This window comes from Streptomyces sp. NPDC057682 (genome assembly GCF_042799575.1).
Classification (GTDB): Bacteria; Actinomycetota; Actinomycetes; order Streptomycetales; family Streptomycetaceae; genus Streptomyces.
Window position 1 is genome coordinate 457,112 of the sequence record NZ_JBHVIN010000002.1, and the last position, 57,671, is coordinate 514,782.

47 protein-coding genes and 2 tRNA genes (2 of these 49 running past the window's edge) are annotated in these 57,671 nt (G+C 71.8%); 9 read left to right on the forward strand and 40 right to left on the reverse strand.

What is annotated here, in order from left to right:
• Window positions 1–682: the 3' portion of a DUF3097 domain-containing protein gene (locus ACFVDM_RS04775; protein WP_383633216.1), read on the forward strand. 140 nt of this gene lie to the left of the window's left edge; 682 of the gene's 822 nt are visible here — the last part of the coding sequence; its start codon lies off the left edge, out of view; it ends in the stop codon at window positions 680–682.
• 80 nt (window positions 683–762) lie between these two features.
• On the opposite strand, the gene hemW is transcribed toward ACFVDM_RS04775, so the two are convergent.
• From hemW to lepA, 4 genes are all read right to left on the reverse strand, one after another.
• Window positions 763–2,004, reverse strand: a complete 1,242-nt coding sequence (hemW, locus tag ACFVDM_RS04780; protein WP_383633219.1) for a radical SAM family heme chaperone HemW — start codon at window positions 2,002–2,004, stop codon at window positions 763–765.
• A gap of 101 nt (window positions 2,005–2,105) precedes the next feature.
• Window positions 2,106–4,004, reverse strand: a complete 1,899-nt coding sequence (locus tag ACFVDM_RS04785; protein WP_383633550.1) for a SpoIIE family protein phosphatase — start codon at window positions 4,002–4,004, stop codon at window positions 2,106–2,108.
• 246 nt (window positions 4,005–4,250) lie between these two features.
• Window positions 4,251–6,140 (reverse strand): AMP-dependent synthetase/ligase, encoded by a 1,890-nt coding sequence (locus ACFVDM_RS04790; protein ID WP_383633222.1) that lies wholly within the window; start codon window positions 6,138–6,140, stop codon window positions 4,251–4,253.
• A 238-nt stretch (window positions 6,141–6,378) separates the two neighbouring features.
• Window positions 6,379–8,253: a translation elongation factor 4 gene (gene lepA, locus ACFVDM_RS04795; protein WP_383633225.1), complete on the reverse strand. Its 1,875-nt coding sequence runs from the start codon at window positions 8,251–8,253 to the stop codon at window positions 6,379–6,381.
• 214 nt (window positions 8,254–8,467) lie between these two features.
• Here lepA and rpsT point away from each other — a divergent pair, with 214 nt between their 5' ends.
• Window positions 8,468–8,734 (forward strand): 30S ribosomal protein S20, encoded by a 267-nt coding sequence (gene rpsT, locus ACFVDM_RS04800; protein WP_266778644.1) that lies wholly within the window; start codon window positions 8,468–8,470, stop codon window positions 8,732–8,734.
• 314 nt (window positions 8,735–9,048) lie between these two features.
• Here rpsT and holA read toward each other — a convergent pair whose 3' ends face one another.
• Complete coding sequence (gene holA / locus ACFVDM_RS04805; protein ID WP_383633229.1) at window positions 9,049–10,041, reverse strand: DNA polymerase III subunit delta; 993 nt, start codon at window positions 10,039–10,041, stop codon at window positions 9,049–9,051.
• Between the two features lie 85 nt (window positions 10,042–10,126).
• On the opposite strand from holA, the gene ACFVDM_RS04810 reads away from it, so the two are divergent.
• On the forward strand, window positions 10,127–10,372 hold the full coding sequence (locus tag ACFVDM_RS04810) for a hypothetical protein (RefSeq protein WP_383633232.1): 246 nt from the start codon (window positions 10,127–10,129) through the stop codon (window positions 10,370–10,372).
• Between the two features lie 139 nt (window positions 10,373–10,511).
• Here ACFVDM_RS04810 and ACFVDM_RS04815 read toward each other — a convergent pair whose 3' ends face one another.
• Together ACFVDM_RS04815 and ACFVDM_RS04820 are read right to left on the reverse strand one after the other, a co-directional pair.
• Window positions 10,512–11,396, reverse strand: a complete 885-nt coding sequence (locus tag ACFVDM_RS04815) for a YceI family protein (protein WP_383633235.1) — start codon at window positions 11,394–11,396, stop codon at window positions 10,512–10,514.
• A 185-nt stretch (window positions 11,397–11,581) separates the two neighbouring features.
• The gene (locus ACFVDM_RS04820; protein WP_383633239.1) at window positions 11,582–12,448 is read right to left on the reverse strand and encodes an arylamine N-acetyltransferase; all 867 of its coding nucleotides are present in this window, start codon (window positions 12,446–12,448) and stop codon (window positions 11,582–11,584) included.
• A 101-nt stretch (window positions 12,449–12,549) separates the two neighbouring features.
• Between ACFVDM_RS04820 and ACFVDM_RS04825 the strand changes: the two genes are divergently transcribed.
• Window positions 12,550–13,029, forward strand: a complete 480-nt coding sequence (locus tag ACFVDM_RS04825) for a pyridoxamine 5'-phosphate oxidase family protein (protein ID WP_383633242.1) — start codon at window positions 12,550–12,552, stop codon at window positions 13,027–13,029.
• Between the two features lie 143 nt (window positions 13,030–13,172).
• On the opposite strand, the gene ACFVDM_RS04830 is transcribed toward ACFVDM_RS04825, so the two are convergent.
• The 9 genes from ACFVDM_RS04830 to ACFVDM_RS04870 all read right to left on the reverse strand — a co-directional run bounded on the left by ACFVDM_RS04830 (window position 13,173) and on the right by ACFVDM_RS04870 (window position 25,041).
• Window positions 13,173–15,926 carry a ComEC/Rec2 family competence protein gene (locus tag ACFVDM_RS04830; RefSeq protein WP_383633553.1) on the reverse strand — a complete coding sequence of 918 codons (2,754 nt, stop codon included), beginning with the start codon at window positions 15,924–15,926 and terminating at the stop codon, window positions 13,173–13,175.
• A gap of 296 nt (window positions 15,927–16,222) precedes the next feature.
• Complete coding sequence (locus ACFVDM_RS04835) at window positions 16,223–17,026, reverse strand: helix-hairpin-helix domain-containing protein (RefSeq protein ID WP_383633245.1); 804 nt, start codon at window positions 17,024–17,026, stop codon at window positions 16,223–16,225.
• Between the two features lie 659 nt (window positions 17,027–17,685).
• Window positions 17,686–18,531 (reverse strand): DegV family protein, encoded by an 846-nt coding sequence (locus tag ACFVDM_RS04840; protein WP_383633248.1) that lies wholly within the window; start codon window positions 18,529–18,531, stop codon window positions 17,686–17,688.
• Window positions 18,532–18,795: 264 nt separating this feature from the next.
• Complete coding sequence (locus ACFVDM_RS04845; protein ID WP_383633251.1) at window positions 18,796–19,539, reverse strand: hypothetical protein; 744 nt, start codon at window positions 19,537–19,539, stop codon at window positions 18,796–18,798.
• 159 nt (window positions 19,540–19,698) lie between these two features.
• Complete coding sequence (leuS, locus tag ACFVDM_RS04850) at window positions 19,699–22,566, reverse strand: leucine--tRNA ligase (protein ID WP_383633254.1); 2,868 nt, start codon at window positions 22,564–22,566, stop codon at window positions 19,699–19,701.
• Window positions 22,567–22,913: 347 nt separating this feature from the next.
• Window positions 22,914–22,986, reverse strand: a tRNA-Ala gene (locus ACFVDM_RS04855).
• Between the two features lie 110 nt (window positions 22,987–23,096).
• Window positions 23,097–23,330, reverse strand: a complete 234-nt coding sequence (locus tag ACFVDM_RS04860) for a hypothetical protein (RefSeq protein WP_018103228.1) — start codon at window positions 23,328–23,330, stop codon at window positions 23,097–23,099.
• Window positions 23,331–23,333: 3 nt separating this feature from the next.
• On the reverse strand, window positions 23,334–23,495 hold the full coding sequence (locus tag ACFVDM_RS04865; RefSeq protein ID WP_383633256.1) for a hypothetical protein: 162 nt from the start codon (window positions 23,493–23,495) through the stop codon (window positions 23,334–23,336).
• 70 nt (window positions 23,496–23,565) lie between these two features.
• A complete protein-coding gene (locus ACFVDM_RS04870) occupies window positions 23,566–25,041 on the reverse strand; it encodes an MFS transporter (protein WP_383633259.1) in 1,476 nt (491 codons plus the stop codon).
• 102 nt (window positions 25,042–25,143) lie between these two features.
• Between ACFVDM_RS04870 and ACFVDM_RS04875 the strand changes: the two genes are divergently transcribed.
• Window positions 25,144–26,031: a helix-turn-helix transcriptional regulator gene (locus ACFVDM_RS04875; protein WP_383633262.1), complete on the forward strand. Its 888-nt coding sequence runs from the start codon at window positions 25,144–25,146 to the stop codon at window positions 26,029–26,031.
• Between the two features lie 69 nt (window positions 26,032–26,100).
• Here the strand turns inward: ACFVDM_RS04875 and ACFVDM_RS04880 are convergent.
• The 7 genes from ACFVDM_RS04880 to ACFVDM_RS04910 form a co-directional block, all read right to left on the reverse strand.
• A tRNA-Ala gene (locus tag ACFVDM_RS04880) sits at window positions 26,101–26,173 on the reverse strand.
• A 117-nt stretch (window positions 26,174–26,290) separates the two neighbouring features.
• Window positions 26,291–26,944: a histidine phosphatase family protein gene (locus tag ACFVDM_RS04885; protein ID WP_383633556.1), complete on the reverse strand. Its 654-nt coding sequence runs from the start codon at window positions 26,942–26,944 to the stop codon at window positions 26,291–26,293.
• The gene (rsfS, locus tag ACFVDM_RS04890) at window positions 26,941–27,372 is read right to left on the reverse strand and encodes a ribosome silencing factor (RefSeq protein ID WP_383633265.1); all 432 of its coding nucleotides are present in this window, start codon (window positions 27,370–27,372) and stop codon (window positions 26,941–26,943) included. Before rsfS ends, ACFVDM_RS04885 begins: the two co-directional genes overlap by 4 nt.
• 216 nt (window positions 27,373–27,588) lie before the next feature.
• On the reverse strand, window positions 27,589–29,319 hold the full coding sequence (locus ACFVDM_RS04895) for an LCP family protein (RefSeq protein WP_383633268.1): 1,731 nt from the start codon (window positions 29,317–29,319) through the stop codon (window positions 27,589–27,591).
• A gap of 19 nt (window positions 29,320–29,338) precedes the next feature.
• Window positions 29,339–29,956 (reverse strand): nicotinate-nucleotide adenylyltransferase, encoded by a 618-nt coding sequence (gene nadD, locus ACFVDM_RS04900; RefSeq protein ID WP_383633271.1) that lies wholly within the window; start codon window positions 29,954–29,956, stop codon window positions 29,339–29,341.
• Between the two features lie 38 nt (window positions 29,957–29,994).
• Window positions 29,995–30,156 carry a hypothetical protein gene (locus tag ACFVDM_RS04905; RefSeq protein WP_383633274.1) on the reverse strand — a complete coding sequence of 54 codons (162 nt, stop codon included), beginning with the start codon at window positions 30,154–30,156 and terminating at the stop codon, window positions 29,995–29,997.
• 83 nt (window positions 30,157–30,239) lie between these two features.
• Window positions 30,240–30,392 carry a hypothetical protein gene (locus ACFVDM_RS04910; RefSeq protein ID WP_383633277.1) on the reverse strand — a complete coding sequence of 51 codons (153 nt, stop codon included), beginning with the start codon at window positions 30,390–30,392 and terminating at the stop codon, window positions 30,240–30,242.
• Between the two features lie 111 nt (window positions 30,393–30,503).
• Here ACFVDM_RS04910 and ACFVDM_RS04915 point away from each other — a divergent pair, with 111 nt between their 5' ends.
• Window positions 30,504–31,640: a M48 family metallopeptidase gene (locus tag ACFVDM_RS04915; RefSeq protein ID WP_383633280.1), complete on the forward strand. Its 1,137-nt coding sequence runs from the start codon at window positions 30,504–30,506 to the stop codon at window positions 31,638–31,640.
• Here ACFVDM_RS04915 and ACFVDM_RS04920 read toward each other — a convergent pair.
• The 5 genes from ACFVDM_RS04920 to proB form a co-directional block, all read right to left on the reverse strand.
• A complete protein-coding gene (locus tag ACFVDM_RS04920) occupies window positions 31,570–32,682 on the reverse strand; it encodes a hypothetical protein (RefSeq protein WP_383633283.1) in 1,113 nt (370 codons plus the stop codon). The genes ACFVDM_RS04915 and ACFVDM_RS04920 overlap by 71 nt on opposite strands.
• A gap of 248 nt (window positions 32,683–32,930) precedes the next feature.
• A complete protein-coding gene (locus ACFVDM_RS04925) occupies window positions 32,931–33,515 on the reverse strand; it encodes a hypothetical protein (RefSeq protein ID WP_383633286.1) in 585 nt (194 codons plus the stop codon).
• Between the two features lie 66 nt (window positions 33,516–33,581).
• Window positions 33,582–34,865 (reverse strand): glutamate-5-semialdehyde dehydrogenase, encoded by a 1,284-nt coding sequence (locus ACFVDM_RS04930; RefSeq protein WP_383633289.1) that lies wholly within the window; start codon window positions 34,863–34,865, stop codon window positions 33,582–33,584.
• A 90-nt stretch (window positions 34,866–34,955) separates the two neighbouring features.
• Window positions 34,956–35,450 (reverse strand): hypothetical protein, encoded by a 495-nt coding sequence (locus ACFVDM_RS04935; protein ID WP_383633292.1) that lies wholly within the window; start codon window positions 35,448–35,450, stop codon window positions 34,956–34,958.
• A gap of 141 nt (window positions 35,451–35,591) precedes the next feature.
• Complete coding sequence (gene proB / locus ACFVDM_RS04940; RefSeq protein WP_383633559.1) at window positions 35,592–36,677, reverse strand: glutamate 5-kinase; 1,086 nt, start codon at window positions 36,675–36,677, stop codon at window positions 35,592–35,594.
• A gap of 234 nt (window positions 36,678–36,911) precedes the next feature.
• Between proB and ACFVDM_RS04945 the strand changes: the two genes are divergently transcribed.
• Window positions 36,912–37,535 carry a dTDP-4-dehydrorhamnose 3,5-epimerase family protein gene (locus ACFVDM_RS04945; RefSeq protein WP_383633295.1) on the forward strand — a complete coding sequence of 208 codons (624 nt, stop codon included), beginning with the start codon at window positions 36,912–36,914 and terminating at the stop codon, window positions 37,533–37,535.
• Here ACFVDM_RS04945 and rfbD read toward each other — a convergent pair.
• The 4 genes from rfbD to galE all read right to left on the reverse strand — a co-directional run bounded on the left by rfbD (window position 37,484) and on the right by galE (window position 41,710).
• Entirely contained in the window at window positions 37,484–38,419 is a 936-nt protein-coding gene (gene rfbD / locus ACFVDM_RS04950) for a dTDP-4-dehydrorhamnose reductase (RefSeq protein WP_383633298.1), read from the reverse strand. The two genes, ACFVDM_RS04945 and rfbD, sit on opposite strands and share 52 nt — an antisense overlap.
• On the reverse strand, window positions 38,416–39,402 hold the full coding sequence (rfbB, locus tag ACFVDM_RS04955; RefSeq protein ID WP_383633301.1) for a dTDP-glucose 4,6-dehydratase: 987 nt from the start codon (window positions 39,400–39,402) through the stop codon (window positions 38,416–38,418). The genes rfbD and rfbB overlap by 4 nt, the downstream gene beginning before the upstream one ends.
• Window positions 39,399–40,469 carry a glucose-1-phosphate thymidylyltransferase gene (locus tag ACFVDM_RS04960; RefSeq protein ID WP_383633304.1) on the reverse strand — a complete coding sequence of 357 codons (1,071 nt, stop codon included), beginning with the start codon at window positions 40,467–40,469 and terminating at the stop codon, window positions 39,399–39,401. Before ACFVDM_RS04960 ends, rfbB begins: the two co-directional genes overlap by 4 nt.
• Window positions 40,470–40,738: 269 nt before the next feature.
• Entirely contained in the window at window positions 40,739–41,710 is a 972-nt protein-coding gene (gene galE / locus ACFVDM_RS04965; protein WP_383633306.1) for a UDP-glucose 4-epimerase GalE, read from the reverse strand.
• Between the two features lie 304 nt (window positions 41,711–42,014).
• Between galE and ACFVDM_RS04970 the strand changes: the two genes are divergently transcribed.
• Both ACFVDM_RS04970 and ACFVDM_RS04975 read left to right on the forward strand, forming a co-directional pair.
• Window positions 42,015–44,246 (forward strand): CDP-glycerol glycerophosphotransferase family protein, encoded by a 2,232-nt coding sequence (locus tag ACFVDM_RS04970; protein ID WP_383633309.1) that lies wholly within the window; start codon window positions 42,015–42,017, stop codon window positions 44,244–44,246.
• A 22-nt stretch (window positions 44,247–44,268) separates the two neighbouring features.
• The gene (locus ACFVDM_RS04975) at window positions 44,269–47,853 is read left to right on the forward strand and encodes a CDP-glycerol glycerophosphotransferase family protein (protein ID WP_383633312.1); all 3,585 of its coding nucleotides are present in this window, start codon (window positions 44,269–44,271) and stop codon (window positions 47,851–47,853) included.
• Between the two features lie 82 nt (window positions 47,854–47,935).
• Here the strand turns inward: ACFVDM_RS04975 and ACFVDM_RS04980 are convergent, their stop codons facing one another.
• The 8 genes from ACFVDM_RS04980 to ACFVDM_RS05015 form a co-directional block, all read right to left on the reverse strand.
• The gene (locus ACFVDM_RS04980) at window positions 47,936–49,969 is read right to left on the reverse strand and encodes a glycosyltransferase (RefSeq protein ID WP_383633315.1); all 2,034 of its coding nucleotides are present in this window, start codon (window positions 49,967–49,969) and stop codon (window positions 47,936–47,938) included.
• Window positions 49,970–50,269: 300 nt separating this feature from the next.
• Entirely contained in the window at window positions 50,270–51,709 is a 1,440-nt protein-coding gene (gene obgE, locus ACFVDM_RS04985) for a GTPase ObgE (protein ID WP_383633317.1), read from the reverse strand.
• 140 nt (window positions 51,710–51,849) lie between these two features.
• Window positions 51,850–52,107 carry a 50S ribosomal protein L27 gene (gene rpmA, locus ACFVDM_RS04990; RefSeq protein ID WP_018551605.1) on the reverse strand — a complete coding sequence of 86 codons (258 nt, stop codon included), beginning with the start codon at window positions 52,105–52,107 and terminating at the stop codon, window positions 51,850–51,852.
• Between the two features lie 14 nt (window positions 52,108–52,121).
• Window positions 52,122–52,442, reverse strand: coding sequence for a 50S ribosomal protein L21 (gene rplU, locus ACFVDM_RS04995; RefSeq protein WP_014045903.1), 321 nt, complete (start codon window positions 52,440–52,442; stop codon window positions 52,122–52,124).
• 192 nt (window positions 52,443–52,634) lie between these two features.
• Window positions 52,635–53,696, reverse strand: a complete 1,062-nt coding sequence (locus ACFVDM_RS05000; protein ID WP_383633321.1) for an iron-containing alcohol dehydrogenase family protein — start codon at window positions 53,694–53,696, stop codon at window positions 52,635–52,637.
• Window positions 53,684–54,436: a sugar phosphate nucleotidyltransferase gene (locus tag ACFVDM_RS05005; RefSeq protein ID WP_383633324.1), complete on the reverse strand. Its 753-nt coding sequence runs from the start codon at window positions 54,434–54,436 to the stop codon at window positions 53,684–53,686. The genes ACFVDM_RS05000 and ACFVDM_RS05005 overlap by 13 nt, the downstream gene beginning before the upstream one ends.
• Window positions 54,437–54,499: 63 nt before the next feature.
• The gene (gene galU / locus ACFVDM_RS05010; protein ID WP_383633327.1) at window positions 54,500–55,390 is read right to left on the reverse strand and encodes a UTP--glucose-1-phosphate uridylyltransferase GalU; all 891 of its coding nucleotides are present in this window, start codon (window positions 55,388–55,390) and stop codon (window positions 54,500–54,502) included.
• 158 nt (window positions 55,391–55,548) lie between these two features.
• On the reverse strand, window positions 55,549–57,671 hold the 3' portion of the coding sequence (locus tag ACFVDM_RS05015) for an Rne/Rng family ribonuclease (protein ID WP_383633329.1). Its footprint extends 1,882 nt past the window's final position; 2,123 of the gene's 4,005 nt are visible here — the last part of the coding sequence; the start codon falls outside the window, past its right edge; the stop codon is at window positions 55,549–55,551.

Genomic DNA, 57,671 nt, shown 5'->3' on the forward strand with positions numbered 1-57,671 from the left:
CGAGGGGCCGACCGTCACCCTGGAGGACCGGTTCGGCAAGCACCGGGTCTTCCCGATGGCACCGCGCGGCTTCCTGCTGGAGGGGCGCGTCGTCACGCTGGTGCGCCCGGCGGCCGGGGGTCCGGTGCGTCCCGCGCGCACGGCCTCGGGCTCGGTCGCGGTGCCCGGCGCGCGGGCGCGGGTGGCGCGCGCCGGGCGGATCTACGTGGAGGGCCGGCACGACGCCGAGCTGGTGGAGCGGGTCTGGGGCGACGACCTCCGGATCGAGGGCGTGGTCGTCGAGTACCTGGAGGGCATCGACGATCTCCCCGCGATCGTCGACGCGTTCGGGCCGGCGCCCGACGCCCGGCTCGGGGTCCTGGTCGACCATCTGGTCCCGGGCTCCAAGGAGTCCCGTATCGCGGCCCGGGTGACCGACGGGAACGTGCTGGTGGTCGGCCATCCGTACATCGACGTCTGGGAGGCGGTGAAGCCGTCGTCGCTGGGCATTCCCGGCTGGCCCCGGGTCCCGCGCGGCCAGGACTGGAAGACGGGCGTCTGCCGGGCGCTGGGCTGGCCGGAGAACACGGGCGCGGCCTGGCAGCACATCCTGTCGAAGGTGCGCTCCTACAAGGACCTGGAGCCGGAGCTGCTGGGGCGGGTGGAACATCTCATCGATTTCGTGACCGCCCCCGCCGAGTAGGGCGCGGCCCGAGGGCCCGGTGACCCGACCCGTCCGGGGGCCGCACCGGATGCGGAGCGGGCTGCGGGCCCCGGGCGGGCTCAGTCCACCAGGTCCCGCACCACCGCGTCCGCCAGGAGCCTCCCGCGCAGTGTGAGCACCGCGCGCCCCTCGCCGTACGGTCCCGGCTCCAGCAGGCCGTCGGCCACGGCGCGGGCGGCCGCGGCGAGCCCGGCCGGGGCGAGCAGGGAGAGCGGGCAGCCGTCGACGAGGCGGAGCTCCAGCAGGATCCGCTCGACGCGCCGGTCCTCGTCGGAGAGGATCTCGCGGCCCGCGCCGGGCGAGCGCCCCTCGGCCAGCGCCTGCGCGTACGCCCCGGGGTGCTTCACGTTCCACCAGCGCACCCCGCCGACGTGGCTGTGGGCGCCGGGGCCGGCGCCCCACCAGTCGGCCCCGCGCCAGTACAGCTCGTTGTGCAGACAGCGGCCCTCGGGCGTCCGGGACCAGTTCGACACCTCGTACCAGGAGTAGCCGGCCGCGGCCAGCACCTCGTCGGCGATGAGGTAGCGGTCGGCGTGGGCGTCGTCGTCCGTCATGGGGATCTCGCCGCGCCTGATCCGGCGGGCCAGCTGGGTGCCCTCCTCCACGATCAGCGCGTACGCCGAGACGTGATCGGGGCCGGCGCCGATCGCCGCGTCGAGGGAGGCGCGCCAGTCGTCGTCGGACTCGCCGGGCGTGCCGTAGATCAGGTCGAGGTTGATGTGGTCGAAGCCGGCCGCCCTGGCCTCGGCGACGCACGCCTCGGGCCTGCCGGGGGTGTGGGTGCGGTCGAGGATCTTCAGGACGTGCTGCCGGGCACTCTGCATGCCGAAGGAGATCCGGTTGAAGCCGCCCTCGCGCAGTTCGGCGAGGTAGGCGGGGCCGACCGACTCGGGGTTGGCCTCGGTGGTGATCTCCGCGTCGTCCGCGAGTCCGAACTCCTCCCGGATCGCGGCCAGCATCCGCACCAGGTCGGCGGCGGCCAGCAGGGTCGGGGTGCCCCCGCCGACGAAGACCGTACGGACCTGCCGGGGGTCGTCGCCGAGGACCTTCCGGGCCCGGCGGACCTCGCCGACGAGATGGGCGGCGTAGTTGTCGCGGGAGGCCAGCGCCCCGCCGGAGCCGCGCAGCTCGGTCGCGGTGTAGGTGTTGAAGTCGCAGTAGCCGCAGCGGGTCGCGCAGTAGGGCACGTGCAGGTAGAAGCCGAGCGGGCGGTCTGCGGCGCCTTCCAGGGCGTGGCGGGGCAGCGCCCCGTCGTCGGGCACGGGTTCACCATCGGGCAGTACGGAAGGCATACCGCCCATTGTCGCGCGCCGTCCGGCGAACCGACGCCACGGCCGTGCGTCGGCCGCACGAAGGCCTCACGAAGGCCGTGCGGCGGACGCTCGGCCTTGTTTGTTCGGCGTTATTCGGCCTGGAGGACCAGCAGGGCCAGATCGTCGTCCGGCGGGCGTTCGGCGAAGGCGTGCACGGCGTTCTTGATGCGCTCCGCGATGCCCTCGGCGTCCAGCCCCGCGCACCCGGACAGCGCCTGTGCGAGCCCGTCCCCGTCGTCGAACATCAGCGGTCCCGAGCGCCGCTCGGTCACCCCGTCGGTGACGCAGAGCAGGCTGTCGCCGGGGGCCAGCTCGAAGCTCTGGGTCTCGTAGACGGCGTCGTCCATCACCCCGAGGAGCAGCTGCGGTTCGGCGGCCGGGCGGACCGTGCCGTCGGGGCGCAGCAGCAGGGGCAGCGGATGGCCGGCGCTGGCCAGGGTGCAGCGGGCCCCGCCGCCGGGCAGCGGGACGAGCTCCCCGTAGAGCAGGGAGAGGAACCGGGACTGCCCGCTGTCCGCCGAGTGCTGGCCCCCGGCGGCGGCGACCATGAGGGCGGCGGCCTCGGCTGCCTCCATCGCGTCGTCGAGGAGCAGCCGGTTGAGCCGGACCAGGACCTCGTCGGCCTGGAAGCCCTCGCGGGCCAGCAGCCGCAGCCAGGGGCGGGCGAGCCCGGTGACGACGGCCGCCTCGGGGCCGCTGCCCTGGACGTCGCCGAGGACGAAGCACCAGCGGTCGCCGGGGCACGGGAAGATGTCGTAGAAGTCGCCGCCGACCACCCCGTCGTCGCTGGGTTCGTAGACGAGGGAGCTGGCCACTCCCGGTATGTCGGCGACCTTGCTCGGCAGCAGTCCGCGCTGGAGGATCCGGCTGATGGTGGCCTGGCGGGTGTAGGCGCGGGCGGCGCCGACGGCGAGGCCGACCCGGCGGACGAAGTCCTCGATCAGCGCGGTGACCTCGTCGGGGACCCTGACGATGCCCTCGCGGCCGAGGTAGACGGCGCCGAGGGTGCGGCCGCCGGAGGTGATCCGGTAGGCGAGGGCGACGCCCTCGCCGGGCTTCTGGCCCTCCTCCTCGCCGCTGCCGGGCCAGTCCATGGAGACGGGGCCGGTTCCGACCCGTTCCGGCAGGCGCAGCGGGTCGTCCTCCAGCTGGGCGCGCAGCTTCGGGATGCGGGTCTCGTCGACGTGCCACACCTTGGCCAGGCGCGGGACGGCGGCCCGGCCGCCGCTCTCGGGTTCCAGCCAGATCGCGCACCAGTCGGCGAGCCTGGGGACCAGTAACTGTCCGGCGAGCGCGGCGACGATGTCCTCGTCGAGCTGTCCGGCCAGCAGGTCCGAGGCCTCGGCGAGGAAGGAGAGCGCGCCCCGGCCCGCCCAGTCCGCGTCGTCGCGCAGGGCGCGCCGGGCGGTGGGGGCGAGGAGTTCGGCGGCGCGCAGACCCTGCTGGAAGCCGGATTCGGGGCGGTTGTCGGGGAAGGGGTTCCAGTCGTCGACGGGGAGCCGGGCCCAGACGGTCTTGAGGCCGGTGCGGTAGGTGATGCCCCAGCGTTCGGCGAGGGTGGCGACGAGTTCCAGGCCGCGTCCGTACTCGGGTGGTTCGCCCGGGGCGCCGGCCGCCGCGGCGTTGTCGGCGCGGTCGCTGCGCACGGCGCGGGTGGGGTGGTGGTCGGAGACCTCCAGGACCAGGGCGGAGGCCTCCTCGTCGGTGGCCTCCTCCAGCCGGAAGAGGAGTTCCACGTTGGTTCCGGCGTGTACGACGGCGTTGGTGACGAGTTCGCTGACGACGACCGCCGCGTCGTCGGACAGCCGCTCGCTGAAGCCGACGGCCGCGGGGAGCCCGAGCCCGCTCCATTCGGTGAGCGCGGCGGCGACGAAACGCCGGGCCGCGGCGGGCGCCAGCAGGTTCCCGGGCAGACTCGTCCGGGCGACCGGCTGTCCCGCGCCGGACGGGCCGGCGGCTCCGGAATGCTCCACGATGTCCCGCTGCAAGGGAATGGACCCCACAGGGCGGCTCCTGACCTGTTCTCGCTCTGCCTGTTCTCCGTTCGGGCGGTGCCGCGGGCCGTGGGAGGGCTCGCGGTGCCGGCCCAGGACCGACGACGACACGGACAGAGTGACAGATCGGCTCCTGGCATACGCGACGAGTTACGGAATTGGCCGCGCGGCGCACTCCGGCGCACCAGCCCGGCGCACGGTGTGCGCCGGGCTGGTGGGGCCGTGGAGCGGAGCCGTGTCTCAGGCCTCGCGCGAACCCGCGTACATCTCGTCGATCAGGTCCTTGTAGGTGCGCTCGACGACGGGCCGCTTCAGCTTGAGGCTGGGCGTGACCTCGCCGTGCTCGATGTCGAGGTCGCGCGGGAGCAGACGGAACTTCTTGATGGTCTGCCAGCGCTGGAGTCCCTCGTTGAGGCGCTTGACGTAGCCGTCGATCAGCTCGACGGTCTTCGGGGAGGCGACCACGTCGGCGTACGCCTTGCCCTCCATGCCGTTCTCGGCGGCCCAGCCGAGGATGGTCGGCTCGTCGAGGGCGATCAGCGCGGTGCAGAAGTTCCGGTCGGCGCCGTGCACGAGGATGTTGGAGACGAACGGGCAGACGGCCTTGAACTGGCCCTCGACCTCGGCGGGCGCGATGTACTTGCCGCCGGAGGTCTTGATCAGGTCCTTCTTGCGGTCGGTGATCCGCAGATAGCCGTCCACGGACAGTTCGCCGATGTCGCCGGTGTGGAACCAGCCGTCGGCCTCCAGCACCTCGGCCGTCTTGTCGGGCAGGCCCTGGTAGCCCTGCATGATGCCGGGGCCGCGCAGCAGGATCTCGCCGTCGTCGGCGATGCGGACCTCGGTGCCGGGGAGCGGCTTGCCGACGGTGCCGGTGCGGTAGGCCTCGCCGGGGTTGACGAAGGAGGCGGCGCTGGACTCGGTGAGGCCGTAGCCCTCCAGGATGTGGATGCCGGCGCCGGCGAAGAAGAAGCCGATGTCGGGGGCGAGCGCGGCGGAGCCGGAGACGCAGGCGCGGAGCCGGCCGCCGAAGGCCTCGCGGATCTTGGCGTAGACGAGGGTGTCGGCGACCTTGTGCTTGGCACCGAGCCCGAAGGGCACGGAGGCGGTGCCGGTGCGGCGGAAGTTGTCCTGGGAGACCCGGGCGTGCTCGCGGGCGACGCCGGCCGCCCACTGGAAGATCTTGTACTTGGCCCCGCCCCCGGCACGGGCCTTGGCCGCGACACCGTTGTAGACCTTCTCGAAGATGCGCGGAACGGCCGCCATGTAGGTCGGCTGGACGACGGGCAGATTCTCGATGATCTTGTCGACCCGGCCGTCGACGGCGGTGACGTGGCCGACCTCGATCTGGCCGGAGGTGAGCACCTTGCCGAAGACGTGGGCGAGTGGCAGCCAGAGGTACTGGACGTCGTCCTTGGTGATCAGCCCGGTGGCGACGGTGGCCTTGGCCATGTACGACCAGTTGTCGTGCGGCAGCCGTACGCCCTTGGGGCGGCCGGTGGTGCCGGAGGTGTAGATGAGGGTGGCGAGCTGGTCGGAGGTGATCGCCCCGACCCGCGCCTTGATGGCGTCCGGGTGCTCGGCCAGGTGCTCGTTGCCCAGCGCCTCCAGCTCGGCCAGGGTGAGCAGCCAGCCCTCGGGGTCACCCTCGGCCGGTTCCACGCCCTCGGCGTCGATGACGACGACGTGGGAGAGGGCGGGCAGCTCGGTGCGGCGCTCGCGGGCCTTGGCGAGCTGGGCGGCGTCCTCGGCGATGAGGACCCGGCTCTCGGAGTCGGAGAGGATGAACGCCGACTCGTCGGCGTTGGTGGAGGGGTAGACCGTGGTGGTCGCGGCGCCCGCGCACATGACGCCGAGGTCGGCGAGGATCCATTCGACCCGGGTGCTGGAGGCGAGCGCGACGCGCTCCTCCGGGCGTACGCCCAGCGCGATCAGCCCGGCCGCGACGGCGTAGACGCGCTCGGCGGCCTCGGCCCAGCTGAGCGAACGCCAGGCGTCGGGGCCCTCGCCGTCGGCCGGCGGGACGGGGTAGCGGTAGGCCTCCGCGTCCGGGGTGGCGGCCACCCGGTCGATGAAGAGGGTCGCCACGGACGGCGGACGGTTCTCGATCATGGTCTGTGTGTCGCTCACGACATCCTCCGGGCCTACGGCAGTGCTTCACGACCGGCTGCTGGTTGCGGCTTGCTCTCCGCGTGCGTCTATGTGCTTGATCCTGCTTGTTTAACTGGCGAGTAACTACGAAGCCGTGATCAGGGTAAAGCGCCCGCGCGCCGGGCGTAAGAGGCAACGGGACCCCGCTTCATAACGAACGGGCCCCCGCGCCGCAGGGTTCTGCGGCACGGGGGCCCGTTTTCCTACCGACCGGTAGTTACTTCTTGGCCTTGGCCTCGCCCGCGGACTCGTCGGTCGACAGCACCGCGATGAAGGCGTCCTGGGGCACCTCCACGTTGCCGACCATCTTCATCCGCTTCTTGCCCTCCTTCTGCTTCTCCAGCAGCTTCCGCTTACGGGAGATGTCACCGCCGTAGCACTTGGCGAGCACGTCCTTGCGGATGGCGCGGACGGTCTCACGGGCGATGACCCGGGACCCGATGGCGGCCTGGATCGGCACCTCGAAGTTCTGCCGGGGGATGAGCTTCTGCAGCTTGGCGACCAGCCGCACGCCGTACGCGTACGCCTTGTCCTTGTGCGTGACCGCGGAGAAGGCGTCCACCTTGTCGCCGTGCAGCAGGATGTCGACCTTGACGAGCTGCGCGTCCTGCTCGCCGGTGGGCTCGTAGTCCAGCGAGGCGTAACCGCGCGTCTTGGACTTCAGCTGGTCGAAGAAGTCGAAGACGATCTCCGCGAGCGGCAGGGTGTAGCGGATCTCGACCCGGTCCTCGGAGAGGTAGTCCATGCCGAGCAGGGTGCCGCGGCGCTGCTGGCACAGCTCCATGATCGCGCCGATGAACTCGCTGGGCGCCAGGACCGTGGCCCGGACGACCGGCTCGTACACCTTGTCGATCTTGCCCTCGGGGAATTCACTCGGGTTGGTGACGGTGTGCTCGGTGCCGTCCTCCATCTCGACCCGGTAGACCACGTTGGGCGCGGTGGCGATGAGGTCGAGACCGAACTCGCGCTCCAGGCGCTCGCGGACCACGTCGAGGTGGAGCAGGCCGAGGAAGCCGACGCGGAAGCCGAAGCCGAGCGCGGCGGACGTCTCGGGCTCGTACACCAGGGCGGCGTCGTTGAGCTGGAGCTTGTCCAGGGCCTCGCGCAGGTCCGGGTAGTCCGAACCGTCCAGCGGGTAGAGCCCCGAGAACACCATCGGCTTGGGGTCCTTGTATCCGCCCAGCGCCTCGGTCGCCCCGTTGTTCAGCGAGGTGATCGTGTCACCGACCTTGGACTGCCGGACGTCCTTCACCCCGGTGATGATGTAGCCGACCTCGCCGACGCCGATGCCGTCGGACGGGGTCATCTCCGGGGAGGAGACCCCGATCTCCAGCAGCTCGTGGGTGGCGCCGGTCGACATCATCCGGATGCGCTCGCGCTTGTTCAGCGAACCGTCGACGACCCGGACGTACGTGACGACGCCCCGGTAGGAGTCGTAGACCGAGTCGAAGATCATCGCGCGGGCCGGGGCGTCCGCGACGCCGACCGGCGCCGGGATGTCCTTGACCACGCGGTCCAGCAGCGCGTCGACGCCCATGCCGGTCTTCGCGGAGACCTTGAGCACGTCCTCGGGCTGGCAGCCGATGAGGGTGGCCAGCTCCTCGGAGAACTTCTCGGGCTGGGCGGCCGGCAGGTCGATCTTGTTGAGCACCGGGACGATGGTGAGGTCGTTCTCCATCGCCAGGTAGAGGTTGGCCAGCGTCTGGGCCTCGATGCCCTGCGCGGCGTCGACCAGCAGGATCGTGCCCTCGCAGGCGGCCAGCGAGCGGGAGACCTCGTAGGTGAAGTCGACGTGTCCCGGGGTGTCGATCATGTTGAGGACGTGGGTGCTGCCCTGGCCCTCGCCGCTCGTCGGCGCCCAGGGCAGCCGGACCGCCTGGGACTTGATGGTGATGCCGCGCTCGCGCTCGATGTCCATCCGGTCGAGGTACTGAGCGCGCATCTGCCGCTGGTCGACCACCCCGGTCAGCTGGAGCATCCGGTCGGCAAGGGTCGACTTGCCGTGGTCGATGTGCGCGATGATGCAGAAATTGCGGATCAGCGCCGGGTCGGTACGGCTCGGCTCGGGCACGTGGAGAGGAGTCGCGGGCACGCAGGGTCCTGATTCTTGAGACGCCGAACGCCGTGTCTCGGGTCGATGTCGGGTCGGGTCGGATCTGTACGTAGCCTCCATCGTCCCACGCCCGGGGGGCGGAGGCCGGTTTGGGCCGGTCGGAGCGCGGCTGGTACCGTGGACAGCTGTGTTTGGTGGCACTTCCGCCACCGGGCGCACATCAAAGATCCAACGAACCTGAAAAGGCTCTTTCGTGGCGAACATCAAGTCCCAGATCAAGCGGAACAAGACGAACGAGAAGGCGCGCCTGCGCAACAAGGCCGTCAAGTCCTCGCTCAAGACCGCGATCCGCAAGGCCCGTGAGGCCGTTGTCGCGGGCGACGTCGAGAAGGCCACCGTGGCCGTTCGCGACGCTTCGCGCGCGCTCGACAAGGCCGTCTCGAAGGGTGTCATCCACAAGAACGCCGCCGCCAACAAGAAGTCGGCGCTGGCCACCAAGGTTGCCACCCTCCAGGGCTGAGCATTCTGATGTGATCGCCGGAACGGATCCAGCGGGCCCTCTCTCCCGCTCCCGACCGGCACCCCGCGCCGCACACCGAACCTGCGTTCGCCACGCGGGTGCGGCGCACCAAGCGTGACCCAAGGCCCCGGCCGTTCCCCTCCCCAGGGAAACGACCGGGGCCTTCGGCTGTGGGGGTGGCGCTTTGGGCTGTGGGGGCTTGTGGGGGGGCTGTGCGGGGCGGACAGGCGTGCGCGCCGGGGCCGGCTGCGCTACGGACGCCGGTGTACGGGTACGCCGCGACCGGCGGACCTGCGCGGCGGAGCCGGGGGTGGTTACCGGCCGCGGCCCGCTCGGGCGGCTCGGGCCACCGCGACGACGGCCTTCTCCAACGCGTACTCCGGATCGTCCCCGCCGCCCTTGACTCCCGCGTCCGCGTCCGCGACCGCCCGCAGGGCCACCGCGACGCCGTCCGGCGTCCAGCCGCGCATCTGCTGGCGCACCCGGTCGATCTTCCACGGCGGCATGCCCAGCTCCCGGGCGAGATCGGCCGGCCGGCCGCCGCGCGCCGAGGAGAGCTTGCCGATGGCGCGGACGCCCTGGGCGAGGGCGCTGGTGATCAGGACGGGGGCGACCCCGGTCGACAGCGACCAGCGCAGGGCCTCCAGGGCCTCCGCCGCCCGGCCCTCCACGGCCCGGTCGGCGACGGCGAAGCTGGACGCCTCCGCGCGGCCCGTGTAGTACCGCCCGACGACGGCCTCGTCGATCGTGCCCTCGACATCCGCGACGAGCTGCGACACGGCGCTCGCCAGCTCCCGCAGATCGCTGCCGATCGCGTCGACCAGGGCCTGGCAGGCCTCGGGGGTCGCGGAGCGTCCCAGCGTCCGGAACTCGCCCCGGACGAAGGAGAGCCGCTCGGCGGGCTTGGTGGTCTTCGGGCAGGCGACCTCGCGGGCCCCGGCCTTGCGGGCGGCGTCGAGCAGCGCCTTGCCCTTGGCACCGCCCGCGTGGAGCAGCACGAGGGTGATCTCCTCGACCGGGTCGTCGAGGTACTTCTTGACGTCCTTGACCGAGTCGGCGGAGAGGTCCTGCGCGCCGCGCACGATCACCACCTTGCGCTCGGCGAAGAGCGAAGGGCTGGTCAGCTCGGCCAGGGTGCCCGGCTGGAGCTGGTCGGAGGTGAGGTCACGGACGTCCGTGTCGGCGTCGGCGGCGCGGGCCGCCGCCACCACCTGCTGCACGGCGCGGTCCAGGAGCAGGTCCTCCTGGCCCACGGCGAGCGTGAGGGGGGCGAGCGGGTCGTCGGTGGAATTCCTTCTGGTGGCCATCGCCGTCCAGCATCCCACGGGCCACTGACAGCCCGGCCGCCCACCGCCCGTCCGGGCCGCCCCGGACGTACTCCAGAATGTCCGGGTGAGCGATGAGAGACATGTACTGGTCCTGCCCGACCGCGACGCAGCGGAGGAGGCCTCCGAGGAGCTGGCCGCGCGGTTCGGGGTCGACGAGGAACCGCAGATCGTGCGGGACGCCCTGGCGGGCGAGGACGACGCCGAGGACGCCCAGTGGCTGGTCGTCGTGGAGGACCCGGACGGACGGCTCGACCCCGCGGCGCTCGATGCCTTCGCCGCGGAGTACGAGGGGTGGCGCGAGGCCCCGTAGCCCGGACCGGGCCGGGGCGCCGGGCGGGGACGGTGGGCCGAAGCGATCGGACGGGGTCGCCGGCCGAAGCCCCGGGGCGCGCCCCCGGGCCCGGTCGGGAGTGCCGATCCGGGGCGGGGCGGCGCGGGGCGCGCCGGGGTCAGCTCTTCGGGACGATCTGGATGTCCATGTCGATGGCGATGCTGGATCCGACCGCGGCGATCCCCCGCGCCAGCATCGTCTGCCAGGTGAGCGTGAAGTCCTCGCGGTGCAGCTCGGTGGTGGCCCGGCAGGCGGCCCGGGTCTCGCCCTCCAGCCCGTTGCCGAGACCCAGGTACTGGGTGTCCAGCGTGACCGTACGGCTCACCCCGTGCAGGGTGAGCGCCCCGCTCACACCCCAGCGCGTGCCGCCCCGGTGGACGAAGCGGTCGCTGTAGAACTCCAGCGTCGGAAAGCGGCCGACGTCCAGGAAGTCGCTCGAGCGCAGGTGGTCGTCCCGCATCTGCACGTTGGTGTCGATCGACGCCGCGTCGATCACCACGTGCATCGCCGAGTCCTCCATGCGGTCGGCGATCCGGACCGCACCCGCGAACGTGTTGAACCGGCCGTGGATGCGGGCCATCCCGATGTGCCGGGCCGTGAAGCCGATCTGCGAGTGCATCGGCTCGATCTCCCACTCGCCCGGATCGGGCAGCTGGGGCGGCAGGGCGACCTGGAGCATCACGTCCCCGAGGCTCGCGTGCCCGCTCTCGGCCACCGAGGCCGTGCCGTGGAACGGAGTGAAGCCCTCCGAGGTGACGGCCAGCCGGTACTCCCCCGCCGGCACCGTGGCGAGCACATTGCCGTACGGGTCCGTCTCGCCGCCGACGATCTTGCGTCCCGCAGCGTCCGTGACCACGAACTCGGCCTGCTGCACGGGCTCGTTGACCGGGTCGAGAACCCGGCAGCTGAGAACACCCGCGGACTCCGGCACCGCGAGTCCGGCGAGGGCGCCGCCGCGCACGGCACCGGTCCCTCTCTTGTTTCCGAGCCAACGGCCGAACATCTTCACGCACTCCCGGGGGCGGTTTCACCTCGGGCCGAAGGTCTGGACGTCGTTGTCGGAGCAGCGGCCCGCCGACGAGCATGCATTCGATCACCCTTGCGGCGTTCGAGGCAAACAGAGCAGCTCGCAGGGGCTTGGGTGGAGGTGTTACCGAAGGTCCGAATTCACAGTTCCACTTGTGTGCATCACCCATTCGCAGAAGAAAACGCCGTAAACGGACCAGCCCCCTGGTCAGGAGGCAGCCGGTCCAGCCCGATTCCGAAATGCTCACGGTAGGCAGCGAACACCTCCGCGTCGCTCCCCAGCACCGCCTCGTCCCGCCGCTCCCCTCGCGTCGTGAGGAGCCGGTGGCCCCTGAGCGTGATCCGCCCGTCCTCGGTGAACAGTGAGCAGACCGGTCCGCGGGTGAAGCCGGAATCCGGCGAGGTCCGGTGGTACCAGGCCCCGGCCCGGAAGTCCGCCAGTTCCCGGGGCCGCGGGTCCAGTCGGAACTGCGGCGCACCGTCCCGCAGCACGTCGAGATCCCCGTCGCTCCCCGGTCCGCCGCTCCCGCCCCGCGCCTCGTCCTCCGCCGGTGCGGGACCGATCCGGAAGGTGCCGGCCGGGTCCTCCTGGTCCGCCCGTCCGTCGAGCGCGAGCGGATACCGGGCATGGTCGCCGAAACCCACGTCGGCCAGCCACGGCCCGCTCCCGTCCACCGTCTCCACCCGCAGCGCCATGTGGTCGTACGGGATACCGAGCCGTCCGTCGCCCCCGTACACCCGCGCCTGGAGCAGATCGACCCGGAACCCGAGCGCGCGCAGCAGCACCGCGAAGGCCCCGTTGAGTTCGTAGCAGAACCCGCCCCGCCGGCCGGCCACCACCTTGTCCAGCAGCGCCGCCTCCTCCAGCACGATGTCCTCGCCCAGGTGGATCGAGAGGTTCTCGAAGGGCACCGTGGCGAGATGGCGTGCCTGCAACTCCCGCAGCGCGGCGGCATCGGGGCGGACGGGCGCGACCGCCCCGATCCGCTCCAGGTAGGCGTCGACGGTCTGCTGCGCTCTCGGTTCCATACGGCGAGTCTGTCCCGGCGTGCCCCGGTCCGCCATGAGCCGGTGGTCCTAGGTCCTGCGTCCGTGGCGCCGGACGGACCCGCCCCACTAGCGTGCCGGGCATGACCGTTCGTGAACCGGCGCGCAGCCGGGAACAGCGCAAGCAGGACGTGCTCGACCATCTGGAGAAGGACGAGGACGCCTGGGTGTCGACCGCGTCCGCGGACGGGGTGCCGACCCTCGTCCCCCTGTCGTTCGTCTGGGACGACGGGACCCTGCTCATGGCCACCCGCCGCACCAACCCCACAGCCGTCAACCTGACGCCGTCCGGACAGGCCCGGATCGCACTCGGCCCCACCCGCGACGTCGTGCTCATCGAGGCCACGGCCGAACTCGTCGAGGGCGCGGACCTCCCCCAGACCTCCGGCGACGCCTTCGCCGCCAAGCTCTCCTGGGATCTGCGCGGCCGTCCGTCCTGGGTCTATCTGCGCTTCACCCCGTACGCGATCCGCGCCTGGCGCGAGGAGAACGAACTGGCCGGCCGCGAGCTGATGGCCGACGGACACTGGCTGGACGGGGAACCACACGCCGACGAGCAGTGACGGAACCGGACCCGGCCGACCGGCGCCGATCCGGCCGGGGTCGGTACGACCGGTTCCGGTACGGCCGACCCTGGTACTGCCGACCCCGGTGCGGCCGGTCGCCCCGTACGCCCGTACGGAACTCCGCCGGCACGTTCCCCGCCTCATGACCGGCTCACCGCCCGCAGTCCGGCGGCGGTGCCCGTGAGCGCGACGGCCCCGTCCCGGTCCGTGCGGAGCACCACCGCTCCCCCGGCCCGGAGGGCCGCGAGCGTCCGTGGGGCCGGGTGTCCGTACGGGTTGTCGCGGCCGACGCTCACCAGCGCGAAGCGGGGCCGGGCGCCACGCATCAGGGCCGGGTCCTGGTACGCCGAACCGTGGTGGGCGACCTTCAGCACATCCACCCGGGGCATCATCGGACGGCTCCTCAACAACGCCTGCTGGGCACGGGGTTCCAGGTCCCCGAGCAGCAACAGCGTCAGCGGTCCGGCCCGCACGAACAGGGTGACGCTGGCATCGTTCGGCTCCTGCGGCACCGGCCCGGCGGGCACCGCTCCCACCCCCGGTCCGGGCGGCCACAGCACCTGCCAGCGCAGGGCCCCGACCCGGCGCCGCTCTCCCGGCACGGTTCGCAGTACGGGTACACCGGCCGCCGCGGCCGTCCTCCGCACGAACGCGGCCTGTTCCGGGGGCCGGTCCAGGCTCGTCGTCTGGATCGCCGCGACCGTCCTGCCCCTCAGCACACCGGGCAGCCCACGCACATGGTCGGCGTGGAAATGAGTGAGCAACAGCAACGGGACACGGGTGACGCCCAGTTCGCTCAGGCACCGGTCGACGGGGAGGGGGTCGGGTCCGGCGTCGACCACCACCCCGGCTCCCGGGCCCGCCGCGAGGACCAGGGCGTCCCCCTGGCCGACGTCGCACATCGCGAACGCCCAGCCGGGCGGCGGCCATCCGGTGAACACCCGGGTCAACGGCACCGGGCGGAGCACGGCGACGAGCAGGAGCAGCGCGGCGGCCACGTACACCCAGGGCCGGTGCCCGATCCGCCGGACCGCCACCACCAGGAGCACGGTCAGGGCGGCCAGGAGCAGCGCCCCCGCCGGCCCGTCGGGCCAGTCCACCCCGGCGCCGGGCAGCCCGGCCCCGGTACGGGCCACCGACGCGATCCACCCGGCCGGCCACCCCGCGATCCGGGCCAGCAGTTCGGCCACCGGCATGGCCACGGGGGCAGCGGCCAGCGCCGCGAACCCGAGCACCGTGGCGGGTGCCACCGCGAACTCGGCCAGCAGATTGCACGGCACCGCCACCAGACTCACCCGTGACGCGAGCAGCACCACGACGGGCGCGCACACCACCTGCGCCGCCGCGGCGGCGGCCAGCGCCTCCGCGAGCCTCGGCGGCACCCGGCGCCGGCGCAGCGCCTCGCTCCACCGCGGGGCCAGGGTCAGCAGGGCGCCGGTGGCCAGGACCGACAGGACGAAGCCGTAACTGCGCGCCAGCCAGGGGTCGTACAGCACCAGCAGCAGAACGGCGGCGGCCAGGGCGGGAATCAGGCTCCGACGCCGCCCGGTACCGATGGCCAGCAAGGTGATCAGGCCACAGGCCGCGGCCCGCAGCACGCTCGGTTCGGGCCGGCAGACCAGCACGAACGCGAGCGTGAGCCCACCTCCGAGCAACGCGGTCCCCCTCAGCGAGAGGCCCAGCCGGGGCGCCAGCCCGCCTCGTTCGGCCCGCAGCGCCCTGCCCGGCGGGCCGATGAGCAGGACGAGGAGGATTGCCAGGTTTGCCCCGGATACGGCCATGAGATGAGTAAGGTCGGTCGCCCGGAACGCCTCCCGCAGGGCCGGGTCCACGCGCGCGGTGTCGCCGACGACCAGTCCGGGCAGCAGGGCCCGCGCGTCCGGGTCGAGGCCCTCCGTCGCCTCCCGCAGACCGGCCCGCAACGCGCCCGCCGTGCGCTGGAGCCGGCTGGGCGGACCGACGACGCGCGGCGGCCCCTTCCCCTCCGGCCTCAGCACGGCCGCGGCACGTTCCCCGGCGTGCGCGGCCGGGGCCAGCCGGCCTGTGACCCTCAGCCGGGTGGACGGCAGCAGCCGCTCCCACGGCCCGCCTCCGCCCTGACCCGGCGTGACGACGACCAGGACCGGTGTCCGCAGCCGGGTCCTCGTGCCGTCCGGTCCGGTCAGGCGGACGATCTCGGCGTCCAGCAGCAGGGACACGGGGGTGCTGCGGTCGCCCCGCACCCGGGGCACGGTGCGCCGGGCGTCGGACGTGAGGGTGATCTCCGCCTCGACGTGCGCGAACTCCCCGGCCAGAGCGGGGACCGGCCCCTGACGTGCCGCTGCCCGCTGCAGCCCCGCCGCCACCGCTCCCGCCGCCCCGCACAACAGCACCGCCGCCAGTGCCGTGGCGGACACCACCGGAAACGCGACCCTTCCCCGGCGCACCCCGCCCCGCCCGGCACCCACCCCACCACCCGGCCCCACCCCGCTACTCCGCCCCACCCCGCTACTTCGCCCCGCCCCGCTACTTCGCCCCGCCCCGCTACTTCGCCCCGCCCCTGGGCGCCGGCCGCCCCCACCGCTCCGGCCACCCTCGCCATTCCGCCCGGCCCCACCGCTACGGCCGATGCCGCCGTTCCGCCCAGCTTCACCGCTCGGCCCCACTCCGCTGCTTTCGCCTACCCCACTGGTCCGCCCGACACCACCGCTCCGGCCACCACCGAGCCAGCGACGCCCGCCTTCCCACCCACCGGCCCCACCTCCCCGCCCCGCCCCTCCGGCCCCGGGTAAGGCCAGCAGCACCATCGCCGCCCCGACGCAGAGCACGACGCCCACGGTCACCCACCGTCCCGGAGCGCCCAGAGCCGCTGCCGCGCCCGCCCAAGCCGCGAGGGCCGGCGGGACCAGGCGCAGATCGAGCGGGCCCTCCTGACGCGGGTGGGACACCCCTAGCCGCAGGCCCGACGCCGCGTGAATGTCCTCGGGGGTCCCGGACGACCCGCCATCCGCGAACCCGGCGACGGGAGTCGCGGACCGGCCGCCCTGCGCCGCACCCTCAGTCACGGACTTCGCAGACGTCACGGGCGTCGCAGACCTCGCGGACCGGCCGCCCCGCGAGCCCTCGGGCCGACCGCCGTCCATGGCCGCGCCGGGGATCGAGGACCGGCCGCCGCGCCGACCCGCGCCGGGGATCATGAACCGGCCGCCGTTCATGGCCGCACCAGCGGTCGCAGGTCGGCGAAGCGGCGGTCACCGATGCCGTTGACCTCGCGCAGTTCGTCGACGGACCGGAACCCCCCGTGCCCGACCCGGTAGTCGACGATGTGCTGAGCCAGGACGGGACCGACGCCTGGCAGGGTGTCGAGCTGGTCCACGGTCGCGCTGTTGAGGCTCACGGGCCCCGTGGCACCGACCCCGGACGCCGACGGCCCGCCGCCCGCACCGCTTCCCGTACCGCCGGACACGATCTGGCCCGGCGGGGCCCCCACGACGATCTGCTCCCCGTCCACGAGCAGCCGGGCACGGTTGAGGTCGTCGAGGTCGACCCCGGGCCGGGCCCCGCCCGCCGCACGCAGCGCGTCCACGACCCGGGCACCGGGCGGCAGCTCCTGGATCCCCGGGCGGCGCACCTTCCCGCTGACGTCCACCACGATCCGGCTGCCCGGCCCCGCGCCCGGCGGCACTCCGCCGGACGAACCGGGATCCACGGCCCCGCCCGCCTCCGCGCTCAAGGCGTCCATGCCGGCCCCGGCCACCTCGCCGGAGTCCGTACCGCCCCCCGTCTTCGCCAACGGCGCCCGCGCAGCCTCGTCGACCGCGACCCGCTCCGGGGCGGGCACGGAACCGGGGCGCGCGGACCAGAAGTGCGTCACGGCAAGCACGGCCGCAGCGACCAGAACAACAGCCAGCGCGGCCAGAGTCCTCGGCTCCAGGCCACACCTCAGCTGGAGCCACACCGGCAGCCGCTCCCGCAGCGCGGGCCCGACCCGTGCCCGCCACCCCACGGCCTCCACGGGCGCAGCCGTAACCGCAGCCGCAGCCGATTCCAACCCCGGATCCACGCCGTACCCGGCCCCACGCCCGACCCCCGCCCCGGCGCCCGTCCCCGTCCCCGCTCCCGCTCTCGTCCCCGTCCCCGTCTCCGGCGGCGCCTGTGACCACGACTCACCCGCCCCCGCCCCCGGCCCGCGCATCGGCGGCGCCGCTCCTCCCGCGTACCCGCCGCCGGACATGAGCGCGTCCGCGCGGCTGCGCGAGGCCGCGGCAAGGGCGGTGCGATGGCGGGCGTGACGCCGGCCGGGACCGGTCCCCGCACCGGACCTCGTTCGGACGTCCGTCGCGAAGCCCCGCCCGGGACCACGGCCAGGACCACCGCCGGGACCGCTGCCGGCGGAACGCACGGCACGACTGATTGCACGATGTGATCGGGAAGCCATGCCTCACGACGCTAGGCGCCTTCCCGAAATCCCGTTGAGCGCAACGAGTTTCAGTGGAAAAGCGAGCAGTTGTGGATAACTCGGCCACCACGAAGAGTGACGCCCAGCCGGTCGGACGGACCAGCCGGGGCCAACCGGACTCCATCCACAACACCAGGCAGGCGGGCAAGGCAAACGCCCGGCAGGCACCCTGCAGGCACCCGGGAGTCACCCGGCCAGAAGCCGGGCCCACCCGCTCAGCGCGGCGAGACCACCGCTCCCAGCAAACCCGGCCCGGTGTGCGCGCCGATCACCGCGCCGACCTCGCTGACATGGAGGTCGGCCAGACCCGGCACACGTTCACGCAGCCGCTCGGCCAGGGCGTCGGCGCGTTCGGGGGCCGCGAGGTGGTGGACCGCGATGTCCACCTGCCCGTCCCCCGCCCGGTCGACAACGATCTCCTCCAGCCGGGCAATGGCCTTCGAGGCCGTCCGTACCTTCTCCAGCATCTCGATCCTGCCGCCGTCCAGCTGGAGGAGCGGCTTCACGGCCAGCGCGGAGCCGAACAGCGCCTGCGCGGCCCCGATCCGGCCGCCACGCCTCAGGTAGTCCAGGGTGTCGACGTAGAAGTAGGCGGAGGTGCCGGCGGCCCGCTTCTCCGCCGCCGCCACCGCCTCGTCCGCCCCGCCCCCGGCCTCCGCCGTCTCGGCGGCGGCCAGGGCACAGAAGCCGAGGGCCATGGCGACCATCCCGGTGTCGACCACCCGCACCGGCACCGGCGCGTCCTTCGCGGCGAGCAGCGCGGCGTCGTACGTACCGGAGAACTCCGCCGACAGATGCAGCGACACGATGGCGCTCGCGCCCGCCTCGGCGACCGCGCGATAGGTGGCGGCGAAGACCTCGGGGCTGGGCCGCGAGGTCGTCACGGACCGGCGCTTCTGCAGGGCCAGCGCCAGGGAGCGGGACGAGATCTCCGTGCCCTCCTCCAGCGCCTCGTCGCCGAGCACGACGGTCAGCGGCACCGCGGTGATGCCATGCCGTTCCATCGCCTGGGGCGGCAGGTAGGCCGTGGAATCGGTCACGATCGCGACATGGCGGGACATGAGCGGGAGGTTACCTCCCGGGGGCGCGGCCCGGCAGTCCGACCCCGACCGAATGATCAGTTCCAGTCGCTTCGGGCCGCATCCTGCCACGTCCGGTCACTGATCACGCCCGGCCCGCCCGGAACGCGTCCGCGTACCGGGTCCGGAGGGATCTCGGAGCCCCAGAATCGCCCCCGACCATGATCAGCCCCGCGACGCGACGCGGAGGGGCGAGCCGCAACGCGCAACACCGCTCTCAGGTCAGCGCGTCGGTCAGTTCGTCGGTCAGTTCGTCGTCTCCGGACGCGCCGTCTTCCGCCACGGATACCCCATCCCCCGCAGCGTCTCCCCCGCCGTGATCGCCTCGGCCCGCCCCCCGTGCGCACCGACGTCCGTCCCAGAACCCACACCCGTCCCAGAACCCGCGTCCGTCCCAGAACCCGCGTCCGCCCCGACGCCCCCGTCCGTCCCGGTCCCCGGCTCCGCCCTCGTCCAGTGCCGCAGCGCGCCGGCCTCGATGTCGATCTGCTCGTTCAGCGCGGCGAGATCGTCGTCGGCGAACTGCCGGGCGCGGTCGCGGGCGGCCCAGCGCAGGGACTCCGCCGCGTGGGTGATCCGTCCGGTGCGCTCCTTGAGGTCGGGCAGACGTGAGGCGACCGTCGCCCTGTCCGGCTCGCGCTCCAGGCGCTTCAGATCGTTCTCCAGCTCGTGGCCGTGCACGCCCAGGCGCTCGAAGAGCGCCAGGGACTCCTTGAGCGAGGGGTCCTCGGCCACGCCCGCCCGCAGGGCCTCCTGCGCGGCGCGCATCGAGGTGCGCAGGGAGAGGCGGAGCTGGGCCAGCTCGCCGCCGACTCCGGCCTGTCCATAGCTCTTGGCCTTGAGCGCGGTGTCCTCCACCGTGCGGCGGGCCTGGCCGATCGTGCGGTCCACACCGCGCTTGGCCGCCCCGACCACCTTGACCGTCGCGTAGACGCCCAGGGCCAGGAAGGCCACGACGAGCAGCCCCAGAATCAGGATCACGGCTTCCATGAGCGCCCCTCGGATGGTGTGGCGGCATACGGCACGGTTTCACCCGCCCCTCCACCGTAAACGGAAAGGGCAGGTTGGGGGTTCCGTCGGAACCCCCAACCTGCCCGTAGGGGAAAGCCCTCACACACCCGGTCCGCCCGGACCGGAGGGTCCCGCCGGTCAGGCAGGGACGATGTTCACCAGCTTCGGCGCCCGGACGATGACCTTCCGGATTCCGGCCCCGCCCAGCGCGGCGACGACCGCCGGGTCCGCCAGGGCCAGGGTCTCCAGCTCCGCGTCCGCGATCGTCGGCGGGATCTCCAGGCGTGCCTTGACCTTGCCCTTGACCTGCACCACACAGGTCACGGTCTCGTCCACGACGTACGCCGGGTCGGCGACCGGGAAGTCCTGGTGCACGACCGACTCGGTGTGGCCCAGCCGGTGCCACAGCTCCTCGGCGACGTGCGGGGCCAGCGGGGCGACCAGCAGCACCAGGGACTCGGCGACGGAGCGGGGCAGCGGCCCGCCCGCCTTGGTCAGGTGGTTGTTCAGCTCGGTGACCTTGGCGATCGCGGTGTTGAACCGCATCCCCTCCATGTCGCCGCCGACGCCGTCGATCGCCTTGTGCAGGGCGCGCAGCGTCTCCTCGCCGGGCTCGGTGTCGACGACGGTGACCTCGCCGCTCTCCTCGTCCACGATGTTGCGCCACAGCCGCTGCAGCAGCCGGAACTGGCCGACGACCGCGCGGGTGTCCCAGGGACGCGACACGTCCAGGGGACCCATCGCCATCTCGTACAGCCGCAGCGTGTCCGCGCCGTACTCGCCGCAGATCTCGTCCGGCGTGACGGCGTTCTTCAGGGACTTGCCCATCTTGCCCAGGACGCGGGAGACCTTCTCGCCCTGGTAGTAGTAGGCGCCGTCGCGCTCCTCGACCTCGGCCGCCGGGACGGCGATACCACGGCTGTCACGGTAGACGAAGGCCTGGATCATGCCCTGGTTGAACAGCTTGTGGAAGGGCTCGGCGGAGGACACGTGGCCCAGGTCGTGCAGCACCTTGGACCAGAAGCGGGCGTACAGCAGGTGCAGTACGGCGTGCTCGGCACCGCCCACGTACAGGTCGACGCCGCCGGTCGGCTGTCCCTCGCGCGGGCCCATCCAGTACTGCTCGATGGCCGGGTCGACCAGCTTCTCGGAGTTGTTCGGGTCCAGGTAGCGCAGCTCGTACCAGCAGGAGCCCGCCCAGTTGGGCATGGTGTTGGTCTCGCGGCGGTACTTCTTGGGGCCGTCGCCCAGGTCCAGGGTGACGTGGACCCAGTCGGCGTTGCGCGACAGCGGCGTCTCGGGCTGGGTGTCGGCGTCGTCCGGGTCGAAGGTGCGCGGCGAGTAGTCGTCGACCTCCGGCAGCTCCAGCGGCAGCATCGACTCGGGCAGCGGGTGGGCGATGCCCTCCTCGTCGTACACGATCGGGAAGGGCTCGCCCCAGTAGCGCTGGCGGCTGAACAGCCAGTCGCGCAGACGGAAGTTGACGGTGCCCTCGCCGACGCCGTGCTCGGTCAGCCACTCGGTGATGCGTGCCTTGGCGTCGACGACGCCCAGACCGTCCAGGGAGATCTCGTCGTTGGCGGAGTTGACCAGCTTCGCCTCGTACGAGGAGAAGGCGTCCTCCCACGTCGAGGGGTCGGTGCCGCGGTCGTCCGACGGCTCGACGACACAGCGCATCGGCAGCTCGAAGGCGCGCGCGAAGGCGAAGTCGCGCGCGTCGTGCGCCGGCACGGCCATGATCGCGCCGGTGCCGTAGCCCGCCAGGACGTAGTCGGCGATGAAGACGGGGATCTGCTCGCCGCTGACCGGGTTGGTCGCGTACGCGCCGGTGAAGACGCCGGTCTTGTCCTTGGCCTCGGCCTGGCGCTCCACGTCGGACTTGGCGGCGGCCTGCTTGCGGTACGTGGTGACGGCCTCGGCCGGGGTGGCGTGTCCGCCGGTCCAGACCGGGTGGGTGCCCTCGGGCCAGGCGGCCGGGATGATCCGCTCGACCAGCTCGTGCTCGGGCGCCAGCACCATGTACGTGGCGCCGAACAGGGTGTCCTGGCGGGTGGTGAACACGGTGACGTCACCGGCGCCGTCGACCGGGAAGACCACGCGGGCGCCCTCGGAGCGGCCGATCCAGTTGCGCTGCTGCAGCTTGATCGCCTCGGGCCAGTCCAGCCCGTCCAGGTCGTTCAGCAGCCGGTCCGCGTAGGCCGTGATGCGCATGTTCCACTGGCGCAGCTTGGCCTTGAAGACGGGGAAGTTGCCGCGCTCGGAACGGCCGTCGGCGGTGACCTCCTCGTTGGCCAGGACGGTACCCAGGCCGGGCGCCCAGTTGACGGGGGCCTCGGAGGCGTACGCCAGGCGGTACTCGCTCAGGACGTCCGCGCGCTCCTTCGCGCTCAGCGCACTCCAGTCGCGGCCGTCGGGGGCGGCGCGCTCACCGGACTCGAACTGCGCGACCAGGTCCGCGATCGGCCGGGCGCGGTCCGCGTCGGTGTCGTACCAGGAGTTGAAGATCTGCAGGAAGATCCACTGGGTCCACTTGTAGTACTCGGACTCGATCGTGGCGAACGAGCGGCGCTTGTCGTGGCCCAGGCCCAGCCGGCGCAGCTGCGCCGTCATGTTCTCGATATTGGCCTCGGTGGAGACCCGCGGATGCGTGCCGGTCTGGACGGCGTACTGCTCTGCTGGCAGGCCGAACGCGTCGAAGCCCAGCGTGTGCAGCACGTTGTGGCCGCTCATCCGCTGGTGACGGGCGTAGACGTCGGTGGCGATGTAGCCCAGCGGGTGTCCGACGTGCAGTCCCGCGCCCGAGGGGTACGGGAACATGTCCATGATGAACTTCTTGGGCTTGGCGGCCATCTCGGGGTCGCCCGCCAGGTCACCGCTCGGGTTCGGTGCCTCGTACGTGCCCTCGGCGTCCCAGAAGTCCTGCCAGCGTGCCTCGATGTCGGCGGCCATCGCTGCCGTGTAGCGGTGCGGCGCAGCGACGTCGGCTGCGGAATTCGTCTCGCTCATGATCCTCAAAGCTCCATCGATCGTCATCTGCCGGCGTCCACGTCTGCGGACACAGGTCCACGGAAACGAAAAATCCCCTCGCACAGGAGGGGACGCCGCGCTGATGCCGACCAGGCATTCTCACCGGTCGGGACTGATCAGCGCGGCTCGCTAAGCAGAAGGCGTACGGCACGCATGGCGTCAGGGTACCGCACTGTCCCGGACGGCATCGGGTGCGGCCGGTCCGTGGACACCGCGCAGGGTCCGGCGGAGGACACCGCGCAGAGTCCGGTGGAGGACATCGCGCGGACCCGTAAACGCGTCGTGGGCCACCCGGATCGGATGGCCCACGACGTTTGATTCTCTTGTGGAGCTAAGGAGAATTGAACTCCTGACCTCCTGCATGCCATGCAGGCGCTCTACCAACTGAGCTATAGCCCCTTGTTGTCTTGCCCGGTCTCCCTGGCGACATCGAGAACATTACCGGTCACCCCTGCCGTCCACCAAATCGTTTCCGGTCGACCCCCGCCGGGCCGGTCCGAGGGGGTCGGTCAGGCGGTGGCGAAGGAGTAGAAACGCTTCAGCGTGCAGTGCTCCTCCAGCAGCCGGCCGTAGATCGGCTCGCCCTCCAGCTCCCGGTACGTCTCGATGGGGTCGCCCTTTATGATCAGCGCCCGCGCGCACTCCTCGCACCAGTACTGGTAGTCCGCGTTGACCGGGTCCATGTCCCGGACGATGGGCGTACCGCTGCCGCACCAGTCGCACTTCCGCCTGTGTGCACCCATGGATCAGCCCCGGCCGCGGCCGGAGGCCGTACAGATGCGGAGGATGCGGGTGCCGTCGCCGGGCGGGCGGACCGCCGGGGGCGCGCTGCCGGCCGGGTGGCCGGCGCGGGCGGGGGCCCGGCGGACGAAGGGCAGGTCCGGGACGTCGTGGCGGCTCGCAGGCATCGCGCACTCCTCCCCGTTCGGTCCGTCTCCCCCTCCGGCGGTCCGATTCTGCCATGAGCCCGCAACGGGGTCAGCCCGCCGGAGTTCCCGCCCGTCGCCGGCCTCGTACGAGACCGACGAGCGCACCCGCCGCGCCGGCGCACGCCAGGGCCAGTCCGCACACCCAGAGCGCCTCTCCCGACCCCCGTGCGCCTGGGGCGCCCAGGCGGTCGAGGTAGAGCGCGCCGAAGGCCGCGACCCCGATGAGCTGTCCGAGCTGGGTGACCGTCACCAGCAGTCCACTGGCATCGGCGGCGTCCTGCGGCCGTACGTTCGCCAGGGCACCCGTGAGCGTGGGGCTGAAGCCCAGCGCCACACCGGAGCCGAGGAGCAGGAACCCCGCGTAGAGGGCGGCCCCGCCGTCGCCCCCGTGGCGCAGGGCCAGGGCGGACACCACGGAACCGGCCGCGGCCAGCACGAATCCACCGGGAACGAGGGCCTTCCGGAGCCCCGCCGGCCAGCGCCGCCAGGTCATCCCGACGACACCGAACACCGTGGCGGTGGGCACGCACATCAGCCCGGTGCGCAGGGCGGAGTACCCCAGACCGCCCTGGAGGTGCAGGGTCAGGGTGAAGAGGGACCCCGCGTTGATGGCCATCACCAGCAGGATGCGCACGGCCGCCCGCGCGATCCCGGGGACGCGGAGCACGGCGGGCGCGATGAGGGGCGCGCCGCCGCGTGCGGCGAGCCGTGACTCGTACGCGGCGAACGCGGCGAGAAGGGCTGCGGAGGCGAGCAGACAGCTCCAGGTCCAGGCGGGCCAGTCCAGTTCCTGGCCGAGCACCAGCGGGACGGTGAGCAGGGTGACGCTCGCGGCGAGGAGCACCAGGCCGGTGGTGTCGAGACCGCGCTCGCGGGCCGCCCGCCGGGCCTCGCCGCCGCGCGGTTCGGCCGGGAGCACCCGGGCCCCGAGCACCAGCAGGACCAGGCCGATCGGCACATTGACCAGGAAGGCCGGGCGCCAGCTCGCCCCGAACAGGTCCGCGCTGACCAGCACGCCGCCGACCACCTGCCCGGCCACCGCGCCGATCGCCAGCACCGCGCTGTAGGCGCCGAGCGCACGCACCCGGGCCGGCCCGGAGAAGGTCTTCTGGATCAGGCTGAGCACCTGCGGGATCATCACCGCGGCGCCCACGCCCTGGAGCACCCGGAAGGCGATCAACTGCCCGGTGCCCATGGCCAGTCCGCAGGCCAGGGAGGCCGCCGTGAACACGGAGAGCCCGGTCAGGTAGGCGCGCCCGTGCCCGAGCAGACCGCCGAGCCGGGCACCGGTGATCAGCAGGACGGCGTACGAGATGGTGTAACCCGCCACGACGAGCTGCAACTGGGCGCCCGAGGAGCCGAGTTCGCTACGGATCGTGGGGGCGGCGACATTGACGATGAACGTGTCGAGCAGCGCCATGAACTGGGCCGCCAGCACCAGGGCGAGCAGGCGTCCGGGCCGGGTGTCGGTGCCGGGCGCTTTACTGGACGGGGATCGGGGGATCGTCTCGGAGGTCGTGGCCATGACCGCAAGGCTGGCCGTCGTCGCATACGGGTAACGAGAGCCTGCCGATGCTGGTACTGGCAGCACCTGGCAACACCCGGGCGGAGCACCGACGATGGGGGCGTGACGACGGTGACGACACGGCGGTACGAGACGACGGGATCCGGCCACGGGCAGCAGGCCGGGCGCAGACCCGAGCTCGCCGCGTTCCTGCGCAGCCGCCGGGCGCGGGTGACGCCCGCCGATGTGGGCATGCCCCCGGGCCTGCGCCGGCGCACCCCCGGACTGCGCCGCGAGGAGGTCGCCCAGCTCTCGGGCGTCGGCGTGACCTGGTACACGTGGCTGGAACAGGGCCGTCCGATCAACGCGTCCCCGCAGGTCCTGGACGCGGTGGCGCGGACGCTGCGGCTGGATCCGCCGGAGCGCGAGCATCTGTACCACCTGGCGGAGGTGGCGTACTCCCCCGGCCGGCAGGCCGACACGGCCGAGGTCGGCGAGGAGATCCAGGGCATCATCGACGCCCTCGACCCCCACCCGGCGGTCGTCTACAACGCGCGGTACGACGTACTGGCGACCAACCCCGCGTACCGGGACCTGTTCGACGCGCCCGAAGTGACGAGGATCGGCACCCGGAACGTGCTGTGGGTCCTGTTCACCGCGTCCGAGGAGACCTGCCCGGTCGTCCACCGCTCCCAGGAGCTGCCCCTCATGGTCGCGACACTGCGCGACGCCTACGGCCGGCATGCGGGCGAGCCCGCCTGGGAGACGTTCGTCGCGCGGCTGTCGGAGGCCAGCCCCTACTTCTCCCGGCTGTGGCGCAGTGGGGATGTCACCCAGCCGGGGCCGCGGGTGAAGACCTTCCGGCACCGGGCGGCGGCCTCCGAGATACGGATGACGTCGGTGTCGTTGTCCGTCAACGGGCTGCCGGAGTGCCGGATCGTCGCGTACACGCCCGCCGACGAGGAGAGTGCGCGACAGCTCGCGGTGTTGCGGGCCGCACGGCGTCCCTGAACCCCGACGGAGGAACGAGCGCCCAACAAGCAAGGATCCCGCCCCCTGAAAGGGACGGGATCCTGAGTGTGGAGCTAAGGAGAATTGAACTCCTGACCTCCTGCATGCCATGCAGGCGCTCTACCAACTGAGCTATAGCCCCGCTGTTCGCTGTGTTTCCCTGCGTTTCCGCGCTGCGAACAAGAAGAACTTTAGCCTGTGACCAGCCGGAAAGTGAAATCCGGCCGGTGCGGGACCCCGGACGCCCGGCGGCGACCGGTCAGGTGTCGTCGCCGAGCACCGGTTCGGGCAGGGTGCCCGCGTTGTGCTCCAGCAGCCGCCAGCCGCGGGCGCCCTCGCCCAGCACCGACCAGCAGCAGTTGGAGAGGCCGCCCAGCCCCTCCCAGTGGTGCGCCTCCAGGCCCAGGAGGCGGCCGATGGTGGTCCTGATCGTGCCTCCGTGGCTGACGACGACGAGGGTGCCGCCGTCGGGCAGCTTGTCGGCGTGCGCGAGGACGACGGGGGCGGCCCGGTCGGCGACCTCGGTCTCCAGCTCGCCGCCGCCGCGCCGCACGGGCTCGCCGCGCTTCCAGGCGGCGTACTGCTCGCCGTAGAGCCCGACGATCTCCTCATGGGTGAGGCCCTGCCAGGCACCGGCGTAGGTCTCGCGCAGCCCCGGATCGTGGGCGACCGGGAGCCCGGTGAGCGAGGCGAGCTCGGCGGCGGTGGCCGCCGCCCGGCTCAGGTCGGAGGCCACGATGGCGTCCGGCCGGAGCGAGGCGAGCAGCCGGGCGGCCCGGCGGGCCTGCCCGACGCCGGTTTCGGTCAGCTCGATGTCCGTGGAGCCCTGGAAGCGGCGCTCCAGATTCCACGCGGTCTGGCCGTGGCGCCAGAGGACGATCTTGCGGCCCCGGCCGCTTCCGGTGCCGTTCAGCTCGGGTCGCCTTCCGTGCCGCCGGTGAGCTGTGCGTGCTCCTCGGCCTTGCCGCGGGTCTTCACGGCGTCCTCGGGAAGGGCGATCTCGGGGCAGTCCTTCCACAGGCGCTCCAGCGCGTAGAAGACGCGCTCCTCGCTGTGCTGGACGTGGATGACGATGTCGACGTAGTCGAGCAGGATCCAGCGCGCGTCGCGGTCGCCCTCGCGGCGGACCGGCTTGGCACCCAGCTCCTTCTGGAGCCGCTCCTCGATCTCGTCGACGATCGACTTGACCTGGCGGTCGTTGGGGGCCGAGGCCAGCAGGAAGGCGTCCGTGATCGACAGCACGTCGCTGACGTCGTACGCGATGATGTCGTGCGCGAGCCGGTCGGCGGCCGCCTGGGCGGCGGCGTTGATGAGCTCGATGGAGCGGTCCGTGGCGGTCACAAGGTGGCTTTCGTCGGCGGTCGGATGCACCCCTCGGGGAGGGGCCGAGGAACGGCCGGCCCTCTCGGGAGGGGCCGGAGACCGGCCTCGCGAGCCCGGTCCCGGGTCCTCGGTACCTTCCCAGGATCTCACGGACCGCCGACAGTCCACGCAGTCGCGTCGCGCGCGGGCCGGCGGGCACGGCCCCGGGGTGTCCGGGAGCCGTGCCCGCGCGTTCTACTCGATCTTGAAGTCCTGGCCGAGGACGACCGAGACGTCCGCGTTCCCCGCGGGCTTGCCCTGCTTGACCGCGCCGGCGGGCAGGCCGAGCGTCTTGGCGACCTCGGTCGCCTTCTGCTTGTCGGCCGCCTCCCGGTAGAGGACCTCGGAGGAGGACACCGTGCCCGACTTCCCGCTGTTGACGAAGGCGTAGCCGCCGTTGACCAGCTTGATCCGGGCGGACTCCGTGCCCCGGTCGTCCCCGGTGCCGTTCTTGATGCCGACCCGGACCGCCGCGTCGGCGGACGGGGCCTTGACCGTGCCGCCCAGGATGTCCTTGACGACGCTGTCGGTGGCCGCGTCGGTCAGCGTGCCGTCGTCCTGGACCGGGAGCAGCGCCGTCTTGTAGTCGCCGATCTTGGCGTGCTGGGCGAGCTTGGCGAGCGAGGCACCGAGGTCCTGCTCGGGCAGCGAGGGGTCGAGGATCTGGGCCAGCGTCTGGACGGTGACCGTGGCGGCCTTCGGGTCGTCGGAGATCTTGCGCAGCACGCCGCGCATGACCTCGCCGAACCGCATCAGCTGCTTGGTCTCGGCCTCGTCCGGGCCCCGGTAGGTGGCGTAGGCGACGGCCATCGGACCGCTGAGCGTCTGCGCCTCGCCCTTCTTCACCAGCGGGGCGGCGCCCTTCTTGGTGTCGGGGACGTCGGTGTCGGTGTCGATCTCGATGTTGCCGACCAGGTCGACGAGGTTCTCCAGGTACGGGGTGTCGAGCCGCCAGGTGCCGCTGATGTGGGTGCCGAGCAGGGTGTCGATGGACTCGCGGGTGCCCGCCGTGCCGTCGTCGTCGACGGACTTGCCGAGCGTGGTGGTGACCCCGTCCTCGTCGGAGACGGCGAGCGAGTTGGGCAGCAGGACGGTGGTGCCCTGCTTGGTGGTGACGTTGTCGACGAGCAGGGCGGTGGACGTGCCGCCGCCCTTGGTGTTGTGCAGGTGGACGACGATGACGTCGCGTTTCTGCGGGCCGGCCGTCGTGGCGCTCTCCTTGTCGGAGGAGGACAGACCCGGGATCTTGTCCGCCGACCACAGATAGCCGACGCCGCCGAGCACCACGAGTGCGGCGACCACGATCAGCGCGACCATCCGGTTGTGTCCCCGGCGGCGCGCCTCCTCACGGCGTTCGCTGCGACTCTCGGTGAACTTGAGCCAGTCGATGACGTCCTCGGAGTCCTCGTCGGGCTCCTCGATGAACGAGAACTGCTCGGTGCGGTAGTCGCGCTCGGCCCGGCGGGGTCCCGGAACGCCCGTGTCCGGTTCGGCGGCGGGAGGCGGCCCCGGGCGCTGCGGCGGGGCCTCCGGGACCGGGGCCTGCTGCTGCTGCGGGATGCTCCACTGCTGCGTGGTGTCGACCACGGCCGGCTGCTGGCCGGTGTCGTAGCCGTAACCGCCGTCGTATCCGTAGCCCTGCTGCTGCGGGGGTATCGGCTGCTGGACGCCGTAGGGGTCGTACGGCTGCTGCGGGGCCGGGGGCTGCTGCTGGGCGTACGGGTCGTAGCCGTACCCCTGCCCGCCCTGGGGCGCCTGCTGCGGAGGCTGCTGCGCCTGGTGCGGCGGCACCGGCTGCTGCGGCGCGTACGGGTCGTACTGCTGCTGCACGGGCTGCTGGTACACCGGCTGCCCGTACTCGTCGTAGCCGACGATCTGCGGCTGCTGCTGGTAGTACGGGTCGTACGGATTCTGTCGGTCGTTCACCGGTGCCCCTCTCCGCCCCTCATTCGCCGCGGTACAGCTGGCGCTTGTCGATGTAGCGGACCACGCCGTCGGGCACCAGGTACCAGACCGGCTCCCCCTGGGCGACCCGCTCCCGGCAGTCCGTGGAGGAGATCGCGAGCGCGGGCACCTCCACCAGGGAGACTCCTCCCTCCGGCAGCCCGTCGTCGGTGAGCACGTGCCCCGGCCGTGTCACTCCGATGAAGTGGGCCAGCGAGAAGAGCTCGTCGGCGTCGCGCCAGGTGAGGATCTGGGAGAGCGCGTCGGCGCCGGTGATGAAGAAGAGGTCCGCGTCCGTGTGCAGGGTGCGCAGGTCCCGCAGGGTGTCGATCGTGTACGTCGGGCCCTGGCGGTCGATGTCGCTGCGGCTGACCGAGAACTGGGGGTTGGACGCCGTGGCGATGACCGTCATCAGATAGCGGTCCTCGGCCGGGGAGACGTGCTTGTGACTCTTCTGCCACGGCTGCCCGGTCGGTACGAAGATCACCTCGTCGAGCTGGAACTGGGCGGCCACTTCACTGGCCGCCACCAGGTGTCCATGATGAATCGGGTCAAACGTCCCGCCCATCACGCCGAGTCGGCGTTTTCCGCGGCCAGTAGGCACTTCCTGCTCTCCCATGCGTGCAGAGCCTACTGGCACAGCCGTACGACTCCGCCTCAGCGGTCGCGGTTGAAGCGCGTGGTGATCCACAGCAGGAGGAGAAGCGCGACAAAGGCACCGCCACCGGTCAGGAGGGGGCTGAGGCTTTCGTGGTTGCCACCGTGCTCGCCCTCGGAGGCGACGGTGACCAGCTGGTGTGCGGTGCTCGTGAGGCTCATCTTCGGCAGGACCTATTCGATCGGGAGCGGGGGAAGACGTCGCGGACATCGTATGCGGGCGTCCCGGGCACGCTCACGCCGACTCAGTCGTTGTTGTCGTCGCTGCGGTATCCACGCAACAGGAACCAGGCCAGCAGGGCGGCTCCCACGAGCGAGACGACCAGCACGACACGGATCGTGTTGCCCGGTCCCTGACCATCGGATGCGGCGGCGATCAGAGCAACGGTGTGCGGCATGTCGGGCGTCTCCTCAGTTATCCACAGCCCCCCGCACACCGTAGCCCCAGCACCTAGGCTGGTGGCGTCAGGGGGGCGAGCGACGTCTCGTACGAACAGGGGGCCCATTCCATGACCGAAGGCAGCCACGAGAACCACGAGCGGGTGCCGAGCAGGCAGCGCCGGCGCTTTCCCGGGATCTCGTCCCGGGCGTACGAACACCCGGCGGACCGCTCGGCGCTGGTGGCCCTGCGCAAGCTCAGCGGGTTCGACACGGTCTTCAAGGCGCTGAGCGGCCTGCTGCCGGAGCGCAGTCTGCGACTGCTCTTCCTCTCGGACTCCGTCCGGGTGAGCGATGCCCAGTTCACCCATCTCAACGACATGCTGCGCGACGCCTGTTACATCCTGGACCTGGAGAAGGTCCCGCCGATGTACGTGACGCAGAATCCGCAGCCCAACGCGATGTGCATCGGCCTGGACGAGCCGATCATCGTGGTGACCACCGGCCTGGTGGAGCTGCTCGACGAGGAGGAGATGCGCGCCGTCGTCGGGCACGAGGTGGGCCACGCCCTCTCGGGCCACGCGGTGTACCGCACGATCCTGCTCTTCCTCACCAACCTCGCCCTCAAGGTCGCCTGGATCCCCCTGGGGAACGTGGCGATCATGGCCATCGTCACCGCCCTGCGCGAATGGTTCCGCAAGTCGGAGCTGTCCGCGGACCGGGCCGGGCTGCTGGTCGGCCAGGATCTCCAGGCCTCGATGCGCGGGCTGATGAAGATCGCCGGTGGCAACCACCTCCACGAGATGAACGTGGACGCCTTCCTCGCCCAGGCCGACGAGTACGAGAAGTCCGGCGACCTGCGCGACTCCGTGCTGAAGATCCTCAATGTGCTCCCCCGTTCGCACCCCTTCACCACCGTGCGCGCGGCCGAGCTGAAGAAGTGGTCGGAGACCCGCGACTACCAGCGGATCATGGACGGCCACTACCCGAGGCGCGACGAGGACAAGGACACCTCCGTGACGGACTCCTTCAAGGAGTCCGCCTCGCACTACGCCGATTCGGTCCGCAGCAGCAAGGACCCGCTGATGAAGCTGGTCAACGACATAGCCGGCGGCGCCGGGGACCTGGGCGGCAAGCTCCGCGACAAGTTCACCGGAGCGGCGGGCCCGAAGCGGCCCGGGGCGGCCGGGGACGGGGCTACGGACGGCTCGACGGAGCCGTCGGGCTCCGAGGGGACGGAGGGCCCCCGGGAGACCGGGAAGGACTGACCTTCAGCGTTCCGCAGACGGCGGCGGGCCGGCCCGTGGCGTACGGGTCGGTGCCCGCCGGGGCCCGGGGGTCCGCCCGGCGGCCGGCGAGCAGCGGTCGCAGGGCGCCGGTGGCGTCGGCCGCGCAGGACTGCGGCCCCGCCTCGACGTAGCTGGTGCGCACCTCCAGCCGGTGCAGCCGGACGTCCTCCCGGTCGAAGCGGAAGCGCGTCTCCCGGTGCACGGTGAACAGCGAGGCTCCTCCGGTGGGTTGCGGGCCCGAGGCCGCCGGGTGGAGGGCGTAGGTGAAGGTGTGGTCCGCCACGACGTCCAGGGCGTCGGCCGCCTCCTCGGCGTAGGTCAGGGTGCCCCGGACCCGGATCTGCGGATCGGCGGTGACGACCGCCGGATCGAAGCGGACCAGCCAGCCGGTCGCGGCGTGCCGGCCGTCGTCGTCGGGCTCGTTCACGCTCCGCTCGAACTGGGCCGTCTGGTCCGGGTCGAGCAGGGACTGCACCGGCCGTACGGCGGCGGAGCCGAGGACGTCGGGGTCGAGGGCGGAGGCCACGAGGTAGTCCTTGACGGTGGAGAGCGCGGCGTAGACCTGGTTCTCGGTGAAGTGGTCGGTGCGGCGGGCGCCCGGGAGGGTGATGCCGGCCTCGCCCCTGGGATGGGTGGCGGCGGGGCTGCCCGCGAAGAGCGAGGCGGGGGTGCCTGCCGGGACGGTGCCGGTGGGGGCGAGCGGGACGATCGTCATCCGCAGCGGCTCGGCCGTTCTGGTGACGGGGTTCTCGTAGGGGCGGCGGAAGCCCATGAAGACGGCGGTGCCGAAGGCCAGGCCGATCAGGAGGAGCAGGGCGAGCGCGGCGCGTGAGCCGTGGCGGACGGCGCGGCCGGGCAGGCTCCGTACGGCGCGGGCGTGTTCGCCCATGCGTTCCTGGGCGGAGAACTCCTGCAGCCGGGCGGCCCGGACGAAGGACTCGTCGAAGACCAGGGAGCGGTACTCGTCGTCGCCCGCGCCGTTCTCCGAAGGGCCCTCGGGTGGATCTCCGCGGTCTGCCATGACTTCTCCCGACTCCACGCCACCGACCGGGGCCGACACGGTGCACCCCTTCCGGCCGAGGTGCTCCGGACAGGTCCCGTCCGGCACGCGGGGGCATGCGCGGACAGGTGAGAAGCCCCCTCTTCGAGCGGACGAGGGGTCATATCTTCAGAGTAGGTCGATTGCGACGGAGGTAAACGCGGGGACGGGTGGGAACTGCCCCGGAGTTCGCCCGCGCGGACGGATGCGTCCGGGGGAAGCGGCGGCCGTCAGGGGGTGCGGGGGACGGCGGAGACCAGCGGGCGCGGGGGGCCCTCGGCGGCGGACGGGGCCGCGCTGGGGGCCGGTGCGCTGTCGACGCCGCTCGTGGCGGGAGGCGGGACCTGGTCCTGCCGGTCGCCCGAGGTGTTGCGGTAGACGGCGCTGAAGGCCAGGGCGATCATGCCGACGCCCATCAGCACGGCCAGCAGCCAGGCGACCGGGCGGTGCCAGCGCGCGGAACCCCGGTAGGGGCGCAGTGCGCCGCCGTGGCGGCCGTAGGGGCCGTCGTCGTCGTAGAAGTCGTCCGCGTCGAGGGAGTCGCCGTAGGCGCGGCCGTAGCCGCCGCCCGTCGCGTACCCCTCGTCGTAGAGGTCGTCGTCCGGCGGACCGGCGCCCGCGCGGGCCCGGAAGGCTTCGGCGCGCGCCTCCGCGGCGGCCGTCAGACGCTCCACGGCGGTCGGCTCGTGGAACTCCGCGGCCCGCACGAAGTCCTCGTCGAACACCACGGAGGCGAAGTCCTCGTCAGCGCCCCCGCGGTCGTCGTCGGGCTCCCAGCCGTTCGGGAACGGCTTGCCCCCCACGTCGTCCGGCACGACTTCAGCCTAGACCCGTGCGGTGGTTTTGGGCAGGGAGACGGCGTATTCGACGTGTACCGGCCGTCACCTCACATGGCCGTCGCCGGTCACGATGTACTTGGTGGAGGTCAGTTCGGGGAGGCCCATCGGGCCCCTGGCGTGCAGCTTCTGGGTGGAGATGCCGATCTCCGCGCCGAAGCCGAACTGTCCGCCGTCCGTGAAGCGCGTCGAGGCGTTCACGGCCACCGTCGTCGAATCCACCAGCTGGGTGAAGCGGCGGGCGGCGGCCTGCGAGGTGGTGACGATCGCCTCGGTGTGGCCGGAGGACCAGAGCCGGATGTGGGCGACGGCCGCGTCGAGCGACTCCACGACGGCGGCGGCGATGTCGTAGGAGAGGTACTCGGTCTCCCAGTCCTCCGGGGTCGCGGGCACCACGGTGGCCTTGGAGCCCTCGGCGAGCTCCAGGACCGTCTCGTCGCCGTGCACGGTCACCCCGGCCCCGGCGAGCGCGTCCAGGGCCCGGGGCAGGAAGGCGGCGGCCACGTCCCGGTGGACGAGCAGGGTCTCCGCGGCGTTGCAGACGCTGGGGCGCTGCGCCTTGGAGTTGACCAGGATCTCCACGGCCATGTCGAGGTCGGTCTCCGCGTCCACGTACACATGGCAGTTGCCGGTGCCGGTCTCGATGACCGGGACGGTGGACTCCTCGACGACGGTGCGGATCAGCGAGGCGCCGCCTCGCGGGATGAGGACGTCGACCAGACCGCGGGCCCGCATGAGTTCGCGTACGGAGTCCCGGTTGTCGCCCGGGACCAGCTGCACCGCGTCGGCCGGGAGGCCGGAGCCGCCGACGGCGTCGCGCAGCACCCGGACGAGGGCCTGGTTGGAGGAGCGGGCCGAGGAGGAGCCGCGCAGCAGCACGGCGTTGCCGGACTTCAGGCAGAGGGCCGCGGCGTCCACGGTCACATTGGGCCGGGCCTCGTAGATGATCCCGACCACACCCAGGGGGACGCGGACCTGGCGCAGGTCGATGCCGTTGGGCAGGGTGGAGCCGCGCACCACCTCGCCGACCGGGTCGGGCAGGGCCGCCACGTCCCGGACGTCGGCGGCGATGGCCCGGATGCGCTCGGGGGTGAGGGTCAGCCGGTCGACCACGGACTCGCTGGTCCCGGCCTCGCGGGCGCGTGCCACGTCCTCGGCGTTGGCCTCCAGGATGTCGCTCGTGCGTACTTCGAGCGCGTCCGCGATCGCCAGCAGCGCGTCGTCCTTCGCCGCGCGCGGAAGTGGCGCGATGTCGGCTGCCGCGGAGCGGGCCCGGTAGGCGGCCTGGGCGACCGGGGACATGTTGTCGTAGGGCGAGAGCGTGGTCATGCCCCGCAGCGTAGTGCGCGGGGCGAGGCCAACCGGTACATATCCCGTGATGCGAGACGGCCGCTCCGGAGCCCCGCCGCGGGGCCCCGGTCAGTACGGATGCACGCCGACGGGGGCGGCCGGCGGCGGACCGTATCCCTCGGCGACCCGCTGGTGGTACGTCTCGCGGTCGATGACCTCCAGGCCGACGATCTCCCAGGGCGGCAGTCCGGCGCTGGAGCGGTGCTCGCCCCACAGCCGCAGGGCCACCGCCGCCGCGTCGTGCAGGTCGCGGGCCTCCTCCCAGTAGCGGATCTCCGCGTGGTCGTTGGCGTAGCGGCTGGTCAGCAGGAAGGGGTGGTCGTGCGCGAGCTGTTCGAGGCCGCGTCTGACCTCCTTCAGGGGGACCTCGGTCCCGGAGACGCAGAGCGTGATGTGCCAGAGCCGGGACGGCGGACGCTGCGGCGCGGCCGCCGGTTCGGGGCCGGTGGTCCGTCCCTCCCTGCGGTCGGCCGGTCCGCTCTCGCAGCCGGGGCCGGTCCCGACGCTGGTCAGGGCGCGGCCTCCCGTTCCTCGGGGCGGCGCCCCCGGGCGCGCTCGTCTCACCGGCGGCCTCCTGTGAATGTGGTGCTGTGCGGTCCTTCGCTGTGTCCCTGCAACAAAGTGGACCAGTCCGCGGGCCGGGATGGGGCGGTTTTCGTGAAGGTCTCCTTACTGAGGCTGGACTTTCAGCCGTTTCGGGGTCCGTCAGCCGTGCAGGACGACGAGATCGTCCCTGTGTACGACCTCGCGCTCGTAGGCGGGGCCGAGTTCGCGGGCCAGATCGCGGGTGGAACGGCCGAGGAGCTGCGGGATCTCCTTGGCGTCGAAGTTGACGAGGCCGCGGGCGACGGCGTGTCCACGCAGGTCGCGCAGTTCCACCGGGTCGCCCGCGGTGAACTCGCCCTCGACCGAGGCGATCCCGGCCGGCAGGAGCGAGCTGTGGCGTTCGACGACGGCCTGGACGGCTCCGTCGTCCAGGGTCAGCGACCCCTGCGGGGTGGAGGCGTGGGCCAGCCAGAGGAGCCGGTCGGCGGAGCGGCGGCCGGTGCGGTGGAAATAGGTGCCGGTGTCGCGGCCGGCCAGGGCGTCGGCCGCGTGGCTCGCGGAGGTGAGGACGACGGGGACGCCGGCCGCGGTGGCGATGCGGGCGGCCTCGACCTTGGTGACCATGCCGCCGGTGCCGACGCCCGCCTTGCCGGCGCTGCCGATGCTGACCCCGGCGAGATCGGCGGGGCCGGTGATCTCGGCGATGCGGGTGGTGCCGGGGATGCTCGGGTCGCCGTCGTACAGGCCGTCCACGTCGGAGAGGAGGACCAGCAGGTCGGCGCGGACGAGATGGGCGACGAGCGCGGCGAGCCGGTCGTTGTCGCCGAAGCGGATCTCGTCGGTGGCGACGGTGTCGTTCTCGTTGACGATCGGCAGCGCGCCCATGTCCAGGAGCTGGTCCAGGGTGCGGTAGGCGTTGCGGTAGTGGGCGCGGCGGCTGGTGTCGTTGCTGGTCAGCAGGACCTGGCCGACGCGGACGCCGTAGCGGGCGAAGGATGCGGTGTAGCGGGCGACCAGGAGTCCCTGGCCGACGCTGGCGGCGGCCTGCTGACGGGCCAGGTCCTTGGGGCGGCGGTGGAGTCCGAGCGGGGCGAGTCCGGCCGCGATGGCGCCGGAGGAGACGAGGACGACCTCGCGCTCGCCTCCGTCACGGACCTTGGCGAGCACGTCGACGAGGGCGTCGACCCGGTCGGCGTCGAGGCCCCCGGCCGCCGTGGTGAGGGAGGAGGAACCGACCTTGACCACGATCCTTCGGGCCTCGCTGACGCCCTGCCTTGCCCCTGACACCCGCATCCCCCTGGTTGGCCGCTCGATGGACCCCGCAATCTACGCGAGCGCGGATCGCGGCGCCTTCGCGTTCCGCACCGTGGACCCGCTTTCGTCCTGATCCGTACCGTTCCGTATCTGTTCGGCACCCCGGCTCGTTGCAGGAGACGTCGCCCGACGGCCGGGCGGACTCCAGGAACAGGACGTGATCGCATGCGCCAGCTCTCCATCCCCGGGGCCTGGGTGCACGAGCCCCGGCTCATCCCCGACAGCCGGGGCAGCTTCCACGAGTGGTTCAGGGCGGCGGATCTGGGGGCGGCGGCGGGGCACGGGCTGGAGCTGGCGCAGGCCAACTTCTCCGTCTCGCGCCGGGGCACGCTGCGCGGGGTGCATTTCGCTGACGTGCCGCCGGGCCAGGCGAAGTACGTCAAGTGCGTACGGGGCGCGGTGCTGGACGTGATCGTGGACGTCCGCACGGGCTCGCCCGGTTTCGGACGGTGGGAGGCGGTCCGCCTCGACGACACCGACCACCGGGCGGTCTACCTCGCGGAGGGGCTGGGCCACGCCTTCATGGCGCTGACCGACGACGCGGCCGTCCTCTACCTCTGCTCGGCGGGGTACGCGCCGGGCCGCGAGCACGGGGTGGACCCGCTCGATCCGGCACTGGGCATCGACTGGCCCGCGGACATCACCCCGCTGCTCTCCCCGAAGGACGCGGCGGCGCCCTCGCTGGCCGCGGCCGAGGAGCAGGGGCTGCTGCCCTCGTACGCGGCCTGCGAGGCGTACTACGCCCGGCTGCGGGCGGGCTCGGCGGAGCTGAGCGCGGCCGGGGGCTGACCGGGGCGCTCGGCGGCGAGCAGGGCCGGGAACGCCTCGGCGAGGGCGGCACGCCAGTCCCGGATGGGTTCGATCCCGGCGGCGGCGAACCGGTCGTGCCCGAGCACGCTGAACGCGGGCCGGGGCGCCGGGCGGGGGAAGGCCCCGGTCGTGGTGGGGCGCACCCGGCCGGGGTCGGCGCCCAGCAGCCGGAAGATCTCGCGGGTGAAGCCGCACCAGGTCGTCTCGCCGGTGCTGGAGCCGTGGTAGACGCCGGGGGGCGCGGTGGAGTCGAGCGCGGCGCGGCCGAGCCGGACCAGCCGGGCGGCCAGGTCGGCGGTCCAGGTGGGCTGGCCGCGCTGGTCGTCCACGACGTCGAGGGTGTCCTTGACGCCCTCCAGCCGGATCATGGTGCGGACGAAGTTGGCGCCGCCCGCGCCGTAGAGCCAGGCGGTGCGCACGACGTAGCCGGTGTCGGGCAGGGTCTCCAGGACGGCGCGCTCGCCGGCGAGTTTGGTGCGGCCGTAGGCGGTGCGGGGGCCGGTGGGGTCGTTCTCGCCGTACGGGCGGGTGGCGTCGCCGGCGAAGACGTAGTCGGTGGAGACCTGGAGGAGGACGGCGCCGTGCGCGCGGCAGGCCTCGGCGAGGACGGCGGGTCCGGTGCCGTTGACGCGCAGGGCCTCCGCCTCCCGGCTCTCGGCGTCGTCGACGGCGGTCCAGGCCGCGCAGTTGACCACGACGGCGGGGCGGTGGACGGTGAAGGCCTCGGCCACCCGGGCCGGATCGGCGATGTCGAGGACGGCGCGGCCGGCGGCGACGGCGGTGACGCGCTCCCGGGCGAGGGCGGCCAGCAGGTCCTGGCCCAGCATTCCGGCGGCTCCGGTGACCAGCCAGACGGGGTTCACAGGGCGGCCCTCTCCTTCAGCGGTTCCCACCAGGCGCGGTTGTCGCGGTACCAGCGCACGGTCTCGGCGAGGCCGGTGCGGAAGTCCTTGCGGGGCACGTATCCCAGTTCCTCGCGGATCTTGGTGCAGTCGACGGAGTAGCGGCGGTCGTGGCCCTTGCGGTCTTCCACGTGGACGACGGCGGTGTCCCAGTCGGCCTCGCAGGCCTCCAGGAGCAGCCGGGTCAGCTCCTTGTTGGAGAGTTCGGTGCCGCCGCCGATGTTGTAGACCTCGCCCGCCCGGCCGCCGGTGCGGACGCGTTCGATGCCCTGGACGTGGTCGTCGATGTGCAGCCAGTCGCGGACGTGGGCCCCGTCGCCGTAGAGCGGGACGGGCAGGCCGTCGAGCAGCTGGGTGACGAAGAGCGGGATGACCTTCTCGGGGAAGTGGTGGTGCCCGTAGTTGTTGGAGCAGCGGGTGACCCGGACGTCGAGTCCGTGGGTGCGGTGGTGGGCGAGGGCGATCAGATCGCTGGAGGCCTTGGACGCGGAGTAGGGGGAGTTGGGCGCGAGGGGTTCGTTCTCGGTCCAGGAGCCCTCGTCGATCGAGCCGTAGACCTCGTCGGTGGAGACGTGCACGAAGGTGTCGATCCCGGCCCGGTGGGCGGCGTCGACGAGGGTGTGGGTGCCGAGGACGTTGGTACGGACGAACGCGGCGCCGCCGTCGATGGAGCGGTCCACATGGGATTCGGCGGCGAGGTGCACCACCTGGTCGTGCTCGGCCATGAGCGCGCCGACGAGTTCGGGATCGCAGATGTCGCCCCGGACGAAGGAGAAGCCCGGATGGTCGCGGACCTCGTCGAGGTTGGCGGGGTTGCCGGCGTAGGTGAGCTTGTCGAGGACGGTGACGGAGACGTCGCCGGGGCCGTCCGGGCCGAGCAGCGTCCGTACGTAGTGGGAGCCGATGAATCCGGCGCCGCCGGTCACCAGGAGGCGGGTCGTCATGAGGAGATCTGCACCTTGCTGTGGTCACCGAGGACGAGTCGGTGGGCGGACGGGCTGCGCGGGGCGGGGGTCACCTCGACGTCGTGGCCGATGAGGGAGGCCTCGACGCGGCGGACGCCGTCGATCGAGGCGCCCCGCAGCACGATGGAGTACTCGATCTCGCTGTCCTCGATGCGGCAGTTCTGGGAGACCGAGGTGAACGGGCCGACGTAGGCGTCGCTGATCACCGAGCCGGTCCCGATGACGGCGGGCCCGACGATCCGGCTGCGGGTCACGCGGGCGCCCGGCTCCAGGCGCACCCGGCCGATGATCTCGCTCTCGCCGTCGACGTGGGCGCCCTCGGTGCACGGTTCGACGCTCTCCAGCACGGTCCGGTTGACCTCCAGCATGTCGGTGACGTTGCCGGTGTCCTTCCAGTAGCCCCGGATCAGCGTGGAGCGCACGTCGCGTTCCCGGTCGATCAGCCACTGGATGGCGTGGGTGATCTCCAGTTCGCCGCGCCAGGAGGGGTGGATGGAGCGGACGGCCTCGTGGATGGCCGGGGTGAAGAGGTAGACGCCGACGAGGGCGAGATCGCTCTTGGGCTCCCTGGGCTTCTCCTCCAGGGCCACCACCCTGCCCTCCCCGTCGAGTTCGGCGACGCCGAAGGAGGTCGGGTCGGGCACCTGGGTCAGCAGGATCCGGGCGTCGGGCCGGTCGGTGCGGAACCCCTCGACCAGATCGGTGATGCCGCCGACGATGAAGTTGTCGCCGAGGTACATGACGAAGTCGTCGTCGCCGAGGTAGCGGCGGGCGATCAGCACGGCGTGGGCGAGGCCGAGCGGTTCGGACTGGGGGATGTAGGTGACGTCGAGGCCGAAGCGGGAGCCGTCGCCGACCGCCGCGCGGATCTCCTCCTCGGTGTCCCCGACGATCATCCCGACCTCGGTGATGCCGGCCTCCGCGATGGCTTCGAGCCCGTAGAACAGCACGGGTTTGTTGGCCACCGGGACGAGCTGCTTGGCCGAGGTGTGCGTGATGGGGCGGAGCCGGGTGCCTGCCCCGCCGGAGAGTACGAGAGCCTTCACTGTTTCAGCCCCACGGTGAGTCGGCGGTTCCGTCGCGGCTGCGACCCGCCGACCCTACTGATATTCGGCGCACCGTCCGCGGCGAAACTTCCGCCGCCGCCCGCTTGCCGACGCATCCGGGGGAAATGCGCCTGTCTCCCGTAACCGAAACGCTTCTTCCGCTCCCCCGGGGGCGCGGACGGAAAGGGAATGCACGGGCGGCGACCGAACGTCATATCGAATTGCGGAATTCACCGCAGTCCGTGAGGCCCGCGGAATGCGGCCCCGCCTCAGGGGTGGCGCAGCCGCCAGCCCTGCCACGCGGAGGCGATCATCTCGTCGATGCCGTACCGCGCGGACCAGCCCAGCTCCGTACGGATGCGGTCGGCGGAGGCGACCACGCGGGCCGGGTCGCCGGGGCGGCGGGCGGTCACCTCGGGGGCGATGTCCGTACGGCCGGTCGCCTTGAGGATCCGGTCGACCATCTCGCGCACGGAGCTGCCCTCGCCCCGGCCGATGTTCAGCGTGAGGTCCGTGCCGGGCCCGGCGGACTCCAGCCGGCGGGCGGCGGCGAGGTGGGCGGAGGCGATGTCCTCGACGTGGATGTAGTCGCGGACACAGGTGCCGTCGGGCGTCGCGTAGTCGTCGCCGAAGATCCGGGGGGCCTCCCCCGCCTCCAGGCGCTCGAAGACCATGGGGATGAGGTTGAACACGCCGGCGTCGGCCAGCTCGGGCGAGGCCGCGCCGGCGACGTTGAAGTAGCGCAGCGAGGCGCAGCGCAGCCCGTGGGCCGCGGCGGCGGCGTGGATCAGCCACTCGCCGACCAGCTTGGTCTGCCCGTACGGGCTCATCGGCGCACAGGGGGTGCCCTCGGTGACGAGGTCGACATCGGGCATGCCGTAGACGGCGGCCGACGAGGAGAAGACGAGCCGGTCGACGCCCGCGTCGACCATGGCCTCCAGCAGCACCTCCAGACCGGTGACGTTCTCCCGGTAGTAGTAAAGGGGGCGCTCGACGGATTCGCCGACCTGCTTCTTGCCTGCGACATGCACCACACCCGTCACGGTGTGGTCACGGATCGCCGCGTCCAGCGTCGCACGGTCCAGCACGCTGCCCGTGACCAGCGGCACGCCGTCCGGCACGTTGGCGGCGGTGCCCGTGGACAGGTCGTCGTACACGACCACGGGCAGGCCCCCGGCGAGCATCGCCCGCACGACGTGCGCACCTATGTATCCGGCCCCGCCCGTAACCATCCAGGTCATTGTGCGCGTCTCTCCCTCTGTACGTGGTCCTGCGTGGGGATCACCCTACGCGCACGGAAACCGAATCAGACAAATATGAACCAACAGTATTATCGTGCGATACAAGGCCTTGTCCGGACGACGTCAGGGGAACAACCCGGGTGAAGCCGGGCACCCTCGGATGAAGCCGGGGCAAACACAAGGCCACAGCGGGCCGATGTCAATCAATTACGCTGTTCAGGTGCTCCGGCGCTCCCCCATGATTCCGCGGTGCGAATCGGTGCCTCGCACGGACCCTGCAGACAGCTCTCTGGACTGGTGAAGGATGCCTCGACTGACACTCATCGTGCCTGCGTACAACGTGCAGGGGTATGTCCGGGAGTGCCTCGACTCCGTGCTGCGGCAGGACTTCACCGACTTCGAGGTCGTCGCCGTGGACGACTGCTCGCCGGACAACTCCGGCGCCATCCTGGACGAGTACGCGGGACGCGACCCCCGGGTCCGGGTGCTGCACCTCAGCGAGAACGTGGGCCTGGGCCACGCCCGCAACGCCGGAATGGAGCAGGCGACCGGTGACTATCTGCTCTTCCTGGACAGCGACGACACCCTGACGCCCGGCTCGCTCTCCGCGATCGCCGCCCGGCTCGCCGAGACGGACGATCCCGACGTCCTGGTCTACGACTACACCCGGAGCTACTGGGACGGCCGGCTGCTGCCCAACCAGCGCGCCGAGCTGCTCTCCCGCCCCGGTCCGGACGTCTTCCCGCTCTCCGAGCGCCCCGAGCTGCTGGACCTGCTGCAGATCGTCTGGAACAAGGCCTACCGCCGGGACTTCGTCGAGGCCCACGGCTTCCGCTTCCCCACCGGCTACTACGAGGACGCCCCCTGGACGTACTCCACACTGGTCACCGCCGAGCGCATCGCCCTGCTCGACCGCACCTGTGTGCTCTACCGCCAGCGGCGCGAGGGCGGGAACATCCTCAAGACGGTCAGCCGCAAGCATTTCGATGTGTTCGACCAGTACGACCGTGTCTTCGCCTATCTCGACGACCGCCCGGAACTCGATTCCTGGCGGCCGGCCATTTTCCGCAAAATGGTCGACCATTATCTCACCGTCATGGAAAAGCCGGGCCGCCTCCCGAAGGGTGCGCGGTCCGAATTCTTCCACCGGGCAGCCGCCGATTACCAACGACGGCTGCCCGAGGGTTTCGAGCGTCCGGGCGGCGGCCGCGGATACAAGTACGCCCTGCTCGGCATGGACTCCTACTCCGGCCTGACCGGGGTCACCCGGGCCAGCCGGGTGCGCAACCGGACCCGGGCGCGCAACGTCGAGCGGGTCGGCCGGGCCAAGCGGGCCGCGATGCGGATGATCTACCAGTCGCAGCTGCGGCTGCCCCTGGACCCGAACCTCGCGGTCTTCTCCGCCTACTGGAGCCGGGGCTACTCCTGCAACCCGGCCGCGATCGACGCCGAGCTGGCCCGGCTGGCCCCGCACATCCGCCGGGTCTGGGCGGTCCGCGCCGAGCATGTGAAGCGGGTCCCCAAGGGCGTCGAGACGGTCGTCGTCGGCTCCCGTGAGTACTGGACGGCGCTGGCCCGGGGCACGTACTTCGTCAACAACGTGAACTTCGCCGACGCGCTGGTCAAGCGCGAGGGCCAGATCCACCTCCAGACCCACCACGGCACCCCGCTGAAGACGATGGGCCTGGACCAGGCGAACTACCCGGCCTCCACCAACATGGACATGGAGGACCTGCTGCGGCGCTGCGACCGCTGGGACTACAGCGTCTCCGCGAACCGCTTCTCCACCTCCGTGTGGGAGCGGGTGTACCCCTGCTCGTACACCTCGCTGGAGACCGGCTACCCGCGCAACGACGTGCTGATCAACTCCGGTGCCCGCGAGGTCGCACAGGCCCGCCGCGAACTGGGCGTGGCCGACGGCTCCACCGTCTTCCTCTACATGCCGACGCACCGCGAGTACCAGAAGGAGTTCACCCCGCGGATCGACCTGCCGAAGCTGGCCGAGGAGCTGGGCCCCGACGTCACGCTGCTGGTGCGCGGGCACTACTTCTACAAGCCGACCGGGAAGCTCGCCGCGCTCCAGGCCAGCGGCCGGGTGATCGACGTCTCCGCGCACCCGGTCGTCGAGCAGCTCTATCTGGCGTCCGACGCCCTGATCACCGACTACTCCTCGGCGATGTTCGACTACGCCAACCTGGACCGGCCGATCGTGATCTTCGCCGACGACTGGGACACGTACAAGGTCGTCCGGGGCACCTACTTCGACCTGATGGCGGAGCCCCCCGGTGCCGTCGCCACCAGCCAGGAGGAGCTCACCGGGATCCTCCGCTCCGACGAGTGGCACAGCGAGAAGTCCGCCCGCTTCCGCAGCGCCTTCCGCGAGCGCTTCTGCGACTTCGACGACGGCCACGCGGCCGAGCGTGTCGTACGCACCGTCTTCCTCGGCGAGAAGAACGTCCTTCCCGTCGTCCCGCTTGCCGACCGCAAGCCCGCACCATCTCCTGCCCAGGCGCTCGAACCGGTCGAGCGGGTCTGACCCGAAAGGAATGCCGAACAACATGACCCCCCGGCTCAGTGTCATCGTGCCGATGTACAACGTCGAGGCGTATCTGGAGGCGTGTCTCGATTCGGTGGAGGCACAGACCTTCGCCGACTTCGAATGCGTCATGGTCGACGACGGCTCGACCGACGGCTCGGCGGCGATAGCCGAGGCCTTCGCCGCCCGCGACCCGCGCTTCAAGCTGGTGACGAAGGTGAACGGCGGCCTCGGCTCGGCCCGTAACGCCGGTCTGGCCAACATGGCGCCCGAGAGCGAGTACTTCGCGTTCCTCGACAGCGACGACGTCATCCCGCCGGACGGCTACCGCATGATGGTCGCCAGCCTCGACGAGACCGGCTCCGACTTCGCCACCGGCAACGTCTTCCACGTCAAGGGCGAGCGGTCCTGGCAGGTCCCGCTCATGAAGATGCTGGCCGGCGAGGCCCGCAAGCGCACCCACATCTCCGAGTACCCCAAGCTCGTCGCCGACCGCATCTCGTGCAACAAGGTCTGGCGCCGCACGTTCTGGGAGAAGCACTCCTTCACCTTCCCCGAGGGCGTGCTCTACGAGGACAGCGCCGTGGTGCTGCGCGCCCACTACCTGGCCGACGCCATCGACCTGATCGGCGAGCCCGTCTACTACTGGCGGCTGCGCGAGGGCGAGTCCGCCCCGTCGATCACCCAGCGCCGGACCGACCCGCAGGGCGTCCGCGACCGCGTCGCCGCCTGCGAGACCGTGACCCAGTTCCTGGCCGGCCGGCCCGGAGCCAAGTGGGCCCAGTTCAAGCGGGAGTACGACGCCCGTGTGCTCCGCGACGACCTGCGCATCTTCCTCAACGTGGTGCCGGACGGCGACGAGGAGTACCGCGAGGCCTTCCTGATCGCGGCCAACCGCTACCTCGACCAGGTCGACCCGCAGGTCCTGGACGAGCTGCCCGCCGTGCTGCGCGTGCAGTACGCGCTGGTGCGCCGCGGCGCCGTCTCCGAGCTGATCGACCTGCTCGCCGACCAGCGCCGGCGCGAGCCGGTCGAGGTGAGCGGCTTCCTGCGCAAGTACGCCGGCTTCAAGGCCCTGGACCGCAGCGGGGTCACGCTCTCCCGCAAGACCCTGCGCATCGACAAGGACCTGGAGCTCAGGACCCCTCTGGTCGGCGTGGAGTGGCGCAAGGGCAAGCTGCTGCTGACCGGCGACGCCTGGATCGACAAGATCGACATCCCGAACCGGCGGAGCACCGCCAAGTTCATCCAGATCAAGAAGGGCGGTTCGCGCCGCCGTCTGGTCTTCCCGGCCAAGAACGTCTACCGCCCCGGCCGCACCTCGGACACCTGGCAGAAGCGCTACAACTACGACTGGTCGGGCTGGGAGTTCTCCTTCGACCCGGCCAAGCTCCGCCACAACGGCCAGTGGGAGGAGGGCATATGGCACATCGGTGTCATCGTCGTGTCCTCCGGGCTGCTGCGCCGCCGCGGCATCCAGTCCAACGGCGGCAGCGCCGCCAACTTCCCGCCCTACCAGTGGCTCGACGAGAACCACCGGATGCTGCCCAGCGTCGAGGGCGCCGCCCTGAAGCTGCGCATCGAGCGGGTCAACGCGCTGGTGACCGGCCGTGAGCTGGACGGCGACCGGATCGTGGTCCGGGGCGAGATCCGTACGCCGGTGGCGAGCGACGAGACCGTCACGCTGCAGGTCTCGAACCAGGCGAGCGGCGAGGTCCACCGCTACGACGTGAGCGTCGAGGCGGGCGGCTCCGCGCCCCACTCCTTCCGGGTCGAGGTGCCGCTGGCCGATGTCGCCCTGGTCACCTCCGAGACCACGGAGGGCCACGCCCAGCCCCGGGTCCGCAACTGGAGCACCGCGCTCATGGTCTCCGGACCGGACGAGAACGCCCAGCCGCGCCGGCTGAGCCCGGTCGTCCAGGAGGGCATCGAGGACGCCCGCTTCCCGCTGCCCGCGAGCACGGAGCCGCAGGCGGCCCGGCGCGAGCTGGCGGTCATCGCCGGCCACAACGGCTATCTGAAGTTCCGCGGCCAGACCGAGCGCGCCGTGATGACCAAGGTGAGCGAGCGGGACGGCAAGATCGTGCTGTCCGGCCACGCCCCGCTGCACCTGGTCGGCTCGGAACTGCTCCTGAAGGCCAAGGAGCGCTTCGACGAGCGGCTGGTCCCGATCACCTGGAGCGCGGACGGCTCCTACGAGACGGCCTTCGACCCGTCGACGCTGGGCGGCGGCGCCCAGGGCACCATCCCGCTCAAGGCCGGCCGGTGGAACTTCTTCCTCCGCCGGCCCGAGGGCCCGGACGTCGAGTTCGTCATCGACCGGCTCGCCTCCGACCAGTTCCCGCTGCACACCACGCTGAGGGGCCGCCGCTACTGGCTGGAGGCCCGTTGGCACGACTTCCCGCAGCTCAACTGCCGCTCGGAGCTGGCCGACGTGGAGCGCGGCCCGTTCCGCCAGGCCCAGCTGCGCCGCGACGTCTACGACGCCAAGTGCCAGGAGCCGCTGCGTGACCAGGTGTTCTACCTGAGCTACAACGGCAAGCAGTACTCGGACAGCCCGCGTGCCATGCACGAGGAGCTGGTGCGCCGGGGCGCCGACCTCAAGCACCTGTGGGCGGTCCGCGACGGCCAGGTGGAACTGCCTCCCACGGCCGAGAAGGTCCGGATGTGGGGCACCGAGTGGTTCGACGCGCTGGCCTCCAGCAAGTACATCGTGACCAACGCGCACCTGCCCGAGTGGGTCGTACGCCGTCCCGGCCAGGTCATCGTGCAGACCTGGCACGGCACGATGCTGAAGAAGATCGGCCATGACATCGACACGCTCCACTTCGACAAGGAGTACCAGAAGCGTCTGGAGCTGGAGGCGAAGAACTGGAGCATGCTCGTCTCCTCCAACCGCTTCAGCACCCCGATCCTGAAGCGCGCGTTCTCGTACGACGGGGAGATCCTGGAGGCCGGCTACCCGCGCAACGACTACCTGTACTCGGAGGAGCGGGACAAGCTCGCCGAGACGATCAGGAAGCGCATCGGACTGCCCGAGGGCAAGAAGGTCGTGCTCTACGCGCCGACCTGGCGCGACGACCAGTCGCACCGGGCCGGTCAGTACTCCTTCGACCTGCGGCTCGACCTGGAGGACGCCCGCCGCCGCCTCGGCGACGACCACGTCCTGCTGATCCGCCGCCACTCCAACGTGGTCGACCAGGTGCCGGGCGCGGGCAACGGCTTCGTCTGGGACGTCTCCGAGTACCCGGACATCGCCGATCTGTACCTGGCGTCCGACATCATGATCACCGACTACTCGTCCGTGATGTTCGACTACGCGCACCTCAAGCGGCCGATGCTCTTCTTCACGTACGACCTGGAGCACTACCGGGACACGCTGCGCGGGTTCTACTTCGACTTCGAGAAGGACTCCCCCGGACCGCTGGTCCGTACGTCCTCCGAGCTGATCGACTCGATCCGTGACATCGACACGGTGTGGCCGCAGTACGGCGAGCGCTTCGACCGCTTCCACCACCTCTTCTGCGACCTCGACGACGGCAGCGCCTCGCAGCGCGTCGTGGACCGCATGATCGAGCAGGCGACGGAGCTGAAGGGCGAGAAGTAACGGCACACGCCGAAGGGGGCGGCCCGGGGATTCCTTCCCCGGGCCGCCCCCTTCGCGTACGACGGCGGTGTGGGCGCGTCCGTTACGGGGCGACGTCCACGGTCTTGAAGGCGAGCTGCGACAGCGCCGTGTAGTACGGCCGGATCTCGACCTTCGTGACCGGGCGCGGGGCCGGCTTGCCGCCGTTGAGCGTGCGCGTGACCCTGCGGCCGACCTTGGCGAGCAGGGTCCTGCTGGGCTCGGGCAGGATGCGGATCACCGGGCGGGGGAAGGTGAAGACCCCGATGGGGGCGAGCACATCGGTGGCCAGCTTGCCCACCTGCACCCGCTCCGCCCCGGCGGCGGGACGCAGCCACACGTCCCAGATCTGCTCGGGTCCCTCGTGCTCCCGCACCAGCGTGGCGCAGTCGACCACGGCGGTGATGCGGCCGTCCTCGCCGGCCGTCACGGGGAAGGACAGCACCCGCTCCTTGTCCTTGCGGTGGACGGCCTCCAGGACCGCGCCCGGACCCGGGGCGACCCCCCAGACGGAGGCGGCGACCTCGGCGCTCTCGTTGTCCACGTCCAGTGCGTCTATCTCGGCGTGGGTCTCCCGCACCACACTGCGGATGCGCAGCCGGTCCATCTCCCCCCGGTGCGGCAGCAGCAGCTCCAGGGCGGGGGCGCCCGCCTGGCGGGGCAGCGGGACGTTGAGCAGATCGCGTACGTCGCAGCCGTAGCCGTCGACGGTGAGCGGGACCTCGTTGCCGTCCTGGGCGCGGACGGACAGCTCCCAGGTGCCCTCGGGCAGTCCGCCGCGCCAGGGCACCACGGCGGAGCCGTCGGGGTCGATGGCGAAGCGCTCCTCGGCCGGGTTGCGGCCGGTGCGGCGGCAGACGATCTCGGCGCCGTGGCCCTCGGGGGGCAGGGTGCCGACGTCGATGTGGACCGCGCCCATGCCGTCCACCTGGGCGGTGGCGGTCGTGGGCAGGGCGCGGCGGGCGGCGGCGTCGTGCAGGATCGCCTCGAACCGGGCGCAGCTGGCGGGCTCGTGGAAGCGCACGGCGTTGCGTACGGCGGCCGCGCCCATGCGCTTGCGGCGCTCGTCGTCCTCGACCAGTTCGAGGATGGCCTCGGCCATGGCGGCGGTGTCGCCGCGCGGGACGATCAGCCCGTCCTCGCCGTGGGTGATGATGTTGCGCGGGCCGTGGTCGGCGTCGGTGCTGACGACCGGGAGACCGGCCGCCATCGCCTCGACGATGACGTTGCCGAAGGCCTCGCGCTTGGACGGCAGGACGAAGACCGAACCCTTGCTGAACTCGGGCGAGACCGGCGCGGCGGGCCCCATCAGGGTCACGGTGTTGTGCAGGCCGAGGGTCTCGATCTGCTTGCGCAGATTGGCCTTCTCGGTGCCGCCGCCGTAGATCCGCAGCCGCCAGTCGGGGCGCTTGGCCACGACCGTGGCGAAGGCGTCGACGACGGCGGCGAAGTTCTTGTTCTCCTTGAGCAGTCCGGCCGCGATGATGACCTTGTTGGTGCTCTTGGACTGGACGGGGGCGGCGGGCACGCAGTTGGGCATGACGGCCAGGCGGTTGCGCACGCCCGGCACCTGGTTGCCGATGCTCACGACCTCTTCGGGGGTGAGGGCGGTGAGCGCGTCCAGCGAGTGGTACGCCTTGAAGAGCCGGCCCTGGTAGTACTTCGCGTAGATCGAGGGCATGGAGTGCTCCTGCGTGACCCGCAGGTAGTTCCCCTCGGCGTACGAGAGCATGATCGTGTTGCGCGGGCTGGAGCTGACCACGACGTCCGCGTCGGTGGTGGCGAGGAATTCGAGCAGCCGCAGCTCGGCGAGCCGGCTGACCACGGGCTTCTTCTCCGCCGGGTCGACCGGGTACACCTTGGGGAAGACCTCGATCAGCGGGTCGTCCAGGTCCGATGTCGGCGAGTGCTTGCGCAGATCGGTCAGGACGCGCACCGACACCCTCGGGTCGAGAGGAAAGTACGACTCGTCCCGCACCTTGCGAAGGGCGACGATCTCCACCTCGTGCCGGGCGGCGAGCGCACCCGCGAGGTTCTGCGTCGCACTCACCACTCCGCCCATGTGGCAGAGGTCGCGCACCAGAAATGAAATCTTCACTTGCGTCTTTCGGCTGGGCCGCGTCGCGCGGCAGTCCCAGGGCAGCCTCGCGCGGTGTTCACCGCGCTCCCCCTACCCCCTCGGCTGGTACGAGGGCAGGCCCCCGCACCAGGAAGACGGACAGGAAGGTCACAGGGTTGTGCAGGGAGTGAAAGTTTATCGAATCTTTGACCATAGCCCACCGAGCACGGTGATGGCGTACGGAAACCGGTCAAATCACCGTACATCCTTCCGACGAAAGGGGTGTGTCCCCCGCACCGGACCGGCCGGTGCGGGGGACACACCCCCGACGGAACCTCGCTACGCGAACGGATCGAAGTCCTGGTACTCCTGACCGGCCTCGTCGCGCTCCGCCTCGCGGTCGCGCCGCCGCTGGGCGGCCGGGCGCGGCTCCTCCAGGCGGTGGTCCTCACCACGGCGGCCGAGCATCTCCGCACCGGCCGAGACGGTCGGCTCCCAGTCGAAGACGACCGCGTTGTCCTCGGCGCCGATGGCGACGCCGTCGCCCGCCCGCGCCCCGGCCCTGCGCAGCTCGTCCTCGACGCCGAGCCGGTTGAGCCGGTCCGCGAGGTAGCCGACGGCCTCGTCGTTGTTGAAGTCGGTCTGGCGCACCCAGCGCTCCGGCTTCTCGCCGCGCACCCGGTAGATGCCGTCGTCCTCCAGCGTCACGGTGAAGCCGGTGTCGTCCACGGCCTTGGGCCGGATGACGATACGGGTCGCCTCCTCGACCGGCTTGGCCGCGCGCGCCTCGGCGATGATGCCGGCCAGCGCGTAGGACAGCTCCTTGAGGCCGGTGCGGGCGACCGCAGAGACCTCGAAGACGCGGTAGCCGCGGGCCTCCAGATCGGGGCGGATCATGTCCGCGAGGTCCTGGCCGTCCGGGATGTCGATCTTGTTGAGGACGACGACGCGGGGCCGGTCCTCCAGCCCGCCGTACAGCTTCAGCTCCTCCTCGATCATGTCGAGGTCGGAGACCGGGTCGCGGTCGGACTCCAGCGTCGCGGTGTCCAGGACGTGCACGAGCACCGAGCAGCGCTCGACGTGGCGCAGGAACTCCAGGCCGAGGCCCTTGCCCTGGCTGGCGCCGGGGATCAGTCCCGGGACGTCCGCGATGGTGTAGACGGTGGAGCCCGCGGTGACCACGCCGAGGTTGGGGACCAGGGTGGTGAACGGGTAGTCGGCGATCTTCGGCTTGGCGGCCGACAGGACCGAGATCAGCGAGGACTTGCCCGCGCTCGGGTAGCCCACCAGCGCGACATCGGCGACGGTCTTCAGTTCCAGGACGATGTCCCGGGCCTCGCCGGGCTCGCCCAGCAGCGCGAAGCCGGGGGCCTTGCGCCGGGCGGAGGCCAGGGCCGCGTTGCCGAGGCCGCCGCGGCCGCCCTGGCCCGCGACGAAGGCGGTGCCCTGGCCGACCAGGTCGGCGAGCACGTTGCCGGCCCGGTCCAGGACGACGGTGCCGTCCGGCACGGGCAGGACCAGGTCCTGGCCCTCCTTGCCGGTGCGGTTGTCGCCCGCGCCGGGCTGGCCGTTGGTGGCCTTGCGGTGGGGGTGGTGGTGGTAGTCGAGCAGCGTGGTGACGTCCTGGTCGACGACCAGGGTCACATCGCCGCCACGGCCGCCGTTGCCGCCGTCCGGGCCGCCCAGCGGCTTGAACTTCTCACGGTGGACGGAGGCACAGCCGTGGCCTCCGTTACCCGCGGCGACATGCAGTTCGACGCGGTCCACGAAGGTGGTCATGGGTGGAACCTCCAGTTACTCCGTACAGAAAAGTCTCGCGCGTGCGTCCCCGAGGGACAACACGCGAAAGGCGGACCCACTTCCCGTCACAGGAAGTGAGGTCCGCCTCCACGTCATCACGCTCGACGAGCGCCGGGGATTCAGCCGGCGATCGGAACGATGTTCACCACGTTGCGGCCACGGTGGGTGCCGAACTGGACCGCACCGGCGGCCAGGGCGAACAGCGTGTCGTCGCCGCCACGGCCGACGCCCGTGCCCGGGTGGAAGTGGGTGCCGCGCTGGCGGACCAGGATCTCACCGGCGTTGACGGCCTGACCGCCGAAGCGCTTCACGCCGAGCCGCTGAGCGTTGGAGTCGCGCCCGTTCCGGGTGGACGATGCGCCCTTCTTGTGTGCCATGTCTCCTCAGTCCCTTACTTCGCAGCCGCGGGGATACCGGTGACCTTGATCGCCGTGTACTGCTGGCGGTGACCCTGGCGACGGCGGTAGCCGGTCTTGTTCTTGTAGCGAAGGATGTCGATCTTCGCGCCCTTGTGGTGGTCCACGACCTCGGCCTGGACCTTGATGCCGTCCAGGACCCACGGGTCGCTGGTCACGGCGTCGCCGTCGACAACGAGCAGGGTAGAGAGCTCTACCGTGTCGCCCACCTTGGCAGTGGAAATCTTGTCAACCTCAACGATGTCGCCGACAGCAACCTTGTGCTGGCGACCACCGCTGCGCACGATGGCGTACACGCGGATCTCACTCTCACTCGAAGCGGAAACCCCTGATGCCAGCCGCCCACACGGGCCGGGGCCCGCGATGATCCGGATTGGACGAGCGGCCTCTCCCGTACGAGCGGGAGGTCAGTGCTCAGAGGTGTGGCGAACAAACGCCGAGGGTCAAGGTTACGGGCCCCGGACAGCCCGGTCAAACCGGGCTCCGGCTCAGGCCGCGACGGCCTCGGTGTACGCGGCGTAGGCGTCCCGGATCCTGTCCGGGGACAGGTTCAGATGCTCCAGGATCGTGTAGCGGCCCGGCCGGGTGCGGGGGGCGAACTCCACGACGGAGACGAACTCCTCCGCGGTGAACCCGATCTCCTCCGCGGTGACCGGCAGACCGTGCCGCCGCAGCGCCCCGGCCATCCGCACCGACTCCGCGTACGCGCCCCGCAGATGCATCGCGAACGCCGCGCCCAGGCCGCACTGCTCCCCGTGGCTGGCCGCGCGCCGGGGGAAGAGCAGGTCGAAGGCGTGGTTGATCTCGTGGCAGGCCCCGGACGCGGGACGGCTGTCCCCCGCCACCGACATCGAGATGCCGGTGAGCACCAGCCCCTCGGCCAGCACCTGGAGGAAGCCGTCGTCGCCGAGGGACCCGGGGTGGCGCAGCACGGCCTCGCCGGCCTGCCGGGCCATCGCCGCGGAGAGTCCGTCGATGTCCTCGCCGTTGACCCGGTGGGCCAGCTCCCAGTCCGCCACGGCGGAGATGTTCGAGAGCGCGTCCCCGATCCCGGAGCGCACGAAGCGGACAGGGGCCTCGCGGATGACGTCCAGGTCGATGACGACGGCGATCGGGTTGGGGACGCCGTACGAGCCGCGGCCCGCGTCGTTGTCCAGGGTCGCCACCGGGGAGCACAGACCGTCGTGCGACAGGTTCGTCGCGACGGCGACCAGCGGCAGCCCGATGCGCGCCGCGGCGAACTTGGCGCAGTCGATGATCTTGCCGCCGCCGAGCCCGACGACGGCGTCGTACCGGCCGGACTTCATGGCCTCGGCGAGGCGGACGGCGTCGTCGAGCGTGCCGCCGCCCACCTCGAACCAGGAAGCACCCGGCAGGCTGTCCGAGAGCCGCTCGCGCAGCGCCCGGCCGGAACCCCCGCTGATCGCGATCGCCAGCTTGCCGGAGCCGGAGATCCGCTGATCGGCGAGGACCGTCGCCAGATCCGCCAGAGCGCCGGCCCGGATGTCGACGACGACCGGCGCGGGTATCAGCCGGGTCAGTACTGGCACGCGATCTTCCTGCCCTTGGCGAGGTCCTCGTGGTTGTCGATCTCGACCCACTTGACGTCGCCGATCGGCTCCACGTCGACCTTGAAGCCGCGGTTGACCAGCTCCTGGTAGCCGTCCTCGTAGTAGAGGTCGGGGTCGCGCTCGAAGGTGGTCTTCAGGGCGTCGGCCAGCTCCTCGGCGGCCTCGCCCTCGATGAGGGTGACGCCGATGTACTCGCCGGTGGCCTCGGCCGGGTCCATCAGCTTGGTGATGCGGCGGACGCCCTTGCCGTCCTCGACGACGACCTTCATCTCCTCGTCGGCGAGCTGCTTCACCGTGTCGAGGGCGAGGATGATCTTCTTGCCCTCGCCGCGGGCGGCGAGCAGCGTCTTCTCGACGGAGACCGGGTGCACGGTGTCGCCGTTGGCGAGGATGACGCCGTCCTTGAGGGCGTCACGGCCGCACCACAGGGAGTAGGCGTTGTTCCACTCCTCGGCCTTGTCGTTGTCGATCAGCGTGATGCTGACGCCGTACTTCGCCTCCAGGGCGGCCTTGCGCTCGTACAGGGCCTCCTTGCGGTAGCCCACGATGATCGCGACGTCGGTCAGGCCGACCTCGGCGAAGTTGCCGAGCGTCAGGTCGACGACGGTCAGGCTCTCCTCGTCGCCCTCGGGGCCGACCGGCACGAGGGCCTTGGGCAGGGTGTCGGTGTAGGGACGCAGACGGCGGCCGGCGCCGGCCGCCAGGATCATGCCGATCATGGGGTGTCTCCTCGGTCTCGGTACGGGTGTCTCGGATGGGGTGCGGACGCCGGGCGGCGGCGCTCAGAGTTCGGTGGACACGAAGCCGCGCAGCCAGTCGCGGAAGTCGGGGCCCAGGTCCTCGCGTTCGCAGGCGAGCCGGACGATGGCGCGCAGATAGTCGCCCCGGTCGCCGGTGTCGTAACGGCGGCCCCGGAAGACGACGCCGTGCACCGGACCGCCGAGCTTCTCGTCCATGGCCAGCTGCTGGAGCGCGTCGGTGAGCTGGATCTCGCCGCCGCGGCCCGGTTCGGTGTCGCGCAGCACCGCGAAGACGGCGGGGTCGAGGACGTAGCGCCCGATGACGGCCAGATTGCTCGGGGCGTCCCCGGTCTCCGGCTTCTCGACCAGTCCGGTCACCCGGACGACGTCGTCCTCCGCCGTGGTCTCCACCGCGGCGCAGCCGTACAGGTGGATCTGCTCCGGGGCGACCTCCATCAGCGCGACGACGCTGCCGCCCTCGCGCTCCTGGATCTCCGTCATCCGGGCCAGCAGCGGGTCGCGCGGGTCGATCAGGTCGTCGCCCAGCAGCACGGCGAAGGGCTCGGCGCCGACATGGGGCTCCGCGCACAGCACCGCGTGGCCGAGGCCCTTGGGGTCGCCCTGCCGGACGTAGTGCATGGTCGCCAGGTCGCTGGACTCCTGGACCCGGACCAGCCGCTCGTCATCGCCCTTGCGGGTGAGCGCCGACTCCAGCTCGTAGTTCCGGTCGAAGTGGTCCTCCAGGGCCCGCTTGTTGCGCCCGGTGATCATCAAGACGTCGTTCAGCCCCGCGGCGGCGGCCTCCTCGACGACGTACTGGATCGCCGGCTTGTCGACGACCGGCAGCATCTCCTTGGGAGTCGCCTTGGTCGCCGGCAGGAACCGGGTACCGAGCCCGGCGGCGGGTATGACGGCCTTCTGGATCTTGTGCATGTACGGGGACTTCCGTGTCGGGTACGGGGGCGGCCCGGCGCCGGAACGCAGCCGGCCGGCCCCGTGGTGGGACCGGCCCGACTGCGTCGCGCGCGGTGCCGGGGCCCGTACGGGGGCCGGTCGCCGTGGCGCCGGCCCCCGTACGGGCCCCAGGTGGGTCAGACCTCGTCGGCCGGAGCGGTGACGGGGGCCGGGGCGGACTGCTCGGCCGCCACCGTCTTCTTCGCCGCCTTCTTGGCCGTCGTCTTCTTGGCCGCGGTCTTCTTCGCCGCGGTCTTCTTGACGGCGGCCTTCTTGGCCGTGGCCTTCTTCGCCGTCTTGCGGGCCGCCTTCTTGGCGGGGGCCGGCTCGGCCTCCGCCTCGGGGGCGGTCTCCGGCTCGGCCGCCGTGACCACGACGACCTCGGCCTCCTCGGCACCGGCGGGCGGGCCCGCGGGCGCGCTGACCTTGCGGGTCACCCGGCGACGGGCGCGCGGCGGGGCCGGCTCCTCGACGAGCGCCTCCGCGGGCGCCTCGACGACCGGGTCCTCGGCCGCGACCGGGTCGGCGACGGGCGCCGGCTCCTCGGCGGGTGCCGGCTCCTCGGCGACCGGGGCGGCCTCGGCCGGTTCGGCCGCGGCGGGAGCGCCCGCCGGGGCGGTCGCCTTCCGGGTCGCCCGGCGACGGGTGCGGCCCTGCGGCGCCTCGGCCACGGGGGCCTCGGCCTCCACCGCCGGGGCGGCCGGCGCCTCGGTGGTCTCCGGCTCTGCGGCCGGCTCGGCCTGGGGGGCCGGGGCGGACGCGGTCCTCGGAGCACCGGCGGGCGCCGTGGCCTTGCGGGTCGCCCGACGGCGGCCGCGGCCGCGCGTGGCGGCGGCCTCGGCCTCGGCCGGGCTGCTGTACAGCTCCTCGTCCGGGACGAACTCCGGCTCGGGAAGCGCCACCGGGGCGGCGACCTCGGCGGCCACCTCGGCCTCCGTCTCCGTCTCGGACACGTGCTCGTGGTCGTGGTCGGAGACGTGCTCGTGCTCGTGGTCGTGGCCCGAACCGCCGCGGCGCTTCTTGGACCGCTTCCCGCCACCGCCGCCACCGGACGTGCCGGGCTGCTCCATGTGGACGATCACGCCGCGCCCGTTGCAGTGGACACAGGTCTCGGAGAAGGACTCCAGCAGACCCTGGCCGACCCGCTTGCGGGTCATCTGGACCAGGCCCAGCGAGGTGACCTCGGCGACCTGGTGCTTCGTACGGTCGCGGCCCAGGCACTCCAGCAGACGCCGCAGCACCAGGTCCCGGTTGGACTCCAGCACCATGTCGATGAAGTCGACGACCACGATGCCGCCGAGGTCGCGCAGCCGCAGCTGGCGCACGATCTCCTCGGCCGCCTCCAGGTTGTTCTTGGTGACCGTCTCCTCCAGGTTGCCGCCCTGGCCGGTGAACTTGCCGGTGTTGACGTCGACGACGACCATCGCCTCGGTCTTGTCGATCACCAGCGAGCCGCCGCTCGGCAGATAGACCTTGCGGTCCAGCGCCTTCATCAGCTGCTCGTCGATCCGGTAGGTCGCGAAGACGTCGACCTCGGAGGTCCACCGCGAGAGGCGGTCCGTCAGATCGGGCGCCACCTGCGAGACGTATCCGTAGATCGTCTCCCAGGCGTCGTCACCGCTGACGATGACCTTGGAGAAGTCCTCGTTGAAGATGTCGCGGACGACCCGGACGGTCATGTCCGGCTCACCGTAGAGCAGGGTCGGCGCGTTGGAGCTGCCGGTGCTCTTCGACTTCTTCTGGATGTCCTCCCACTGCTGCTGGAGCCGCTCGACGTCACGGCGCAGCTCGTCCTCGCTCGCGCCCTCGGCGGCGGTGCGCACGATGACGCCCGCGTCCTCGGGGACGATCTTCTTGAGGATGGTCTTGAGCCGGGCACGCTCGGTGTCGGGCAGCTTGCGGCTGATCCCGGTCATCGAGCCCTCGGGCACGTAGACCAGGTAGCGGCCGGGCAGCGAGACCTGGCTGGTCAGGCGGGCGCCCTTGTGGCCGATCGGGTCCTTCGTCACCTGGACGAGGACGGACTGGCCGGACTTGAGCGCGGTCTCGATACGGCGCGGCCCGTGGGCCATGCCGAGCGCCTCGAAGTTGACCTCGCCCGCGTACAGCACGGCGTTGCGGCCCTTGCCGATGTCGACGAAGGCGGCCTCCATGGACGGCAGCACGTTCTGGACCTTGCCCAGGTAGACGTTGCCGACGTAGCTGGTGGCCTGCTCCTTGTTGACGTAGTGCTCAACAAGGACGTTGTCCTCAAGGACGC

Bases quoted from the DNA above. Each gene is read 5' to 3' on its own strand.
- ACFVDM_RS04905 (WP_383633274.1), bottom strand. From the start codon at position 30,156: ATGAGCCTCACGAGCACCGCACACCAGCTGGTCACCGTCGCCTCCGAG.
- rfbB (WP_383633301.1), bottom strand. From the start codon at position 39,402: ATGACGACCCGCCTCCTGGTGACCGGCGGCGCCGGATTCATCGGCTCC.
- ACFVDM_RS04975 (WP_383633312.1), top strand. From the start codon at position 44,269: ATGACCCCCCGGCTCAGTGTCATCGTGCCGATGTACAACGTCGAGGCG.
- ACFVDM_RS05005 (WP_383633324.1), bottom strand. From the start codon at position 54,436: ATGATCGGCATGATCCTGGCGGCCGGCGCCGGCCGCCGTCTGCGTCCC.
- ACFVDM_RS04840 (WP_383633248.1), bottom strand. From the start codon at position 18,531: ATGTCCCGCCATGTCGCGATCGTGACCGATTCCACGGCCTACCTGCCG.
- galE (WP_383633306.1), bottom strand. From the start codon at position 41,710: ATGACCTGGATGGTTACGGGCGGGGCCGGATACATAGGTGCGCACGTC.
- nadD (WP_383633271.1), bottom strand. From the start codon at position 29,956: ATGGGAGAGCAGGAAGTGCCTACTGGCCGCGGAAAACGCCGACTCGGC.
- ACFVDM_RS04945 (WP_383633295.1), top strand. From the start codon at position 36,912: ATGCGCCAGCTCTCCATCCCCGGGGCCTGGGTGCACGAGCCCCGGCTC.
- hemW (WP_383633219.1), bottom strand. From the start codon at position 2,004: ATGGGCGGTATGCCTTCCGTACTGCCCGATGGTGAACCCGTGCCCGAC.
- ACFVDM_RS04825 (WP_383633242.1), top strand. From the start codon at position 12,550: ATGACCGTTCGTGAACCGGCGCGCAGCCGGGAACAGCGCAAGCAGGAC.
- ACFVDM_RS04915 (WP_383633280.1), top strand. From the start codon at position 30,504: ATGACCGAAGGCAGCCACGAGAACCACGAGCGGGTGCCGAGCAGGCAG.
- ACFVDM_RS04930 (WP_383633289.1), bottom strand. From the start codon at position 34,865: ATGACCACGCTCTCGCCCTACGACAACATGTCCCCGGTCGCCCAGGCC.
- ACFVDM_RS04870 (WP_383633259.1), bottom strand. From the start codon at position 25,041: ATGGCCACGACCTCCGAGACGATCCCCCGATCCCCGTCCAGTAAAGCG.
- ACFVDM_RS04845 (WP_383633251.1), bottom strand. From the start codon at position 19,539: ATGGAAGCCGTGATCCTGATTCTGGGGCTGCTCGTCGTGGCCTTCCTG.
- ACFVDM_RS04910 (WP_383633277.1), bottom strand. From the start codon at position 30,392: ATGCCGCACACCGTTGCTCTGATCGCCGCCGCATCCGATGGTCAGGGA.
- rpmA (WP_018551605.1), bottom strand. From the start codon at position 52,107: ATGGCACACAAGAAGGGCGCATCGTCCACCCGGAACGGGCGCGACTCC.
- ACFVDM_RS04865 (WP_383633256.1), bottom strand. From the start codon at position 23,495: ATGCCTGCGAGCCGCCACGACGTCCCGGACCTGCCCTTCGTCCGCCGG.
- holA (WP_383633229.1), bottom strand. From the start codon at position 10,041: ATGGCCACCAGAAGGAATTCCACCGACGACCCGCTCGCCCCCCTCACG.
- ACFVDM_RS04970 (WP_383633309.1), top strand. From the start codon at position 42,015: ATGCCTCGACTGACACTCATCGTGCCTGCGTACAACGTGCAGGGGTAT.
- ACFVDM_RS04815 (WP_383633235.1), bottom strand. From the start codon at position 11,396: ATGTTCGGCCGTTGGCTCGGAAACAAGAGAGGGACCGGTGCCGTGCGC.
- obgE (WP_383633317.1), bottom strand. From the start codon at position 51,709: ATGACCACCTTCGTGGACCGCGTCGAACTGCATGTCGCCGCGGGTAAC.
- leuS (WP_383633254.1), bottom strand. From the start codon at position 22,566: ATGAGCGAGACGAATTCCGCAGCCGACGTCGCTGCGCCGCACCGCTAC.
- ACFVDM_RS04820 (WP_383633239.1), bottom strand. From the start codon at position 12,448: ATGGAACCGAGAGCGCAGCAGACCGTCGACGCCTACCTGGAGCGGATC.
- galU (WP_383633327.1), bottom strand. From the start codon at position 55,390: ATGCACAAGATCCAGAAGGCCGTCATACCCGCCGCCGGGCTCGGTACC.
- ACFVDM_RS04920 (WP_383633283.1), bottom strand. From the start codon at position 32,682: ATGGCAGACCGCGGAGATCCACCCGAGGGCCCTTCGGAGAACGGCGCG.
- ACFVDM_RS04860 (WP_018103228.1), bottom strand. From the start codon at position 23,330: ATGGGTGCACACAGGCGGAAGTGCGACTGGTGCGGCAGCGGTACGCCC.